Here is a 57,671-nt window from a genome sequence, read left to right on the forward strand (position 1 = left end):
CGATGCGCAGCAGGCGCGCCGCATACTAGACAGACTCGTCGGATACAAAATCAGCCCGATTCTTTGGAAAAAAGTAAAAAAAGGCCTCAGTGCGGGCCGTGTGCAATCCGTTGCGCTCCGGCTGATCATCGACCGGGAAAAGGAAATCAACGACTTTAAACCTGAAGAGTACTGGACGATTACCGGCTCATTTTTAAAGGGAAAAGAGACGTTTGAAGCCGGATTTTTCGGAAAAAACGGCAAAAAGCTTCCTTTAAAAAACGAAGAAGACGTAAAAGCCATCCTTGCCCAGCTGAAAGGCAATAAGTATACAGTTGACAAGGTTACGAAAAAAGAGCGCAAACGAAATCCCGCTCTGCCGTTTACAACGTCCACTCTGCAGCAGGAGGCTGCAAGAAAGCTGAATTTCAGAGCGAAGAAAACGATGATGATCGCTCAGCAATTATATGAAGGAATTGATCTCGGCAAAGAAGGGACAGTCGGGCTCATCACGTATATGAGAACGGACTCAACGCGGATTTCCAACACAGCCGTTGAAGAAGCGTCAGCTTTTATTGATCAGGCGTACGGAAAAGAGTACTTAGCGGGAAAACGGAAACCGGCAAAGAAAAATGAAAACGCTCAAGATGCCCACGAAGCGATCCGCCCGACTTCGGTGCTCAGAAAACCTGCCGACTTAAAAGCGGTGCTTGGAAGAGACCAGCTCAGATTATACAAGCTGATTTGGGAGCGCTTTGTTGCAAGCCAGATGGCGCCTGCCGTCCTTGATACGATGAGCGTCGATCTCAGCAATAACGGATTGACATTCCGGGCAAACGGAAGTAAAGTCAAATTCGCCGGCTTCATGAAAGTCTATGTAGAGGGTAAAGACGATCAGCTGGAAGAAAAAGACCGCATGCTTCCGGACCTTAAAGAGGGAGACACGGTTTTATCGAAAGATATTGAGCCTGAGCAGCACTTTACTCAGCCGCCTCCGCGTTATACAGAGGCGCGCCTGGTTAAAACGCTTGAAGAACTGGGGATCGGCCGTCCTTCGACATATGCGCCGACTCTTGACACCATCCAGCGCCGCGGTTACGTGGGATTAGACAATAAACGGTTTGTGCCGACTGAGCTTGGGCAGATCGTGCTGGATCTTATCATGGAGTTTTTCCCGGAAATCATTAACGTTGAATTCACGGCTAAAATGGAAAGAGACCTTGACCATGTTGAAGATGGCCAGACAGAATGGGTTCAAATCATTGACAGCTTCTATACTGATTTCGAAAAACGCGTGAAAAAAGCGGAAGCCGAAATGAAAGAAGTGGAAATTGAACCTGAATACGCCGATGAAGATTGTGAGTTATGCGGCTCCCGGATGGTTTATAAAATGGGCCGGTACGGCAAATTTATGGCGTGCTCCAACTTCCCTGACTGCCGGAATACAAAACCGATTGTCAAACAAATCGGCGTAAAATGCCCTAAGTGCCATGAAGGAAACATTGTCGAACGAAAATCAAAAAAGAAACGCATCTTTTACGGCTGTGACCGTTATCCTGAATGCGACTTCGTATCTTGGGACAAACCGATTGAACGAAAATGCCCGAAATGTGAAAATATGCTCGTAGAGAAAAAGCTTAAAAAAGGCATACAAGTACAATGCGTCGAATGCGATTATAAGGAAGAACCACAGAAGTAGCGGTGAGCAGAGCCTTGCTCACCTTCTTTGTGTGGAAGGGACAAACAACAGGAGATGAAAAGAAATGAACCAGCAAACAGTTAATGTAATCGGAGCAGGCCTTGCCGGAAGTGAAGCGGCATGGCAGCTTGCAAAACGAGGAATTCAAGTGAAACTATATGAAATGCGGCCCGTCAGGCAGACGGCAGCCCATCATACTGATAAATTCGCCGAACTGGTATGCAGCAACTCCCTCCGTTCAAATACACTCGCCAATGCGGTAGGCGTATTAAAGGAAGAAATGCGGGCGCTTGACTCGGCAATCATTCAATCTGCTGATAAATGTTCGGTTCCGGCCGGGGGAGCGCTTGCCGTTGACCGTCATGAATTTGCGCAAAGCGTGACGGATCTCGTGAAAAACCATCCGAACGTAACGGTTCTTACTGAGGAAGTAACAGAGATTCCGGAAGGCCCGACTGTTATCGCGACCGGACCGCTTACGTCAGAATCGCTTTCACAGCAGCTGAAAGAGCTCACGGGAGAAGAGTATCTGTATTTTTATGACGCGGCGGCGCCGATTGTCGAAAAAGACAGCCTTGATATGGAGAAAGTGTACTTAAAATCCCGTTATGACAAGGGAGAAGCGGCGTACTTAAACTGCCCGATGACAGAGGAAGAGTTCGACCGTTTCTATGAAGCATTGACGACGGCTGAGACGGTACCTTTAAAAGAATTCGAAAAAGAAATCTTCTTTGAAGGCTGCATGCCGATTGAAGTCATGGCGAAAAGAGGCAAGAAAACGATGCTGTTCGGACCGATGAAACCGGTCGGACTGGAAGATCCGAAAACAGGCAAGCGCCCTTATGCAGTCGTTCAGCTCAGACAGGATGATGCGGCGGGAACGCTTTATAATATTGTAGGTTTTCAGACACATTTAAAATGGGGAGACCAAAAAGAAGTGCTTAAACTGATCCCCGGTCTTGAAAATGTTGATATCGTCAGATACGGCGTCATGCACAGAAACACATTTATCAACTCGCCGAGCCTTTTGAACCCGACATATCAATTTAAACAGCGGAACGATCTGTTTTTCGCGGGCCAAATGACCGGCGTAGAGGGTTATGTTGAATCTGCCGCTTCAGGTCTTGTAGCGGGAATCAATGCCGCCAAACTTGTGCTCGGTCAGGATCTTGTGACATTCCCGCAGGAGACGGCGATCGGAAGCATGGCTCACTACATTACGACGACGAATCAGAAGAACTTCCAGCCGATGAATGCAAACTTCGGCCTCTTAAAAGAATTGCCTGTAAAAATTAAAAACAAAAAAGAACGAAATGAAGAATACGCTAAACGCGCAATTGAAACTATTCAAACTATTTCGAAAACGATATAGCTTTTCATTGCAACTTCGATGCATTATATGATACCATTTAAAAGCCCTTCGGAGAGGGAGGTCTTCATAATGACTGAGAATGTTAACTTTTTTTTAAAGTTATTCGTTGAATATTTACAAATTGAAAAAAATTATTCACAATATACTATTGTGAATTATGTTAATTCGATTGAAGAATTTGGGATGTTTCTGCATGCTCAAAATATAAATGGAATGAAAGAAGCTGCATATCATGATGTGAGAATATTTTTGACAGAGGCTTATGAAAAAGGCCTGTCAAGAAAAACAATCAGCAAGAAAATTTCAGCTTTGAGAAGCTTCTATAAATTTTTAATGAGGGAAAAGCTTGTTGAAGAGAATCCGTTTCAGCTTGTTCATCTGCCGAAACAAGAGAAACGGATTCCGAAGTTTCTTTATGAAAAAGAACTTGAGGAACTATTCGCTGTTTCAGACAGAAGTCAGCCGTCAGGGATGCGCGATCAGGCCCTGCTTGAGCTTCTTTATGCGACCGGAATGAGGGTCAGTGAGTGCTGTACGCTCACTGTCGGCGATCTTGACCTGTTCATGGATACGGTGCTCGTTCACGGGAAAGGCAAGAAGCAGCGCTATATCCCGTTCGGCTCATATGCCCGTGATGCGCTGGAGCTGTATATCAACAGCGGAAGGCAGTGCCTGCTTGAAAAAGCAAAAGAGCCTCATGATGTGCTGTTTGTCAATCAAAGAGGCGGCCCGCTGACCGCCAGAGGAATCCGGTATATTTTAAGCGGGCTTGTAAAAAAAGCATCCGGCACTTTACATATACACCCGCATATGCTTCGGCACACGTTTGCGACTCATCTGCTGAATGAAGGGGCTGATTTAAGAAGCGTCCAGGAGCTTTTGGGCCATTCCAATCTGTCTTCTACGCAGATATACACGCATGTATCGAAGGAAATGCTGAGAAACACATATATGTCCCACCACCCGAGAGCTTTTAAAGAAAATTAAAAGGAGGCCCTTCTCATGTCATCTTTTCATGCGACAACGATTTTTGCCGTCCAGCATAACGGGAAAAGCGCTATGTCAGGAGACGGCCAGGTCACATTCGGTCAGGCTGTAGTCATGAAACATACCGCGAGAAAAGTGAGAAAGCTGTTTAACGGAAAGGTTCTGGCCGGATTTGCAGGATCTGTTGCAGACGCTTTCACACTTTTTGAAATGTTTGAGGCGAAGCTTGAAGAATACAACGGCAATTTAAAACGTGCGTCGGTTGAGCTTGCGAAAGAATGGCGCAGCGATAAAGTGCTGCGCAAGCTGGAAGCCATGCTGATTGTCATGAACCAGGATACCTTGCTTCTCGTATCGGGAACAGGTGAAGTGATTGAGCCGGATGACGGCATTTTGGCAATCGGCTCCGGCGGAAACTACGCCCTGTCAGCAGGAAGAGCGCTGAAAACCTATGCCGGAGAGAATCTGTCCGCCAAAGATATTGCAAAAGCCGCTTTGAAAATCGCGGGCGAGATTTGTGTGTACACAAACGATCAGATCATTTTGGAAGAACTTGAATAGAAAGGACTTGAGGCGCATGGAAAACAAACCGTTAACACCGAGACAAATCGTAGATCGGTTGGATCAATACATTGTAGGACAGCAGGATGCGAAAAAAGCTGTCGCCGTGGCATTAAGAAACCGCTATCGCAGAAGTCTTCTTGATGAAAAACTGAGAGACGAGATCGTTCCCAAAAACATCCTGATGATGGGCCCGACCGGGGTGGGGAAAACAGAGATCGCCAGACGGATCGCCAAGCTTACCGGTGCGCCATTTATAAAAATTGAAGCGACAAAATTTACAGAAGTCGGCTATGTAGGCAGAGATGTCGAATCAATGGTCAGAGACCTCGTTGAGACATCCGTGCGGCTCATTAAAGAAGAAAAAATCAGCGAAGTGAAAGAACAGGCTGAAGAAAATGCAAACAAACGTATAGTGCGGCTTCTCGTTCCGGGAAAGAAAAAACAAGCGGGTGTGAAAAATCCGTTTGAAATGCTTTTCGGAGGAAGCCAGGCGGCAAATGATGATGAAGCCGACCAGCAGGAAGAAGCAAGCCTTGAAGAGAAAAGAAAGCGCATGGCGCATCAGCTCGCATTGGGAGAGCTCGAAGACCATTACGTCTCCGTAGAGGTGGAAGAGCAGCAGCCGTCGATGTTTGACATGCTGCAAGGCTCCGGGATGGAGCAGATGGGCATGAATATGCAGGATGCGCTGAGCAATCTGGTGCCAAAAAAGAAAAAACGCCGCAAAATGACGGTCAGAGAAGCAAGGAAGGTTCTGACCAATGAAGAGGCAGGCAAATTAATCGATATGGATGAAGTCGGCCAAGAGGCCGTGTTAAGAGCTGAAGAGGGCGGCATTATCTTTATTGACGAAATAGATAAAATCGCAAAAAACGGAGGGGCTTCTTCCTCAGCAGATGTATCGAGAGAAGGCGTTCAAAGAGATATCCTTCCGATTGTCGAAGGATCTACCGTCGTCACGAAATACGGCTCCGTCAAAACAGATCACGTGCTGTTTATCGCAGCCGGGGCATTCCATATGGCCAAACCGTCTGATCTGATTCCGGAGCTGCAGGGCCGCTTTCCGATTCGTGTAGAATTGAGCAAGCTGACAGTAGATGATTTTGTGAAGATTCTCGTCGAACCTGATAACGCCCTGTTAAAACAATATCAGGCTTTATTGCAGACAGAAGGTATATCTCTTGAATTTTCTGACGAAGCTATTCGTAAGATCGCCGAAGTAGCTTATCATGTGAATCAGGATACGGACAACATCGGAGCGAGAAGGCTTCACACGATATTGGAACGTCTCTTGGAAGACCTGTCGTTTGAAGCGCCGGACGTGACGATGGAAAAAGTCGCTATCACGCCGCAATACGTTGAAGAAAAGCTCGGAACGATTGCAAACAACAAAGATCTAAGTCAATTTATATTGTGAAAATTTAATAAGAGGAATTCTAGGAGGATTATTTATCATGGCTTTACTACAAAAAACACGAATTATTAACAGCATGCTGCAGGCTGCGGCAGGCAAACCCGTAAACTTTAAAGAAATGGCTGAAACGCTTCGTGACGTCATTGATTCTAATATTTTCGTCGTCAGCCGCAGAGGAAAGCTTTTGGGCTACTCTATTAATCAGCAGATTGAAAATGACCGCATGAAAAAAATGCTTGAAGACCGCCAGTTCCCGGAAGAGTACACGAGAAATCTGTTCAATGTTCCGGAGACGTCTTCAAACCTTGATATCAACAGCGAATACACGGCGTTTCCTGTAGAAAACAGAGACCTGTTCCAAGCGGGCTTAACAACGATCGTGCCGATCATCGGCGGAGGAGAGAGACTGGGCACGCTCATTCTGTCCCGTCTGCAGGATCAATTTGAAGATGATGATCTCATTCTTGCTGAATACGGAGCAACCGTTGTAGGAATGGAGATTTTAAGAGAAAAAGCGGAAGAAATCGAAGAAGAGGCGCGAAGCAAAGCGGTTGTTCAAATGGCGATCAGTTCTCTGTCTTACAGTGAACTTGAAGCGATTGAGCATATCTTTGAAGAGCTTGACGGAAACGAAGGCTTGCTTGTGGCAAGTAAGATTGCGGACCGTGTCGGCATTACGCGTTCAGTAATCGTTAACGCGCTGAGAAAGCTGGAAAGCGCAGGCGTCATTGAATCCAGATCACTGGGAATGAAGGGGACGTACATTAAAGTTCTGAACAACAAATTCCTTATTGAATTGGAAAACCTTAAATCTCATTAAGACAAAAGCAGGATCCCTAAAAATGGGCGTCCTGCTTTTTTTATGGACAATAGGTGAAAAGTTGCAGTTTAAAGTTGCTTATTGGAATCTGATCTGAGATAATCCATCTTGCTGTGTGAAAAAAGGAGGAAGATACAGAAATTCTGCTATTTTCAGTCTAATATTAAACAAATCCTTGTAGTACAAATATTCTAGGACTTAATACCTACATACAAAATAGATATAATTGAGCACTTTTTTTTAGCCTAACTTCATAGACTTTAAGCCTGTTATTTCTTACAATAAGCATATGGTTTTACAATTCTCGACAAGGATTTTTAGGAGAAAAATATCTGAAATGGAGGTAAGTGGATTTGGACTTATTTTCTGGAACTATACAAAATCTTGAGAATGCCTTGGGGAGAGCGGACATTAAGCAAAAAGTCTTAACTAATAATATCGCCAATATAGATACACCGAACTACAAGGCAAAAAAAGTCTCTTTCCGAAATTTGTTAGATCAGGAAACATCCAATCTTGAGGCTGTAAAAACCGACTATCGGCACGTTGACTTTACGGGTTCGGGGGACGATTATTCTATCGTGTCCAGCAGTGATACATCGTACCAGCAAAACGGAAACAATGTCGATATCGACAAAGAAATGACAGATTTAGCCGAAAACCAAATTAATTATCAGGCTTTGGTTGAAAGAATGAGCGGCAAATTCAATTCTCTGAAAACCGTCTTGACAGGAGGAAAATAATGAGTGGCTTTCAAAGCTTAAATATTTCGGGTTCCGCTTTAACTGCACAGCGTGTCCGGATGGATGTCGTATCGTCCAACCTGGCCAATATGGATACAACGAGAGCGAAGCAGGTAAATGGCGAATGGGTGCCTTACAGAAGAAAGCTGGTATCTCTCCAATCCGGAGGCGAATCATTTTCGTCCCTTTTACATTCCAAGATGAACGGAACAGGGAGCGCGGGAAGTGGCGTAAAGGTATCTGGTGTTACGGAAGACCCGTCCGCTTTTAATCTCGTTTATGATCCGGAGAATCCTGATGCGAATAAAGACGGATATGTACAAAAACCAAATGTAGATCCATTAAAGGAAATGGTGGATCTTGTCAGCAGCTCGAGATCATATGAAGCAAACGTAACTGCATTAAACGCCTCCAAAGGCATGCTTTTGAAGGCTTTAGAAATCGGAAAGTAAGGTGATGTAAGTGGTTAACGCTATTACTCCTTTTCAGCTTCAACAAACCCAAAACACTCAAAACGTAACGAATCAATTAAACCAAACTCAAAAAACTGATTCTTCAAACCAAACAAGCTTTTCGGAGCTTTTAAAAAACTCTATTGATTCGTTAAATGAGTCACAAGTAAAATCTGACCAAATAACGAACGAACTGGCTGCAGGAAAGGATGTAAACCTTGACGAGGTCATGATCGCTGCCCAAAAAGCAAATATTTCTCTGACGGCCGCTACCGAATTCCGCAATAAAGCCGTGGAAGCCTATCAGGAAATCATGAGAATGCAGATGTAGTGGTCAGATTGAAGAGAATGACTGGAATGACCGGGGGTTAACATGAATCGTACTCTAATGCAAATGAAAACCAAAACGGCAGCGTTTTGGAACAACAGATCAAAAACACAGAAGATACTCATGGTAAGCGGCTTGGCCGCATTCATTATTTTACTCATCGTCGTTATTATTTTTACTTCGTCTGAAAAGATGGTGCCTCTTTATAAAGATTTGTCCGCGGAAGAAGCGGGGAAGATTAAAGAAGAGCTCGATACGAAAAAGGTGTCTTCTGAACTTGCTGACGGCGGCACGGTCATTAAGGTTCCTGAGAGCCAAGTGGATTCGCTTAAAGTCCAGCTTGCCGCAGAAGGCCTGCCGAAAACGGGATCAATTGATTATTCGTTCTTCGGACAAAATGCGGGCTTCGGCCTGACAGATAATGAGTTTGACGTTTTAAAGGTTGAGGCGACTCAGACCGAATTGTCAAACCTGATAAATGAAATGGACGGTATCAAAAGCTCGAAGGTCATGATCAATATGCCGAAAGAAGCCGTGTTCGTCGGTGAAGATCAGCCGGCAGCATCCGCTTCAATCGTTTTGCAGATTAAACCGGGCTACTCGCTTGATCAAAACCAGATCAACGGGCTGTACCATCTCGTTTCTAAAAGTGTTCCGAACTTAAAAGAAGATAATATCGTCATAATGGATCAAAATTCTACATATTATGACAAAAGTGACGGCGGTGCAGGGTCCGTTTCTGACAGTTATGCTTCTCAGCAAGGTATTAAGTCGCAGGTCGAAAAGGACGTTCAAAAACATGTTCAGTCACTGCTCGGCACAATGATGGGGCAGGATAAGGTCGTGGTTTCCGTAACGGCGGATATTGACTTCACGAAGGAAAAACGCACTGAAGACACTGTCGAACCTGTCGATAAAGATAACATGGAAGGCATAGCGGTAAGCGCCGAAAAAGTTGCGGAAACGTACAAAGGCGACGGCGCGGCCAACGGCGGCACGGCCGGAACGGGAAGCAATGACACCGCGAACTATGCCGAGACAAACGGCGGTTCAAACAGCGGGGACTACGAAAAAAGCAGCAATAAAATCAACTATGAAGTCAACCGCATCCATAAAGAAATCGCTGAAAGCCCGTATAAAGTGCGTGATTTAGGCATTCAGGTCATGGTGGAGCCGCCTAATCCGAAAAATGCCGCTTCCTTATCAGCACAGAGACAGGCTGATATACAGAAGATTTTAGGAACGGTCGTCAGAACGTCTCTTGATAAAAACGAAACGCAAAATCAAAACCTGACAGACAATGATATCAACAATAAAATCGTTGTATCCGTTCAGCCGTTTGACGGAAAAACAAGCCTGAACACAGATTCGGCACAATCTTCAGGTCTTCCGATCTGGGTATACATTACAGGCGGCGTACTGCTTGCGGCCATTATTCTGCTTATTATTCTCCTCATCAGAAAGAAACGCTCACAAGAGGATGAATACGAAGAATATGAATATGAAACACCGCCGGAGCCGGTTCGATTGCCTGATATCAACGAAGAGAAAATTGAAACGGAAGAAACAGTCAGACGAAAACAGCTTGAAAAAATGGCTAAAGAAAAACCGGAAGACTTTGCTAAATTGCTTCGAAGCTGGCTGGACGAGGATTAGGGGGAATGGAAAATGGCGAAACGTGATCAGAACAAGCTTACAGGAAAACAAAAAGCAGCCATCCTCATGATTTCCTTAGGCCTTGATGTATCAGCTTCTGTATACAAGCATTTGTCTGAAGAAGAAATTGAAAGATTGACACTCGAGATTTCGGGAGTCAGAAGCGTCGATCATCAAAGAAAAGATGAAATCATTGAAGAATTTCATAATATCGCAATCGCTCAGGACTATATTTCACAAGGCGGTTTAAATTACGCCCGTCAAGTGCTTGAAAAAGCGCTCGGAGAAGACAAAGCGGTAAGCATTTTAAACAGGCTCACCTCTTCTTTGCAGGTAAAGCCGTTTGACTTCGCAAGAAAAGCGGAACCCGAACAGATTTTAAATTTCATTCAGCAGGAACATCCGCAAACGATGGCGCTGATTTTATCCTACCTTGACCCGGTGCAGGCCGGACAGATTTTGTCTGAGCTGAACCCGGACGTTCAGGCTGAGGTGGCAAGAAGGATTGCGGTTATGGACAGAACGTCTCCTGAAATCATAAATGAAGTGGAGCGGGTCCTTGAACAAAAGCTGTCCTCCTCCTTTACGCAGGATTATACGCAGACCGGCGGCATAGAAGCCGTTGTTGAAGTGTTAAACGGCGTAGACAGAGGAACGGAAAAAACGATCCTTGATTCATTAGAAATCCAAGATCCTGAGTTGGCGGATGAAATCAAAAAACGGATGTTTGTCTTTGAAGATATTGTCACCCTTGATAACCGTGCGATTCAGCGCGTGATCAGAGACGTTGAAAACGACGACCTCCTGCTTTCATTGAAGGTTGCGAGCGAGGAAGTCAAAGAAATCGTCTTCAGCAATATGTCACAGCGTATGGTTGAAACGTTTAAAGAGGAAATGGAAATTATGGGGCCTGTGCGTTTGCGTGATGTGGAAGAGGCGCAATCAAGAATCGTGGGCGTCGTCCGCAAGCTGGAAGAAGCCGGTGAAATTGTAATCGCGCGAGGCGGAGGAGACGATATTATTGTCTAATATCATTAAACAGCAATCATCATTTTCTCCTGAACAAAAACGGCGCAAGCTTTCCTTGCAGGAAGTCAGGAAAACACATTCCCAGCCAGATCGGGAGGAACCCGAAAATCCAGAGGCTCTCATGGCTTTTGCCAAAGCAGAAGCCGACAGGGTGTCTGAAGAAGCGAAAAATCAATTTGAGCACACTCTTCGGCAGATTGAAGAAGAGAAAAACCGCTGGGTGGAAGAAAAACAAAGATTGATAGAAGAAGCAAAGGCAGAAGGATATGAAGAGGGCATGGCATTGGGAAAAGCCGAGGCTCAAGCTGAATACGCTAATCTCATCAGCCGGGCCAATGCCGTTATGGAAATGGCGAGACAGTCAGTCGAGGAAAAACTGGAAAGCGCTGAGGAAGAAATTATTGAGCTTTCAGTTGCGCTCGCTAAAAAAGTATGGCGGCAAAAAAGTGATGATAAAGAGGCTTTCCTTCTGCTGGTCAAGCAGGTAGTAGCCGAAGTAAAAGATTATGATGACATCTCCATCTATGTGGACCCTGAATATTATGAGACGGTTCATCAGCATATGGACGAAATTCAGCAGCTGTTATACAAAGAATGCAGATTAAGCTTATATGCCGATGAAAAAGCCGCGAAGGGAACGTGCTCGATAGAAACTCCGTTCGGACGTGTCGATGCAGGCATAGACACCCAGCTGATGCAATTAAAGCAAAAACTTTTAACGGCGCTTGAGGCGGGAGCGGAGCAATGAAGACACAGTATTTAATAGACTCAATTGAAACAGCGGATCCGTACAAGCGCTACGGCAAGGTTAAACGGGTCATCGGGCTGATGATTGAATCAAAAGGGCCCGAAAGCTCGATCGGAGATGTTTGTCTCATTTATCCGAAAGGCCATGCGAAAAAAGCGATTAAAGCTGAGGTTGTAGGCTTCCAGGATGAAAACATTCTGCTAATGCCTTATCTGGAAGCGGCCAGCATCGCGCCGGGCAGCATTGTTGAGGCCACTGGCGAGTCGCTCCGCATCAAAGTAGGCGCGGGTTTAATCGGACAGGTTGTCGACGCGTTCGGCGAACCTCTTGACGGCCGGGCGCTTCCGAAAGGATTGTCCCCCGTTTCGACGGAGCAGCCGCCGCCAAACCCGATGAAACGCCCGCCGATACGGGAAAAGATGGGTGTCGGCGTCAGATCGATTGACAGTCTGCTGACGGTAGGAAAAGGGCAGAGAATCGGGATTTTTGCCGGAAGCGGAGTCGGAAAAAGCACCCTGATGGGAATGATCGCGAAGCAGACTGAAGCTGATTTAAACATTATCGCACTCGTCGGTGAACGGGGGCGCGAGGTGCGTGAATTCATCGAGAAGGATTTAGGCGAAGAAGGCCTGAAACGCTCGATAGTCGTAGTCGCGACCTCTGATCAGCCTGCCTTAATGCGTTTGAAAGCGGCGTATACGGCCACCGCCATTGCAGAGTACTTCCGCGATAAAGGCCGGAATGTGATGTTCATGATGGACTCTGTCACTAGGGTCGCGATGGCTCAGCGGGAAATCGGCCTGGCAGCGGGAGAACCGCCGACAACAAAAGGATATACACCTTCTGTGTTCGCTATTTTGCCCCGTTTGCTGGAAAGAACGGGCGCGAATGAACAAGGAACGATAACCGCTTTTTATACGGTTCTCGTTGACGGAGATGACATGAACGAACCGATTGCCGATACGGTGCGCGGAATATTAGACGGCCATATCGTTCTCGATCGGGCGCTTGCCAACAAAGGGCAGTTCCCGGCCGTGAACATCCTGAAAAGCATCAGCAGGGTCATGTCTAATATTTCAGACACATCGCATATAGAGGCGGCCAACAAATTCCGCGATCTTCTGTCAACTTATCAAAACTCTGAAGATCTCATTAATATCGGAGCTTACAAAAGAGGATCATCAAGAGAAATTGATGAAGCGATTCAGTTTTATCCGCAGCTTATTCAATTTTTAAAACAAGGAACGGAAGAACCTGCTCAATTGGAAGACAGCATTGCGGCATTGACGAGTCTGACAGGAAAAGAGGAATAAACATCGTGGCATACCAATTCAGATTTCAAAAGCTGCTGGAATTAAAAGAAAATGAAAAAGACCAAACATTGACTGAATACAGACAATCGGTTTCTGAATTTGAGACAGTGGCTGAAAAACTATATGAAAATATGAGCAAAAAAGAATTGCTCGAAAAAGACAAAGAATCAAAGCTGAAATGCGGGATGAGCGTTCAGGAAATGAGACATTATCAGCACTTCGTTTCCAATCTTGAGAACACCATCTATCATTATCAAAAGCTTGTCATCATGAAACGAAATGAAATGAATGAGAAGCAGGAACAGCTCACCGAAAAAAACATTGAAGTAAAGAAATTTGAAAAAATGCGGGAAAAACAATTTAATATGTTCGCACTTGAAGACAAAGCTGCAGAGATGAGGGAAATGGACGACATTTCAATCAAGCAGTTTATGATTCAGGGGCATTAGGAGCGAATGAAATGGCCGATAAAGAAAAGAGATCTGGAAAGTTCGGTTCAATCCTGCTTTTTATCATGATCCCGCTGATTTTTCTGATCATCGTCGCAAGCATCATCCTTTGGGCTGCCGGCGTTGATGTGATGAAGCCGATTCAGGAAACAGCCGCTAAAACGCCTGTTTTAAAAGAATTGGTTCCCGAAACGAAAGAAATGAAAAGCGCGGCGGAAAAGCAGAAAGAAGACAGAACGGCTTCTCTTGAAAAGACCATAAAGGAACAAAAAAGTGAAATTAACATTTTGAATAAAGATTTAGACACAAGCAAGTCCGAAATCGATAATCTGAATCAGAAAATCCGTTCACTGAAACAGGAAGCTGAACAGCAGCAGAAAACGAAGACGGATGAAACGAAAAAAGACGCTTCGGATTCAGCCGGAAAAGATAAAATGATCAACATCTATAAAAGTATGGACAGCGGTAAAGCGGCAAGCATTATCGTAAAGCTGAAAGAAAAAGAAGCCCTCGATATTTTAAACGGATTAAGTAAAAAGCAGCTTGCTGAAATCTTGACGAAAATGACTCCTGAACAAGCGGCTAAATATACAGAAAAACTATCCGCTGACGGAAATAAGGAGTGATGTAAGTTGAAGCTGCTTGAATTAACGGGTAATCGTACGCAGACTGCGCAAAACAGCAATGTGAAGATGAATGTGAACAGCTTAGGTCTATTTCAGAACTGGCTCCTGTCGGAAATCACTTCTCCCCGGCAGCCCGGAGATGAAACAAAAACAAGTGACGCAGAGCTGAATGATGCCCTATCGAAAATCGGTGATTGGCTGAAAGCCGGCCCGGAAGAAAAAGAATTGCAGCTAAAACAGCTGCTTGAGGCGGTAAAAGCTCTTGAAGGAAAGCAGACGGCTGAAACGGCTCTTCCTTTATTGAAACAGCTTGCCGAATCTGTTGAAGACATGTTAGCGGGAAAACAGCATGGGGCGAAGCCTGAAACGGATGAGCCGGATTCTTCCGCAAAAGACGGGGATTCCGTCAAGGATGCGCTTGAGAAGGGGCTGCTTTTCATTCAAGAAGCCGTATCTCAGCTCTTCACATCTCAGCAGGAACTGCCTGACAGCGCGAAGGCAAAGGCGGTTTACCAGGAAGGCGCCCGTTTATTAGAGGCATTGAAAAAACAAGGCGTTCCGGACCGCGTGATTCAAGACCTGCGGCAGACATTTTTTCCGAAAAACGAATCTGCATCTAAACTTTACTCCATGACAGCCGCTGAGCTGAAGAGCTTTCAAAGCGTCGCGGAGCAGCTTGCGGGCCTTTCTCAAAAGGGAACAAAGGAATGGGATATGGCTGAAACTGAGCTGAAAGCTTTTGTGTTATCTCAATCATCTGAATCATCCCAAGAGTCAGCCGGGAAAACAGAACAGCAAAACGGCGGCACGGTTTCTCACGCAAAGGCGCCTGACAGCAAATTGTCTGCACATATACTGTTTTCGGGAGCGAGAAGCCTTGCCGGCATTCAGCAAACGTCCGCAGGAGCTGAACAGCAGCCGGCAGAAAATAAACCGTTAACGGATCAGGTCATCAGCGGCTGGAAACAGATGAAATACACGCCTTTCGGGAAAACAACCGGAAGCTTTACGATTCGTCTTAATCCCGAGAACCTCGGATTTGTCACAATTAAGGTGACAAACGAAAACGGGATGTTTCAAAGCAAAATAATCGCATCCAGCCAGTCCGCGAAAGAGCTGCTGGAACAGCATCTTCCTCAGCTGAAACAGTCGCTTCCGAATATGTCGGTCCAAGTCGACCGTTTTACAGTCCCGCTTCAAAGCGGGGATCAGCAGCCTGTTTACGGGCAGACGGCCGATCACAATAAACAGCAGCATCAGGGACAGAGAGAGCAGAAGAACCAGCAGCAGTCAGGCGATTTCGGAGATATGCTGGAGGAGCTTTCTCTCAATGAAATGGAGGAAGAATAGTTGACATCAGTAAACTCGGATTATGCCGCGGCGGGCGCTTCAACCACTTCAAGCGCGAAGAGCACCTCCGCAGTAAACAGCAGCACGAATTTAGGGAAAGACGAATTTCTGAAGATCTTAATGACACAGGTTCAAAACCAGGACCCGCTCAATCCGGTTGATGACAAAGAATTCATAAGCCAGATGGCGACATTTTCTTCATTGGAGCAAATGATGAATATGAATACGACGATGACTAAATTTGTAGAAAATCAAGATCCGTTTACGATGTATGTGAACTGGATCGGTAAAAATGTCACATTCAGCGACAGCGACGGGAAGGACCAGACAAGCCCGGTCAATTCAGTCAAGCATTCAAACGGCAATTACGTGCTCGTGCTTGAAAATGGCAAAGAGGTCAGTCCGTGGAATGTGACGGCCGTCAGCGAAACATCTAAATAAAAAGAAACCCAGGGGGAATTTAACATGTTACGTTCATTATATTCCGGTATCAGCGGCATGAAAAACTTTCAGACAAAACTAGATGTAATCGGCAATAACATCGCCAACGTCAACACAGTGGGATTTAAGAAAAGCCGCGTTACATTTAAAGATATGATCAGCCAGACAGTCGCCGGCGGTTCAAACGTGACCAATTCAAAACAAATCGGCTTAGGTGCCGCGACTTCTTCCATTGATGTTGTTCATTCAACCGGCGCCCCGCAGGCTACACAGAATAAAACCGACCTAGCCATTGACGGAGACGGCTACTTTCAGATTAATACAGGCGCGGGAATTGTTTACACACGTGCGGGGAATTTCGGAAAGGACAATCAAGGGAACCTTGTTACGACTGACGGGTACTATCTTGAAAAAATCGGCGGCGGCAAAATCAATATTCCGACTGATGCGAAAGATTACAGCATCGGTGCAGACGGAACCGTTACATACACTGATGCAGGGGATGAGGTTCATGATGCCGGACAAATCGGTCTGGTCACGTTCCCTAACAGCGCCGGTCTGGAAAAAATCGGAGGCAACCTTTACAGAGAATCATTAAGTTCAGGAGCTGCGAGCGCAGTCACCACTCCGGGCGAAAACGGAACGGGTAAGCTTTTGGCAGGCTATCTTGAAATGTCAAACGTAGATCTGACAGATGAATTTACCGAAATGATCGTTGCTCAGCGCGGTTTCCAATCAAACTCAAAAATCATTACGACTTCAGATGAAATCCTTCAGGAGCTGGTTAATCTGAAACGGTAAGGAGGGAGGAGAGGCGGTTAGGCCGCTTCTCCGGATTGCATGATTCAAGTCACCCGTTTAAACGGCCAGCCTTTTACGCTGAACGCGCTGTTTATCGAACAGATTGAGTGCTTCCCCGACACGACGATTACACTGTCCAACGGCAAAAAATTCGTAGTGAAAGAACCGGAAGAAGCAGTTCTCAAAAAAGTCATATCGTTTTACCATAGCATACAAATATTTTCACTGGATCAGGGAATAGAGGAAGAAGAATGAAGAAAAAATTAGTCATCATTTTGCTGATTATTTTAATTGTCATCGCCGGCCTCGGAACGGCAGCATATTTTGTCGTCAGCGGAAATTCCGGCAAAGGCAAAAAGCCGACAATTGACGAAGTCGTTGCAGCCACTGTGTCTGTCGACGATATTACGACAAACTTAAAGTCTGACAGCATCATCCGTATCGGCATCAAGCTTGAAACCGACTCGGCTAAAGCGAAGGAAGAACTTGAAAAACGCGATTTTCAGGTGAAAGACAACATCATTTCCATTTTAGCCGACACAAGCGCCGGAGAGATTGAGGGAGATAAAGGAAGAGAAGCGTTTAAACAATCATTAAAAGAGAAAGTAAACAGCTATCTCCAAGAAGGAAAAGTTCAGAAAGTGTACATTACCTCCTTTAATCTGCAATAAAAACAAATTTGACAGAATACGGAGGTGAAGAAAATGTCAGGAGAAGTTCTCTCCCAAAATGAAATAGACGCACTGCTTTCCGCCATTTCCACGGGTGAGGCGGATGCGGAAGAGCTGAAAAAAGAAGTTAAAGAGAAAAAAGTAAAGGTATATGATTTTAAACGGGCTCTCAGATTCTCGAAAGATCAAATACGCAGTTTAACCCGGATACATGATAACTTTGCGAGGCTTCTCACAACACACTTTTCCGCCAAGCTCAGAACGTATATTCATATATCCGTCAGCTCAGTTGACCAGGTGCCGTATGAAGAATTTATCCGTTCCATACCGAACATGACGATTTTAAATTTATTCGATGTTCATCCGATGGAAGGCAGAATCATGATGGAGGTTAATCCCACCATCGCATACGCAATGCTTGACCGCGTCATGGGAGGCATCGGCATCACTCATAACAAAGCTGACAGCCTTACGGAAATTGAAACGAATATTATTTCTAACTTATTTGAAAATGCACTGGGCAACTACAAAGAAGCTTGGCAATCGATTGCTGATATTGACCCTGAAATGACTGAATTTGAAGTGAATCCTCAGTTTGTACAGATGGTTTCCCCAAATGAAACAGTCGTTGTTATTTCTCTCAATACGCAGATAGGTGAAATCAGCGGTGTCATTAATCTTTGTATTCCCCATGTCGTACTTGAGCCGATTATCCCTAAGCTTTCCGTACATTATTGGATGCAATCAGACCGGAATGAAGCGAAGCCCGAAGAAACGAAGTTGCTTGAAAAGCGCATCATGACGGCTCAAATTCCCGTTGTGGCTCTCTTGGGCGCTTCTGAACTGACAATAGAAGAATTTTTAAGTTTGGAAGTCGGGGACTGTATAACTCTGGACAAATCAGTGACTGATCCTCTTACTGTATTGGTCGGAAACAAACCGAAGTTTTTAGGGCAGGCCGGCCGGGTGAATCGAAGACAGGCAGTGCAAATTTTAGATCACGACATAAGAGGTGAACAAGATGAACAATAGATTATCTCAAGATGAAATCGATGCTCTTCTTAACGGCACAAACAGTCAATCAGAGGATACAGAACAGCCTCAAGGGGCGAACTTGTCTGAACTTGAGCGCGATGCGATCGGAGAAATCGGGAATATTTCGTTCGGCAGCTCGGCTACGGCGCTGTCCACTCTTTTAAATCAAAAAGTGGACATTACGACCCCGAGTGTGACCGTCATTTCAAAAAGCAAAATCAGTGATGAATTTCCTCATCCGTATGTTGCCATTGAAGTGAACTACACAGAAGGCTTTGACGGCAGCAATTTGCTCGTCGTCGAACAAAGCGACGCGGCCATCATCGCGGATTTGATGATCGGCGGTGACGGCCGGGGCGCCGATCCGTCACTCGGTGAAATCCACCTGAGCGCCGTGCAGGAAGCAATGAATCAAATGATGGGCTCGGCTGCTACGTCAATGTCGACCGTGTTCAGTAAAAAGATTGACATTTCTCCGCCAAGGGTTGAACTTCTGGATGTGACGGAAGAAAAAGGGACCGACAGAATACCTGAGGATGACCTGCTCGTAAAAGTGTCATTCCGTCTGAAAGTCGGCGAATTAATCGATTCGAGCATCATGCAGCTTTATCCGATTACGTTTGCGAAAGATCTGATCGCAGACCTGATGACTGCAGACCAGCATGAGTCAGAGGCCGCAGAAACCGTATCAGAACCTCAGCAAACATACGAAACGCCGCAGCCGGAGCCTGCCATGCAGCCGGAGCCTGCCATGCAGCCGGAGCCGCAGGCAAAACCCGAGCTTCCGAAGAGACAGGGAACCGCAAAAAAAGCTGCTCCTGTTCAAGTCGCTCCGGTAGAATTCCAGGCGTTTGATCATAACGAAGCGGCGCAAGGATCAAGGAATAACCTTGATATGCTGATGGATATTCCGCTTTCCGTTACGGTTGAGCTCGGCAGAACGAAGAGAAGTGTCAAAGAAATCCTTGAACTTTCTGCGGGAAGCATTATTGAGCTTGACAAGCTGGCTGGTGAACCTGTTGACATCCTGGTCAACCAGCGGATCGTGGCAAAGGGCGAGGTCGTTGTCATAGAAGAAAACTTCGGCGTGAGAGTCACTGATATTTTAAGTCAGGCAGACCGCCTTAACAATTTAAAATAAGCGAACATAGAGGAGAGAAACAGATTATGGCACACAGAATTTTAATTGTAGACGATGCAGCATTTATGAGAATGATGATCAAAGATATTTTAGTGAAGAACGGTTTTGACGTTGTAGCTGAAGCTTCAGACGGAGCGCAGGCAGTCGAAAAATTCAAAGAGCATTCCCCCGACCTAGTGACAATGGATATTACAATGCCTGAAATGGATGGGATTACAGCTTTAAAGGAAATTAAACAAATCGATCCGCAGGCGAAAATCATCATGTGTTCGGCTATGGGTCAGCAGTCAATGGTTATTGACGCGATTCAAGCCGGCGCAAAAGACTTTATCGTGAAACCGTTCCAAGCGGACCGCGTGCTTGAAGCTATTAATAAAACATTAAGCTAAAGGGTGTACGACTGTTGAAAAAGAGTCATGGTTTACTAGCTTTGATTTGTTGTTTCGTTTTACTCAATGTACATCCGTTCCCTGCTTTTGCGGCGGAGTCTGACAATTCCACCGTCAACGAATGGTTTGACAAACAATCAACAAACAAAACAGAGAAAAAAAGCGATACATCGAAACAAACGGCTGATCAAGAGATAGGGGATGCTTCTGCATCTTCTGTCTCCGCTTTTGATTTTGTAAAGATGATTGGGGCGTTATTATTCGTTATTCTGCTGATCTATGGATTTGTCAAACTGATGAATAGAAGAAACCGTCTGCTGAAGCCGTTTCAATATGTAGAAAATATCGGCGGAACGTCAGTCGGCCAAAACCGTTCCGTGCAGCTGATTAAAGTGGGAAACAGCGTTCTCGTAGTCGGTGTGGGCGAAACGATACAGCTTTTAAAAGAAATTGAAGATGAAAAAGAGCGCGAGGCGATTCTGAGCCAATACGAAGAGTCGATGTCTTCAAAAGTGGAATGGACCAAGCTCGTAAATCCGCGTAAGGATGGAGAAAAAAAGCCGCAAACGATGCTTCCGTCGTTTTCGAAAGCGCTGAAAGAACAGCTGAACGAGCTGAAACAAAGCCGTTCTGAAGGAAAGAAGAAAGGCCCTTATCATCATGAATGAATTTATTAATCTTTTTAATTCAAACAGTCCGACCGAAGTCAGCTCCACTGTTAAATTACTGCTGCTATTGACTGTCTTTTCAGTGGCGCCGGGGATTCTGATTTTGATGACCTGCTTTACGAGAATCGTCATCGTTCTGTCTTTTGTAAGAACCTCACTGGCGACGCAGAACATGCCTCCCAACCAGGTTTTAATCGGCCTTGCGCTGTTCTTGACGTTTTTTATTATGGCGCCGACTTTTTCAGAGATTAATAAGGAAGCCTTAACGCCGCTGATGGACAACAAAATCAGTCTCGATGAAGCATATACAAAAGCCGAGAAGCCGATTAAAGAGTATATGAGCAAGCATACAAGGCAGAAGGATCTGGCGCTGTTTATGAACTATGCCAAAATGAAAAAACCTGAATCGATTCAGGATATTCCTTTGACGACGATGGTGCCCGCTTATGCGATATCAGAACTCAAAACCGCTTTTCAAATGGGCTTTATGATTTTTATTCCGTTTTTAATTATCGATATGGTCGTGGCGAGCGTCTTAATGTCAATGGGAATGATGATGCTACCGCCGGTTATGATCTCTCTGCCCTTTAAAATATTGCTTTTCGTTTTGGTCGATGGATGGTATTTAATCGTGAAATCTTTGCTTGACAGCTTTTAGGGTAGGTGCTAATTGTGAGTTCAGAATTTGTAATTTCCATGGCGGAAAAAGCCGTATATGTAACACTAATGATCAGCGGGCCGCTGCTTGCGATCGCGCTGATCGTCGGTTTGCTCGTCAGTATCTTTCAAGCGACAACTCAAATCCAGGAACAGACGCTTGCGTTCATTCCGAAAATCGTGGCGGTGATGCTTGGACTGATCTTTTTCGGTCCTTGGATGCTGTCGACGATTCTTTCGTTCACAACTGATCTGTTCTCTCATCTGAACCGATTTGCAGGGTAGAATCAAATGAATTCCATCATTGATTTATTTCCCGCTTTTTTATTGGTCTTTATCAGAATCTCTGCTTTTTTTGTAACGGTGCCGGTGTTCGGACATCGGAATCTGCCGGCGGTTCACAGAATCGGCTTTGCTTTTTTTCTTTCGGTGATCTGCTTCAGCACGCTGAAACATGCGCCGGAAATAGAAGTAGGGGAACAGTATATGCTGCTTGTCATAAAAGAGGCCGTTGTGGGCTTGAGCCTCGGGCTGATTGCTTTCATGATGATGACAGCCATTCAGATAGCGGGTTCCTTTATTGATTTTCAGATGGGCTTTTCCATCGCCAATGTCATTGATCCGCAATCAGGAACGCAAAGCCCGCTGATCGGACAATTCGTTTATACGCTGGCGCTGTTATTTATGCTCAGCGTAAACGCCCATTATCTTTTATTGGACGGGATTTATTACAGCTTTCAGTATATCCCGCTTGATCAGGCATTTCCGTCGTTTGGAAATGATCACTTTGGACTTTTTATCGCAAAAAGCTTCAATGCCATGTTTATTATCGCTTTTCAAATGTCTGCGCCGGTTGTGGCCAGTCTGTTTTTAGTTGATTTGGCGCTCGGCATTGTGGCGAGAACGGTGCCGCAGCTGAATGTTTTCGTTGTCGGGCTTCCTCTGAAAATAGCCGTGAGCTTTATTATGCTGATCGTTTGTATGTCGGTGATGTTTGTCGTCGTCCGCAACATCTTCAGCCTTACCGTTGAAACCATGCGGAATCTATTGGCATTGGTCGGTGTGACATGATGAGACTCAGACTGAATCTGCAATTCTTTGCCGGTGAAAAAACGGAGAAAGCCACTCCGAAAAAACGGAAGGATACAAGAAAGAAAGGACAGGTCGCGAAAAGTACGGATGTGAATACAGCCGTTTCTTTACTGATTATCTTTCTTTCGCTGATCGCGCTCGGTCCTTATATGCGGGACAGGCTGCTGTCCTTTATTAAAACGTTTTATACGAAATCGATATCATTACATCTGTCAGCATCTGCCGTGCATGAACTGTTCGTGGATACGGTGAAAGATATCAGCCTCATCCTCGCGCCGATTATGCTGGTCGCGCTTGTGGCAGGTGTCGTGAGCAATTACATGCAGGTGGGTTTTCTGTTTTCTGCGGAAGTGCTCAAGCCTGACTTGAATAAGCTCAGCCCGCTGAAAGGATTTAAGCGGATTTACAGCATGAGGGCGATTGTTGAACTGGTCAAATCCATTTTGAAGATTACCGTGGTCGGTTTTGCCGCCTTTATGGTGCTCTGGCTTCATTATGGCGATATTCTCCGCCTTCCGCTTTTAACGCCTGCGGAAGTGCTCACTTTCGTTTCCAAGCTCACGCTTTGGATGGGGCTTGCGGGATCAGGGGCTTTAATGCTGCTGGCCGGGCTTGATTATTTATATCAGCGTTTTGACTATGAGAAAAATATCAGAATGTCAAAGCAGGATATAAAAGATGAATACAAAAAATCGGAGGGTGATCCGATTATCAAGTCCAAAATTAAGCAGAAGCAGCGGGAAATGGCGATGAGGCGGATGATGCAGGAAGTGCCGAAAGCGGATGTCATCATTACCAACCCGACCCATTATGCGATAGCTTTAAAATATGATGAAAAGAAAATGGACGCCCCTTACATTGTTGCCAAAGGGGTCGACCATCTCGCATTAAAAATCAGGCAGATCGCCAAAGAACACGATGTCATGACGATTGAAAACAGACCGCTCGCGCGTGCGTTATATGATCAGGTTGACATTGACCAGGCTGTGCCGGAAGAGTTTTTTAAAGTCATTGCGGAAATTTTGGCTTATGTATATAAAACGAAACAAAAAGTATAGTGAATTTCAGATTCAAAAGGAGAGAAAAACAGCATGTCAACAAGAGATTTATCGGTTTTAATAAGTGTTGTCCTCATTGTGGCAATGCTGGTGATTCCATTCCCTCCATGGTTGTTAAGTATTTTGATCATCATTAATATCTCTCTTGCGTTGATCGTGCTTCTCACCACAATGAATATGCAAGAACCGCTGCAATTCTCGATATTCCCGTCATTGCTGCTGTTATTGACGCTGTTTCGGCTTTCGCTCAATGTGTCGACGACACGTTCGATTCTTTCTCACGGAGAAGGGGGAAAGGTTGTTGAGACATTCGGGAATTTCGTTGTCGGCGGAAATGTGCTGGTAGGGCTTGTTGTCTTCATTATCTTGATTATTATTCAGTTTATCGTCATTACAAAAGGCGCCGAGCGGGTATCGGAAGTGGCGGCGAGATTTACGCTCGATGCGATGCCCGGAAAGCAAATGAGTATTGACGCGGATTTAAATGCCGGCATGATTACGGAGCAGGATGCAAAGCACAGACGTGAAAAAGTCGGCCGGGAAGCGGATTTTTACGGCGCCATGGACGGTGCGAGCAAATTCGTCAAAGGGGATGCCATCGCGGGTATCATCATCGTGATGATCAATATTATTTTCGGAATCGTAATCGGCATGCTGCAGCAGGGGATGAGCATACAAGAAGCCGCTTCTCACTTTACAATGCTGACGGTCGGTGACGGTATCGTTTCTCAAATGCCGGCCTTGCTCATTTCAACGGCTACAGGGATTGTCGTGACGAGAGCGGCATCTGAAGGAAACCTCGGTCATGATATTACAGGCCAGCTGTTTGCTTATCCGAAGCTCTTATATGTAGCCGCGGGAACTGTACTTTTGCTCGGTCTTCTTACACCGATCGGCATTCTGCTGACGGGGCCGATCGCCGGTCTGCTTGCATTCGGCGCTTATACGCTGTCCAAAACGGATAAGCCGAGCGAAGAAGAGGAAGAAATTCTTGAAGAAGAGGCTCAGGCGGATGAACTGAAAAGCCCGGAAAGCGTTGTGCAGCTTTTACATATTGATCCGATTGAATTTGAGTTCGGATACGGACTCGTGCCGCTTGCAGACGCGGGGCAGGGCGGTGATCTTCTTGACCGCATCGTCATGATCAGACGTCAGCTTGCGCTTGAATTGGGACTTGTTATTCCGGTTGTGCGCATCAGGGATAACATCGCGCTCCAGCCGAATGAATACAGATTGAAAATTAAAGGCAATGAAGTCGCTAAAGGAGAGCTCCTGCTGGATCATTACTTAGCGATGTCACCGACGCCTGAAGATGACGTCATTGAAGGAATTGAAACGATTGAACCGTCGTTCGGACTTCCCGCAAAATGGATCAGCGAAGCTGCAAAAGATGAAGCGGACATGCTGGGGTATACAGTTGTTGATCCGGCGTCAGTCGTATCTACGCATATTACAGAAAAAATTAAGCAGCATGCCCATGAACTGGTCGGCAGACAGGAAACAAAGCAGCTGATCGATCATCTGAAGGAAAATTATCCTGTGCTTGTTGAGGAAGTCACGCCAAACCCTCTTTCTGTCGGCGATATTCAAAAGGTGCTTGCCAAATTGCTGAGAGAAAAAGTTTCAATCAGAAACTTGGTGACCATTTTTGAAACTCTTGCCGATTACGGGAGATTAACGACAGATTCAGATCTTTTGACAGAATACGCGAGACAGTCGCTTGCCAAACAAATCACGGCACAATATGCGAGAGAGCATGAAACGCTGAAGGTCATCACATGCTCAGGCCGGGTGGAAAAAGCGATTGCAGACGGGGTTCAGCAGACTGAACAGGGCAATTACCTGTCACTCGACCCTGAGGTTTCAGACAGCATCATCCGTTCTGTCGCTAAAGAAGCCGAGCAGCTTTCCATCCGTCAGGAGTCGGCGATTCTTCTTTGCTCGCCTGCTGTCAGAATGTATGTAAAACAGCTGTTAGAACGGTATTTCCCTGATCTTCCGGTTCTTTCTTATAATGAGCTGGAAGCAAATGTTGAAGTACAGAGCATTGGAGTGGTGGATATTTAATGAAAATAAAGAAATTTACAGCCGCTTCAATGCAGGATGCCGCGAAGCAAATCAAAAAGGAACTCGGCAATGATGCCGTTATTTTACATTCCAAACAAGTAAAGAAACGAAAATGGCTGGGGCTGCGGTCGCAGCAGGCCGTCGAAGTGATAGCGGTTTTAGATCGTGACGTCAGGGAAGCGAGAAAAACGCCGCCGGCTGCCGCTGAAGAAATGAAAAAGACGGAAACAGCGGAGAAAGCTGAGCCTGTTCAGCCGCCGCGTCTTCCGGATCAAAGCATTTCCGGCGAACTGGCGCATTTTAAAGAAGTGCTCCCTGAACCATTAAAAAAAGCCGAGAGACTATTGAAGCAAGCCGGGCTTCCTGATCATACGCAAAACGCCGTACTCAGTGAATTGCTCCGTTCTTCAATTGTTTCCGGAGATTTAACTGAAGATAATGTCAGCTCAAAACTGCAGGATTTGTTAGTGAAAAAACTCCCTTCGGCAGACAGGTGGCAGGAAGGGATTCAATCAAAATACGTCGTGCTTTTCGGTTCAACCGGGGCCGGCAAAACGACTACACTTGCGAAACTCGCGGCCTCATCAATGCTGACAGAGCATAAAAAAATTGCCTTTATGACGACGGATACTTACCGGATTGCCGCGGTCGAGCAGCTGAAGACATATGCGGAGCTGCTTCAGGCTCCTCTTGAAGTATGCTATTCAAAGGAAGAATGTCTGAAGGCACTGGAAAAATTCGCTGAATATGACCATGTTTTCATTGATACAGCCGGTAGAAACTTTAAAGAAGAGCAGTATATTACGGAATTACAAGAGATGATTCCGTTTGAATCAGGCTTACAATCCTTTCTCGTATTATCGGCATCTGCAAAATATGAAGATATGAAACAGGTGCTGAAACAGTTTTCAGGTGTGCCGGTCAATCAATTCATTTTCACGAAAACGGATGAAACCGCCTCACTCGGCTCCGTGTTTCAAGTGCTGTCGGAATCAAGAATCGGCGCCGCCTATTTGACAAATGGACAGGATGTGCCTGAAGACATCCTATCGGCTTCACCAAAAGAGTTTGTAAGGATGCTTTTGACATGAAACCCGATCAGGCAGAGTCATTAAGAAAGAAAATGAGAGAGCGGCAAATGATCAAGCCGGAGCTTTATGTGAAAAAAGCGAAGACATTAGCCGTCATCAGCGGTAAAGGCGGCGTCGGAAAATCTAATTTAACATTAAACATGGCAGTTGCCCTGCAGGAAAAAGGAAAAAAAGCACTCATCATTGATCTTGACATCGGAATGGGCAACATTGATGTGCTGATCGGCGCTGCTTCTTCCCGCACCATTATTGATGTGATGGAGAATCGGCACGCGTTGGCTCAATCACTTTCCTCCGGTCCGAAAGGCCTTCGCTACATATCCGGCGGAACGGGGCTTGAGGCGATCTATCAAGCAGACGGAGAGAAGTGGACGGCTTTTATGAATGGTCTTTCCGCTGTATTAAGCGATTTTGATTACGTTCTGTTTGATATGGGAGCGGGACTTTCAAAAGAACAGCTGCCGTTTATTTTATCGGCGGAAGACATTCTCGCCGTGACAACGCCTGAGCCGACGGCCATTATGGATGCCTACAGCGCGATCAAACATCTTTTGCTCGCGGATGAACGGCTGACCGTAAACATTGCCGTCAATCGCGCCCGCGCCCAAAAACAGGCGCTGGACACGTACAACCGCCTTTCTCATGCGATTCACACGTTTTTAGGCGCAGGGGTGCGTTTCGCCGGCTCCATACCCGATGACCCGCTAGTAAGTCAAGCCGTCATTGACCAGGTGCCTTTTTTAATAAAAAGTCCTCAAGCAAAAGCCAGCAGGTCCGTCCGTCTTCTGACGGATGTCTTGTTTCAAACGGAAGAAAACAAACCAAGAGAAGAGAAACCGGCATTTATTGAGAGATTATCTTCTTTTTTATTGAGGAGGACTTTACAGTGATTCGTGTGCTTGTCGTTGATGACTCAGCTTTTATGAGAAAAATGATTACCGATTTTCTGGCTGCGGAAGTGCAGATAGAAGTCATCGGGACAGCCAGAAACGGGGAAGAGGCGCTGAAGAAAATAGAGCTTCTTAAACCGGATGTTGTCACGCTTGATATTGAAATGCCGGTCATGAACGGAACGGATACATTGCGGAAGATCATCAGCATATATAAACTTCCCGTAATCATGGTATCGAGCCAGACACAGCAAGGGAAGGACCGAACGATCAACTGTCTGGAAATGGGCGCTTTTGATTTTATCACCAAGCCTTCCGGAGCGATTTCACTTGATCTTTATAAAATTAAAGAGCAACTGATTGAGAGGGTGATTGCAGCCGGGCTGTCCCGCGCACAAAAACCTGAGGCGGCAGTGAAAGAGTCTTCTATCCCGGAACGTCCGGCTTTGGCGGGATTTGAAAGACCGAAAGCAAAATCCGCCAAGCAGGCCGTATTCATCGCGACCTCTACAGGCGGACCGCGGGCTCTGCAAAAGGTGATTCCGAAACTGCCGAAGGATTTAAAGGCGCCTGTATTTGTCGTTCAGCACATGCCTGAAGGCTTCACCGCTTCACTTGCAGACAGACTCAACCATTTGTCAGATATTCAGGTCAAAGAAGCGGAAAACGGTGAAGAAGCGAAAGACGGATGGGTGTACATCGCGCCCGGCGGAAAAAATATGACGGTTGCAGAGGAAGGCGGAAGGCTCCGTATCATTCTTGACGTTCATGATACGGAAAGCCGGCATAAACCGTCAGCCGATTATTTGTTTCGGTCGGCAAGCCGCTTATCCGATTACGAAAAGGTAGCCGTCATTATGACAGGCATGGGCAGCGACGGAACCGAGGGCTTAAAAGAAATGCTCAGAACAGGCGGCGTTAAAACGATTGCGGAATCGGACGAATCCTGTGTTGTGTTCGGAATGCCGAAGTCAGCGATAAAGGCGGGCCTCATTCATGAGATTAAACATGTGGAAGATATCGCGGCATCCATCACCGGATGTGTGAAAAAAGAGAGGGTGTGAATCAATTGGATATGAATCAATATTTAGATGTCTTTATTGATGAAAGTAAAGAGCACTTACAGACATGTAACGAAAAGCTGCTGCTGTTGGAAAAAGATCCGGCAGACCTTCAGCTTGTGCATGACATCTTCAGAGCTGCCCATACGCTGAAAGGCATGAGCGCAACGATGGGATATACAGATCTGGCGCATTTAACCCACCTGATGGAAAATGTGCTGGACGCTATCCGCAATGGAGAAATGCCAGTTACATCGGATTGGCTGGACGTGCTGTTTGAAGCGCTTGATCATCTTGAAGAGATGGTGCAGTCCATTATTGACGGTGGAGACGGCAAACGTGATATTTCTGAAGTGAGTGCGAAGCTCGACGTAAATGCGGTGCATGAGACTGCGGCTTCAGCCGAAACAGCAGAACCGCCGGCTTCAAAACAACAGGCTTCAACTGAATGGAATTATGATGAGTTCGAACGGACTGTTATTGAAGAGGCGGAAGAGCAAGGATTCAGCCGCTATGAAATAACGGTTTCCCTGAATGAAAGCTGCATGCTCAAAGCCGTGCGCGTGTACATGATATTTGAAAAGCTGAATGAAGCCGGGGAAGTCGCAAAAACGATACCCGCCGCGGAAGTGCTTGAGACGGAAGATTTCGGAACGGATTTTCAGGTGTGTTTCTTGACAAAGCAGCCTGCTGAAGAAATTAAAGAACTCATCAGCGGCATTTCAGAAGTGGAGAATGTCGAAATTTCTGCCGGGGCGCCGTTAAAAACGGCCGAAAAACCGCAAGCGGCTGAACCGTTGAAGGAAGCTCCGGTTAAAAAGGCTGAGAAACAGCCTAAGCCGCAAGCGAAAACGGAAGAACAGCCGAAGCATCACAGCGGCTCGAAAACGATTCGCGTCAACATTGAAAGACTGGATTCTTCAATGAACCTTTTTGAAGAACTTGTCATCGACCGCGGACGTCTTGAGCAGATCGCCAAGGAGCTTGACCACAATGAGCTGACTGAAACCGTTGAACGCCTGACCAGAATCTCGGGCGACCTTCAGTCTATTATTCTTAATATGAGGATGGTGCCGGTAGAAACTGTCTTTAACCGTTTCCCGAGAATGATCCGCCAGCTTCAAAAGGAATTAAACAAGAAGATCGAATTGTCCATCATCGGAGCTGAAACGGAGCTGGACCGTACGGTGATTGATGAAATCGGCGATCCGCTTGTCCATTTAATCAGAAACAGCATCGATCACGGCATTGAATCGCCTGAAGTGCGGGTGAATAAAGGAAAACCGGAATCTGGCCATGTCGTGCTTAAGGCATATCACAGCGGCAACCACGTCTTTATCGAGGTTGAAGATGACGGGGCCGGCCTGAACAGAAAGAAAATTCTTGAAAAAGCGCTCGAGCGGAGTGTAATCACCGAACGCGATGCTGAAACGCTTGAAGATAATGAGATTTACGAGCTTATTTTTGCTCCGGGCTTCTCGACTGCCGATCAAATTTCTGACATTTCAGGGCGGGGCGTCGGCCTGGATGTCGTAAAAAATAAACTCGAATCACTCGGCGGCTCTGTCAGTGTCAAATCCGCGGAAGGCCAAGGTTCTCTTTTCAGTATCCAGCTTCCGCTGACACTTTCAATTATATCCGTTCTTCTCATTAAACTGGAAGAAGAGACGTTTGCGATACCGATTTCTTCTATTATAGAGACGGCTGTTATTGATAAGAAAGATATCCTGCAGACGCATGACAGAGAAGTGATTGATTTCAGAGGCCAAATCGTTCCGATCGTCTATCTGAAAAAAGAATTCGGCATTACGGATTCAAAACAGGATGCCGATCAGTTCCATGTAATCGTTGTGAAAAAGGGCGATAAATCCACTGCTTTTGTCGTGGACTCTTTTATCGGACAGCAGGAAGTCGTACTGAAATCACTCGGCGACTATTTAACGAACGTTTTTGCGATTTCCGGCGCTACGATTCTCGGAAACGGAGAAGTGGCGCTGATTATTGATTGCAATGCGCTGATCTACTAAAACGACACGAGGAGGTGCCCGCATGACTGCTGAAATCAAAACAGGTGAAAAAATGATTGTGTTTATGATAAACGGGAAAGAATACGCTATCTCAGTTTCCCAGGTGAAATCAATTGAAAAGTGGCAAAAACCGACGAGGATCCCGGGTGTGGAATCTTATATCCGCGGCGTTATCAATCTGCGCGGAGTGATTACCCCGGTTCTTGATTTAAGAAAACGTCTGAATCAGCCTGAACAGGACATCACAGAAGAGACTCGGATTATCATCATTTCTTACCGTGACGCTGATGTCGGATGGGTCGTGGATGAGGCCAATGACGTCATCACCGTGCATGAAAATGAAATCGAATCAGCGCCTGAAAGCCAGACAAAGGAAACGGATGTGTGGATTAAACAGATCGTCAAGCAAGATAACAGGCTCCTCAATATTATCGATGCGCATGCGGTGCTGGATAAAGGTGCTTCGGCATCTGCGTCCGGAGAGCCTAATGCTTAAAGGGGAAAAGACAACATGAGTAAGTTTGAAGCGATCAAAGAAGAGCAGATGGATATTTTGCGGGAAGTCGGAAATATCGGGGCGGGTCACTCGGCTTCTGCAATGGCTCAGCTGCTGAACAGAAAGATAGACATGGAAGTGCCGTTTGCGACTTTATTGACATTTGATGAGCTCGCTGATTTTTTCGGCGGGGCTGAAACGCCGGTCGCCAGTATCTTTTTAAGAATGGAAGGCGACATGACCGGCTCTATCTTTCTCATCATGCCTTTCCATCAGGCGGAACAGTTTATCAGAGAGCTGATCGGGAATCCGGATTTTGATATTGACCAGTTGGGCGAAGATCATTTGAGTTCTTCTGCTTTACATGAGTTCGGCAATATTTTAGCAGGTTCCTATTTAACGGCATTGGCTGATTTGACGAAGCTTGAGATTTACCCGAGCGTGCCGGAAATCTCACTTGATATGTTCGGCGCGGTTATCAGTGAAGGGCTGATGGAGCTCAGCCAAGTCGGAGAGCATGCCATTGTCGTGGATACTTCTATTTTTGACCAGGGCAGCCGGCAGGAGCTCAAAGCTCACATGTTTATGCTCCCGGACTATGATTCTTTTGAAAAGCTCTTCGTCTCATTGGGTGCGGCTTTATGAGCCGTGCGGAAGCCGCAGTCGTTAAAGTGGGGATTGCGGATGTTCAAGTCGCGCGTTACCCGGATAAAATCCGGACCTCGGGACTCGGTTCATGCGTGGGGCTGGTTTTATACGATAAAGACAAACAAACGGCAGGACTCGTTCACGTCATGCTGCCGGACTCCGGTTTATCAAAAACAGCGGAGCTCAACCGTGCAAAATACGCGGACACCGCCGTTAAGATGACGATTGATATGCTTTTGAAAGCCGGCTGCCGCAAGTTTGCCCTGAAGGCAAAACTCGCCGGGGGAGCGGAGATGTTTAAGTTTAAAATGACGAACGACCTGATGAAAATCGGTCCGAGGAATGTAGCGGCCATCAAAGAGCAGCTTTCATTGTATAACATTCCGGTCATCAGTGAAGATACGGGCGGCTCAAGCGGCCGGACGATTGAATTTGAGCCAAAGTCCTGCATGCTGCACATTCGAACTGTTAAACAAGGTGAAACAACGATTTAATAAAGGTATGAGGTAGGGGGATAACAATGCAATCCTTGAATTATGAAGATCAGGTGCTTTGGTCGCGCTGGAAAGAGTGGAAAGATCCTAAAGCCGGTGATGATTTAATGCGCCGTTACATGCCGCTGGTCACATATCATGTCGGCAGAATTTCCGTCGGACTGCCGAAATCGGTGCATAAAGACGATCTAATGAGCCTTGGTATGCTTGGTTTATATGATGCCCTGGAAAAATTTGACCCCGGCCGGGATTTAAAATTTGATACCTATGCCTCGTTTAGAATTCGCGGTGCAATCATCGACGGGCTGCGTAAAGAAGATTGGCTGCCCAGAACTTCACGGGAGAAGACAAAAAAAGTCGAAGCTGCAATCGAAAAACTTGAACAGCGCTACCTTCGGAATGTGACGCCTTCAGAGATCGCAGAAGAGCTGGGGATGACGGAGCAGGACGTAGTATCAACGATGAATGAAGGGTTTTTTGCCAATCTCTTATCCATTGATGAAAAGCTTCACGACCAGGATGACGGTGAGAATATTCAAGTGATGATCAGAGATGACAAAAATGTGCCGCCGGAAGAAAAAATCATGAAGGACGAGCTGATCGCTCAGCTTGCGGGCAAAATTCACGAGCTCTCTGAAAAAGAGCAGCTTGTCGTCAGTTTATTCTATAAAGAAGAACTGACTTTGACCGAAATCGGACAAGTCCTGAACCTTTCGACGTCGCGGATTTCACAGATTCATTCAAAGGCGCTGTTTAAATTAAAGCACCTGCTTGAAAAAGTAATTCAATAATGAACTCATGGTTAGCGAGTGAAAAACATGTCAACACTATTATGGCTTTTAAGCTTTGTGCTTCACGGCGTACTGCTTTATGCCGTCATTATTCTGTACACGAGGTTTTCAGCCCTCAAGGAGACGGAGCGCCAGCAGAAGAAGATTCTTGAAGAGACGGAAAACACCCTTGCAGCGTTTCTGCTTGAGCTGAAAGAAGAAAATGAAAGACTCGAAGACGCAAAAAGCCGTCAAGCGCCGGACGCAGAAGACGCCGAACCCCGGCCGGAACCGAAAGAAGAGCCTGATATTCCGGACCACATGGAAAAGCTTATCAGTGCAACGGAACGGGCTGAAAGTGACGAAAACAGGGGCGCGCATTCGTTTGAAGAACGTGTTTCAGAATTATATGAACAAGGGCTCACCCCCGCGGAAATCGCCAAACGGATGCAGAGCGGAAAGACAGAAATCGAGCTGTTTTTAAAATTTCGCGGCAAAGCTGTAAAGGATTCTTGATTGTCGCATAAAGCTGTGTTATATTATGTCTTGGTGTTAAATACACACGCTTAACGATTTATGCAGAGGGTGCTGCAAACGGCAGTTCTGCACAAAAATGACCTAAGCGGAGGAAAAAAACCATTTTATTAGGAGGAAATCACATGTCAGTTATTTCTATGAAACAATTGCTTGAAGCTGGTGTTCACTTCGGCCACCAAACACGCCGCTGGAACCCAAAAATGAAGCGTTACATTTTCACGGAGCGTAACGGAATCTACATCATTGACCTTCAAAAAACAGTGAAAAAAGTAGAGGAAGCTTACAACTTCACGAAAAACCTTGCTGCTGAAGGCGGAAAAATCCTTTTCGTCGGCACAAAAAAACAAGCTCAGGATTCTGTTAAAGAAGAAGCTGTACGCTCTGGCATGTACTATGTCAACCAACGCTGGTTGGGCGGTACACTGACAAACTTCGAAACAATCCAAAAACGCATTAAGCGTCTGAAAGACATCGAGAAAATGCAAGAAAACGGTACATTTGAAGTACTTCCGAAAAAAGAAGTTGTTCAATTGAAAAAAGAATTAGAGCGTCTTGAAAAATTCCTCGGCGGAATTAAAGACATGAAGGATCTTCCTGATGCATTATTCATCATCGATCCTCGCAAAGAGCGCATCGCTGTTGCGGAAGCTCACAAATTGAACATTCCTATCATCGGAATCGTAGATACAAACTGTGATCCTGATGAAATTGATGTCGTAATCCCTGCAAACGATGACGCAATCCGCGCTGTCAAACTTCTTACTTCTAAAATGGCAGATGCTATTCTTGAAGCGAAGCAAGGCGAAGAAGAAGCGGAAGCTGCTGAAGAGACTGCACCTGAAACAGAAACGACAACTGCGTAACCTAATCAAAAGGTGATAAGAGGGACTGCCTTTTATCACCTTTTTTCAAGAAAAATGTATCTATACATATCTTGTTTACACATATAAGGAGGAATTCAAATGGCTATTACTGCACAGCAGGTAAAAGAACTGCGTCAAAAAACAGGCGCTGGTATGATGGACTGTAAAAAAGCATTGACTGAAACTGACGGAGATATGGACAAAGCAATCGACCTTCTGAGAGAAAAAGGAATTGCGAAAGCGGCTAAAAAAGCTGACCGTATCGCTGCTGAAGGTTCTACTCTTATTAAAACTGACGGCAACAAAGGCGTTATCTTAGAAGTAAACTCTGAAACTGATTTCGTTGCGAAAAACGAAGGCTTCAAAGAGCTTCTGAACACGCTTGCTGACCACCTTCTTGCAAACGCTCCTGCTGATCTTGAAGAAGCGATGGGTCAAAAGATGGAAAACGGTTCTACTGTTGAAGAATACATCACAAGCAACGTTGCTAAAATCGGAGAGAAAATCACTCTTCGCCGTTTTGCTGTTATTTCAAAAGAAGACAGCGAAGCGTTCGGTGCTTACCTTCACATGGGAGGCCGCATCGGCGTATTATCCGTTCTTAGCGGAACAACTGACGAAGATCTTGCAAAAGACATCGCGATGCATGTTGCAGCGGTAAACCCTCGTTACATTTCCCGCGACCAAGTGTCTGAAGAAGAAGCAAACCATGAGCGTCAGATTCTGACTCAGCAAGCTCTTCAAGAAGGCAAACCGGAAAACATCGTAGCTAAAATGGTTGAAGGCCGTCTGAATAAATTCTTCGAAGAAATTTGCTTATTAGACCAAGCTTTCGTTAAAAACCCAGACGAAAAAGTGAAACAAGTTGTGGCTGCGAAAAACGCATCTGTTAAAACTTACGTCCGCTACGAAGTTGGAGAAGGTATTGAAAAACGCCAAGAAAACTTTGCTGAAGAAGTTATGAACCAAGTGAAAAAATAATGGCGGAAAGCCTTGGCGAATCTTTCGCGGCTTTTCAGGCAGTATAGGGGACACTACTTGTGTTCCCTATTTTTAAAACTATATTTACAAACCTTTTTTTCTCTTGCATAATAGGAAACGGCAATGTTTACACTTGGAGGTTATTATGGAAAAACCAAAATACAATCGTATCGTTTTAAAGCTTAGCGGAGAAGCATTGGCAGGAGAGCAGGGAAACGGCATTAATCCGACTGTCATCCAATCCATCGCTAAACAAGTAAAAGAAATCGCTGAGCTTGACGTCGAAGTGGCCGTAGTCGTAGGCGGCGGCAACTTATGGCGCGGAAAAACGGGCAGTGACTTAGGAATGGACCGTGCGACGGCCGATTATATGGGCATGCTTGCTACTGTCATGAACTCACTTGCCCTGCAGGACAGCCTGGAAACGCTCGGAATTCAGTCCAGAGTGCAGACATCAATTGAAATGCGTCAGGTCGCTGAGCCTTACATCAGAAGAAAAGCCATCCGCCACCTGGAGAAAAAACGCGTTGTTATTTTTGCCGCGGGAACAGGAAACCCTTATTTCTCTACGGACACAACCGCAGCGCTGCGTGCCGCTGAAATCGAAGCGGACGTGATCTTAATGGCGAAAAATAATGTCGACGGTGTGTATAATGCTGATCCGAGAAAAGATGAGTCAGCCGTTAAATACGAAAAATTATCTTATCTCGATGTGTTAAAAGACGGGCTGGAAGTCATGGATTCTACGGCTTCTTCACTATGTATGGATAATGATATTCCGCTGATCGTCTTTTCTATTATGGAAGAAGGAAATATTAAGCGTGCCGTAATCGGCGAATCAATCGGAACGATCGTAAGGGGGAAATAACGTTGTCAAACGAAGTATTAACACAAACAAAAGAACGCATGGAAAAAGCGGTTGCCGCTTATTCACGCGAATTGGCGTCAGTCCGCGCAGGACGTGCCAACCCATCTCTATTGGATAAAGTGACAGTAGAATACTACGGTGCCCAAACACCTTTAAACCAGCTGTCTTCCATCAATGTGCCTGAAGCGCGTATGCTTGTTGTCACACCGTATGACAAAACGGCAATCGGCGATATTGAAAAAGCGATCCTGAAAGCTGATCTTGGCGTAACGCCGACAAGTGACGGCACAATTATCCGCATCGCGATCCCGGCTCTGACGGAAGAAAGACGTAAAGAACTTGTCAAAGTCGTGAAAAAATACGCGGAAGAAGCGAAAGTAGCAGTCCGTAATGTCCGCCGTGACAGCAACGATGACCTCAAAAAACTTGAGAAAAACGGAGACATTACAGAAGACGAGCTTCGTGCTTCCAGTGAAGACGTTCAAAAGCTGACAGATGAATATGTGTCAAAAATTGACAGTGTCACAAAGGACAAAGAAAAAGAAATCATGGAAGTTTAATGAAAAACTATGTACAATAGATAATGTGAAAAGACCCTCTCATGTTTACAGGGGGTTTTTTTGTTAATACTGTTGATTACATTGATCATCAGCAACGCAACCTTTTTGGGTGACGGAGGAATCTCATGCTCAACATACTCAAAAATTGGAAGAATCAGCAGAATGCGGCTTCCAACTTAGAACGGTATACAAAAGAAGACATACTGAAGGGTGAAATTCCCGCACACATTGCCATTATTATGGACGGAAACGGACGCTGGGCGAAGAAGCGCTCACTCCCTCGGATTGCAGGACATCATGAAGGAATGAAAGTGGTAAAAAGGGTGACAAAGCTCGCAAGTCAGCTCGGCGTTAAAGTTCTGACTCTTTATGCGTTTTCAACGGAGAACTGGAAGCGCCCGAAGATGGAAGTCGACTTTTTGATGAAGCTTCCGGAAGAGTTCCTGAATACGTATCTTCCTGAATTAATAGAGGAAAATGTACAGGTGAAAATTATCGGAGATGAATCCGCGCTCCCTTCTCATACGTACAGGGCGATTGAGAAGGCCGTAAAAGATACAGAACAAAATGACGGGCTGATTCTCAATTTCGCTTTGAACTACGGCGGACGCACGGAAATCGTCAATGCGGCAAAAGCCCTGGCTGAACAGGTGAAAAGCGGCACGCTGAATATCGAAGACATTGATGAAGCGCTCTTTTCCGGGCATTTAATGACAGAATCACTCCAGGACCCGGAGCTGCTCATCAGAACGAGCGGAGAAATCAGATTGAGCAACTTTATGCTTTGGCAGGTGGCTTACAGTGAATTTGTTTTTACAGATGTCCTGTGGCCCGATTTTAAAGAAGATCACTTTCTGCAGGCAGTGGGAGAATTTCAGCAGCGGGGCCGGAGGTTTGGCGGAATTTAGAGGATGGTGGAAATGAAACAAAGATTGTTAACAGGTGTTCTGGCAGCGGCACTATTTTTATTTTTGGTTATTTTCGGAGGATTGCCGTTCACCGTATTTGTTTACGTGATGGGAAGTATAGCGCTTTTTGAGCTTTTGCGGATGAAAAAGCTCAGATTTTTTTCTTTTCCGGGTCTGATCAGCCTCTTGTTGTTATGGCTGTATATGATGCCGGACAAGTATCATTTTTTCGATGCGAAAATGGAAGTAACGATTTTCGCCGTATTGATTCTGCTCAGCTATACGGTGCTCGTGAAAAACACCTTTACGTTTGACGAAGTCGGGTTTATCGTTCTCGCGACGGTATATATCGGACTGTGTTTTCATTATTTTATTGAAATCAGAAACATTGAAACAAACGGGCTTTTGTATATCTTTTATGCCTGCGTTGTCATATGGTCAACGGACTCAGGCGCATATTTCGTCGGAAAGTCGCTCGGGAAGCGGAAGCTGTGGCCCGAAATCAGTCCCAACAAAACAGTCGAAGGGTTTCTCGGCGGTATTGTCATCGCCCTTATTTTCACGGCTGTTTTTCAGCTGTTTGCGCACCTTCCGATTTCATACCCGGTTCTTTTGGTCATCACGCTTGTTCTGTCTGTGTTCGGACAGATCGGGGATTTGGTTGAATCAGCGCTTAAGCGGCACTATGATGTGAAGGATTCGGGAAAAATCCTTCCCGGGCACGGCGGCATTTTAGATCGATTTGACAGCTTTTTGTTTGTCATGCCGTTCTTATACTTTCTGCTTGCGCTTTTTTCATGAGAAAGGCTAATATGAAAATAAGACTGATCTGGACGCATAGAATGGGAGTGGCATTTTGAAGAATATTTGTCTTTTAGGAGCAACAGGATCAATAGGGGAGCAGACGTTAGACGTATTGCGCATGCATCAAGATCAGTTCCGTCTCGTCTCGATGACTTTCGGTAAAAACGCCGAGAAAGCGATCCCGTTGATCAGAACGTTTCAGCCGAAATATGTAGCAGTCGGCGACATGGATACATACCAAAAAGTGAAAGAAGTGTCTTTTTCTCATGACTGTCAAATCGGCATCGGAGAAGAAGGCCTGATTGAAGCGGCAGTCATGGACGAAGTGGATATCGTGGTCAATGCGCTGCTTGGAAGCGTCGGTTTAATCCCGACTTTGAAAGCGATTGAACAGAAAAAAACAATTGCGCTTGCAAATAAGGAAACTCTCGTCACTGCCGGGCATATAGTGAAAGGACACGCAAAACGATACGGTGTTCCTCTTCTTCCGGTCGACAGCGAACATTCCGCTATTTTTCAGGCGCTGCAAGGCGAACAGAGCAAAAATATCGAGCGCCTGATCATTACGGCATCCGGCGGCAGTTTCAGAGATAAAACGCGGCAGGAGCTTGAGTCTGTAACGATTGCCGACGCCCTTAACCACCCGAACTGGTCGATGGGCGCAAAAATTACAATTGATTCGGCTACAATGATGAATAAAGGACTTGAAGTCATTGAGGCGCATTGGCTGTTTGACATTCCGTATGAACAGATTGACGTTGTATTACATAAGGAGAGCATCATTCATTCGATGGTTGAATTTCACGACAGAAGCGTCATCGCCCAGCTCGGAAATCCGGACATGAGGGTGCCGATTCAATATGCGCTGACATATCCGGACCGGCTGCCTCTGCCTGAAACAAAAAGGCTTGAATTATGGGAGATCGGAAGCCTCCATTTTGCGAAAGCTGACTTTGAAAGGTTCCGCTGCTTACAATTTGCCTTTGAATCAGGTAAAATAGGGGGAACAATGCCGACGGTTTTAAATGCGGCCAACGAAGAAGCCGTTGCCGCTTTTCTTGCCGGACGGATTTCATTCTTATCGATTGAGGACCTGATTGAAAAAGCATTGGACCGCCACAGCGTAATTCAGGATCCGAGTCTTGCGGATATCCAAGAAGTGGACAAAGACACCCGGGGATACGTTAATTCAATACTCACATAAGGTGGTATGTTCGTGAATACAGTTATCGCGTTTATTATTATTTTCGGAACGCTCGTTTTTTTCCATGAGCTGGGGCATTTATTGCTCGCCCAAAGAGCGGGAATCCTTTGCCGTGAATTTGCGATCGGCTTCGGCCCTAAAATCTTTTCATTTAAAAAGAATGAAACCGTGTATACGATCAGACTCCTTCCGGTCGGCGGGTTCGTCCGCATGGCCGGTGAAGACCCGGAGATGATCGAGGTCAAACCCGGTTATACTGTCGGGCTTCTTTTTAATAAAGATGACGAAGTGGAAAAAGTCATCATTAATCAAAAGGAAAAATATCCCGACGCTTTAATTATCGAGGTGGAGACGGCTGATCTTGAGCACGAAATGAAGATTACCGGGTACGAGCAGGGGAAAGAAGATGAACTGGCGGGCTTTACTGTCAGTCAGACCTCCTTTTTTATCGTAGACGGAGAAGAAGTGCAGATTGCGCCTTACAATCGACAATTCGGGTCTAAACCCGTATGGAAGCGGATTAAAGCGATTGCTGCCGGTCCGATAATGAACTTCATCTTAGCGTATGTCATTCTCGTCATGCTTGGATTCATTCAAGGCGTGCCTTCGAATCAGCCTGAGCTCGGGAAGCTGACAGACAATGGACGCGCAGCGGCTGCCGGTTTAAAAGAAGGCGACTATATCCAGAGCATTAACGGTGAAAAAATGAGGTCATGGACAGACATCGTGACAGCGGTAAAAGAAAATCCCGGAAAAAAAATCGATGTCGCCGTCAAACGGGACGGCAAATCGTTTCATATCTCGGTTACACCTGAAGCTGTAAAAGATGAAAATAAAAAAACAATCGGCCGCTTCGGCTCTTATGCGCCGACTGAAAAAGGCGCGCTTGCAGCGATCGCCTACGGCGCGACATCTACCGTTGATGTCACAAAAGCGATTCTGACCAATCTGAGCAAACTTGTGACAGGCCAGTTTAAGCTTGATATGCTTTCGGGTCCTGTCGGCATTTATGATATGACGGATCAAGTTGCAAAAACCGGTATTATCAACCTATTCCAGTTTGCGGCGTTTTTAAGCATCAACCTGGGAATTGTCAACCTGCTGCCGATACCGGCGCTTGACGGCGGGCGGCTGCTGTTTTTATTCATTGAAGCAATCCGCGGCAAGCCGATAAACCGTGACAAGGAAGCATTTGTTGTATTTATCGGCGTAGCTTTCTTAATGCTTCTTATGCTGGTTGTCACATGGAACGATATCCAGCGTTTATTCTTATAATTGACTAGTAAAAAATCAGAGGTGCGAAGACATGAGACAAAGTTTGACGCTTATTCCGACCCTGAGAGAAGTGCCGGCTGATGCTGAAGCAAAAAGCCATAAGCTTCTGCTGAGAGCGGGATTTATCAGACAAAATACGAGCGGGGTTTACAGCTACATGCCCCTGGCTTACAGGGTCATTCAAAACATTCAGAAGATCGTGCGTGAAGAAATGGAAAAAATCAACGCGGTGGAAATGCTGATGCCGGCCCTTCAGCAGGCTGAAACATGGCAGGAATCAGGCAGGTGGTATACGTACGGGCCTGAATTAATGCGTCTGAAAGACCGCCACGGCCGTGAATTTGCTTTAGGCGCGACACATGAAGAAGTCATTACTTCTCTCGTGCGCGATGAGGTGAAATCTTATAAGCGTCTGCCGCTCACTCTTTACCAGATCCAGTCTAAATTCAGAGATGAAAAACGCCCGCGTTTCGGGTTATTACGCGGACGCGAATTCATCATGAAAGATGCGTATTCTTTCCATGCTTCTGAAGAAAGTCTGGAGGAAACATACCAAAACATGTACGGCGCATACAGCAGCATTTTCGCACGCTGTGAATTAAATGTCCGTCCCGTTATTGCCGACTCGGGCGCGATGGGCGGAAAAGACACGCATGAATTTATGGCTCTTTCTGAAATAGGGGAAGATACCATCGCTTATTCCGATGGATCCTCTTACGCAGCCAATACGGAAATGGCGGAAGTTGTCATGAACAGCGAGCCGTCAGATGAAACACCCGAGGCATTGGAGAAAATTGATACGCCGAATGTCAAAAGCATTGAAGAGCTCGCTTCGTTCTTGCAGATCGAGCCGAGCGCCTGCATCAAATCAATGCTGTTTAAAGCGGATGACCGATTTGTTCTCGTGTTAGTAAGAGGCGATCATGAGGTCAATGACGTGAAAGTGAAAAACCTTCTGAACGCGGAAGTGGTTGAGCTTGCGTCTCATGAAGAAGTAGCAGAGAAACTTGGCACGGAGCCGGGATTTGCGGGGCCGATCGGCGCTGCCGGCGACATTGAGATTTATGCCGACCAAGCCGTAAAAGTAATGGTAAACGCCGTTAGCGGCGCGAATGAAAAAGACCGTCATTACCGAAACGTAAACATCGAACGTGACGCGTCAGTAAAAGCATATGCCGATCTTCGAATCATTCAGGAAGGCGATCCGTCACCTGACGGAAAAGGCACGATCCGTTTCGCTGAAGGGATTGAGGTCGGACAAGTCTTTAAACTCGGCACGCGTTACTCTGAAGCGATGAATGCGACATACCTTGATGAGAACGGGCGTGCGCAGCCGATGCTGATGGGATGTTACGGAATCGGCGTGTCCAGAACGCTTTCAGCCATCGCTGAACAGCATCACGACGAAAAAGGCTTGATCTGGCCGAAAAGCGTTGCTCCGTATGATCTTCATATTTTGGCGCTGAATATGAAAAACGAAGCGCAAAAAGAGCTTGCTGAACAGCTTTACGGCAAATTCCAGGCGGAAGGTTATGAGGTATTATACGATGACCGCGCTGAACGCGCAGGCGTGAAGTTTGCTGATTCTGATCTGATCGGCCTTCCGATCCGCATCACTGTCGGAAAACGTGCCGATGAAGGCATCGTAGAAGTGAAAATCCGCAAAACCGGTGAATCTGCCGAAGTTTCAGTGGATGAGCTTTCTGAATTTATCAAGACGAAGTAATCACCATAACGAATCATACAAAATCATGTTAAAATAGAGAAAAAAGAAGGTACCTCATCACCTGCGGAGGTACCTTCACTTATGATGTTTTAAGGGAGGGATACTGTCTGAATGGAACAGTTATCAGTAAACAGAAGACAGTTTCAGATTCTTCTGCAGCAGCTTAATATGACAGATGATACCTTCATGACATACTTTGAAGACGGAGAGATTGATAAACTGACAATCCATAAAGCAGAAAAGGCCTGGCATTTCCAATTTCGCTTTAAGGCTCTTCTGCCGTATCAAATATATGATTCATTCATGATGAGGTTAACACAATCGTTTGCTCACATCGCCCGTGTCACATCGTCTGTTCAGGTCATCGACCCTACAGTGACAGAGGAGCTTGTACAGGATTATTGGACACGCTGTATTGAAGAGCTTGAAGGAACCTCGCCGCCGATGGTGGCTCTTTTGAATCAGCAGAAGCCGAAGCTCAAGGGAAACAAACTGATCGTGAAAACAAAAACAGATACAGAAGCATCTGCGCTCAAAAATAAATACAGCGCGCTGATTCAGCACAGCTACCGCCAATTCGGCTTTCCGGAACTGCAGCTGGATACCGAAATTTTCGTATCTGACCAAGAAGTCCAGAAATTCCGCGAGCAAAAGCTTGCTGAAGATCAGGAGCGGGCGATGCAGGCGCTTATCGAGATGGAGAAGAAGGAAAAAGAGGGCGATGAGGATCAGGCACCGTCCGGACCGCTTGTCATCGGCTATCAAATTAAAGAGAACGAAGAAATCCGGACGCTTGACAGCATCATGGATGAAGAAAGAAGAATTACGGTGCAGGGGTTTGTGTTTGATGCTGAAACACGCGAGCTGAAAAGCGGACGCACGCTCTGCATTTTCAAAATCACGGACTATACAAACAGCATTTTAGTAAAAATGTTCGCCAGAGAAAAAGAAGACGCCGCTTTGATGAAAACGCTGAAAAAAGGCATGTGGGTGAAGGCGCGGGGAAGCATTCAAAACGATACATTCGTCAGAGACCTCGTCATGATTGCAAATGACGTGAATGAAATAAAAGCCAAAACCCGTGAAGACACCGCTCCTGAAGGCGAAAAACGGGTTGAGCTTCATCTGCATTCTCCGATGAGCCAAATGGATGCTGTAACGGGCATCGGAAAGCTTGTCGAACAGGCGAAAAAATGGGGACATGAAGCGATTGCCTTAACTGATCATGCCGTTGTGCAGTCTTTCCCGGATGCCTATTCCGCCGCGAAAAAACACGGCATTAAAATGATTTACGGAATGGAAGCCAATATCGTAGATGACGGCGTTCCGATCGCATACAATCCAGCTCACCGTCTACTGGAAGAAGACACATACGTCGTCTTTGACGTTGAAACGACAGGTCTGTCCGCAGTGTATGACACCATCATTGAGCTTGCCGCAGTCAAAATAAGAGGCGGAGAAATCATCGATAAATTCGAAGCGTTCGCCAATCCGCACCATCCGCTGTCAGCAACGACGATAGAGCTTACCGGGATTACGGACGACATGGTCCGCGACGCTCCCGATGTCGTTGACGTCGTACGGGATTTTAAAGAATGGATCGGCGATGACGTGCTTGTGGCTCATAACGCCAGCTTTGATATGGGATTTTTAAATGTGGCGTACAAGCGTCTTTTGAAAACGGAAAAAGCGAAAAATCCGGTCATTGATACGCTGGAACTCGCGCGTTTCCTGTATCCTGAGTTTAAAAATCACCGCTTAAATACGTTATGTAAGAAGTTTGATATCGAATTAACCCAGCATCACCGAGCGGTCTTTGACGCTGAAGCAACGGGCTACCTGCTGTTGAAAATGCTCAAAGATGCCGCTGAAAAAGACATTTTTTATCATGATCAGCTGAATGAGAATATGGGACAATCCAATGCTTATCAGAGATCAAGACCTTATCACGCTACATTGCTTGCCGTGAATGAGACCGGCCTTAAAAATCTGTTTAAGCTCGTGTCCATTTCTCATATTCAATATTTCTACAGAGTGCCGCGCATTCCGAGGTCGCAGCTTAATAAATACAGAGAAGGTCTGTTAATCGGCTCTGCCTGTGACAGGGGTGAGGTCTTTGAAGGCATGATGCAAAAATCTCCTGAAGAGGTTGAAGATATCGCATCCTTCTATGATTATCTTGAAGTGCAGCCGCCGGAAGTATACAGACACCTTCTGCAGCTTGAGCTCGTCCGAGATGAAAAAGCGCTGAAAGAAATCATCGCCAACATTACGAAGCTCGGAGAAAAATTGAATAAGCCGGTCGTGGCTACGGGAAATGTCCACTATTTAAACGATGAGGATAAAATTTACCGGAAGATCTTAATATCTTCCCAAGGCGGCGCCAACCCGTTAAACAGACACGAACTGCCTAAAGTGCACTTCAGAACGACAGATGAAATGCTGGAGGCTTTCTCCTTCCTCGGTGCGGAAAAAGCGAAAGAAATCGTGGTTGACAATACGCAGAAAGTCGCTTCGATGATTGATGAGATCAAACCGATCAAAGACGATCTGTACACGCCGAAAATTGACGGGGCTGATGAAGAAATCCGTGAAATGAGCTATCAGCGCGCCAGAAGCATTTACGGTGAAGAGCTTCCCGAAATTGTGGAAGCGAGAATAGAAAAAGAATTAAAAAGTATCATCGGTCATGGATTCGCCGTTATTTATCTCATCTCTCATAAGCTTGTAAAACGGTCTCTGGATGACGGTTATCTCGTCGGCTCCCGGGGGTCCGTCGGTTCATCGCTTGTGGCGACCTTAACGGAAATCACTGAAGTGAACCCGCTCGCTCCGCACTACGTGTGCCCGAGCTGCCGATATTCCGAATTCTTTAATGACGGATCAGTCGGTTCCGGTTTTGACCTTCCGGATAAAAGCTGCCCGTCTTGCGGCACCCCTTTGAAAAAGGACGGACATGATATCCCGTTTGAAACGTTCTTAGGCTTTAAAGGTGACAAAGTACCCGATATCGACTTGAACTTCTCAGGTGAGTACCAGCCCCATGCCCATAACTACACGAAAGTATTGTTCGGTGAAGATAACGTGTATCGCGCGGGAACGATTGGCACCGTCGCGGAAAAGACGGCTTACGGATATGTGAAAGGCTATGCGGGCGATCACAACCTACACATGCGCGGCGCGGAGATCGACCGTCTGGTGCAAGGCTGCACCGGCGTTAAGAGAACGACCGGCCAGCACCCGGGGGGGATTATCGTTGTCCCGGATTACATGGATATTTACGATTTTTCCCCGATACAATTCCCGGCAGATGCGACGGGGTCTGAATGGAAAACGACTCATTTTGACTTCCACTCCATTCATGACAACCTGCTGAAGCTTGATATATTGGGGCACGATGATCCGACAGTCATCCGGATGCTTCAGGATTTAAGCGGGATTGATCCGAAGACGATTCCGACAGATGATCCGGAAGTTATGAAGATTTTCCAAGGCACAGAATCGCTCGGTGTTACTGAAGAGCAGATCGGCTGTAAAACGGGGACGCTCGGCATTCCTGAATTCGGGACGCGATTTGTGCGGCAGATGCTTGAGGATACGAAGCCGACGACGTTCTCCGAGCTTGTCCAGATTTCCGGGCTTTCTCACGGAACGGACGTATGGCTCGGCAATGCGCAGGAACTGATACACAACAATACGTGTGAACTGAGCGAAGTGATCGGCTGCCGTGATGACATTATGGTTTACTTGATCTATCAGGGCCTTGAGCCTTCACTGGCCTTCAAAATCATGGAATTCGTCCGTAAAGGCAAAGGCCTGACGCCGGAATGGGAAGAAGAAATGAAAAAGAACAATGTGCCGAACTGGTATATTGATTCATGCAAAAAAATCAAATACATGTTCCCGAAAGCCCACGCCGCCGCATACGTGCTGATGGCGGTGCGGATTGCCTATTTTAAAGTGCATCACGCGCTTTTATATTATGCTGCGTATTTTACCGTCCGCGCAGATGACTTTGACATTGATACAATGATTAAAGGCTCGACCGCCATTAGAGCGGTGATGGATGATATCAGCTCTAAAGGGCTTGATGCTTCGCCGAAGGAGAAAAACCTTCTTACCGTGTTAGAGCTTGCGCTTGAAATGTGTGAGCGCGGCTATTCCTTCCAGAAGGTCGATCTATACCGTTCGAGCGCTTCGGAATTTATCATTGACGGCAACAGTCTCATCCCGCCGTTCAACTCAATTCCGGGACTCGGAACCAACGCCGCTCTCAATATTGTGAAAGCGCGGAAAGAAGGGGAGTTCCTTTCAAAAGAGGATCTTCAAAAACGCGGAAAAGTGTCAAAAACCATTTTAGAGTATTTAGACCGTCACGGCTGTCTTGAGTCGCTTCCGGACCAAAATCAGCTGTCTCTGTTTTAAGCTTTGTGCACAGCCTCCGAGCGGAGTTTGATTTGCATTAAATATATGGTTATGGTATAGTTTTATTGGAAATGCTAACGATTACCGAGGCAAAGAGTGGGGAAACCCGCTCTTTTGTATTGAACAGGCAATTTTGCCTCGACATGTCCATCGTTTTCTCAATGCCCCTGCTCTTTAGAAGCAGGGTTTTTATGCAGAGGAACGGCTGATATGATATCGACAGCACAAGGAGGAAAAACATGAGCAAAAAAGTGACTGATACCGTTCAAGTAATGGCTCAGCCCATACTGGATGACCTTCAGCTTGAACTCGTAGACATTGAATTTGTCAAAGAGGGTCAAAACTGGTTCCTTCGCGTGTTTATTGATTCCGAGAACGGTGTTGATATTGAGGAGTGCGCCAAAGTCAGCGAAGCATTAAGCGAAAAGCTGGATGAGGCCGATCCGATCACCCAGAACTACTTTCTTGAAGTATCTTCTCCTGGAGCCGAGCGTCCATTAAAGAAAAAAGCCGACTTCGAAAAATCACTGGGCAAAAATGTGTACATGAAAACGTACGAACCGATTGACGGTTTAAAAGTGTTTGAAGGCAAATTGGCTGAATTCGATGGACAAACTGTTACAATAGAGATGACGGTCAAAACAAGAAAGAAACGGGTCAATATTCCGTATGAAAAAATAGCTAACGCAAGATTAGCTGTAACATTTTAATGAATGAAGTATTAGTGTTTAAGGGGGGAGACCGCTAACATGAGCAGTGAACTATTAGATGCTCTCACTATTCTTGAAAAAGAAAAAGGCATCAGTAAAGACATTATCATCGAAGCAATTGAAGCTGCCTTAATTTCCGCGTACAAGCGAAATTTTAACCAGGCGCAAAACGTACGGGTCGATCTGAACCGTGAGACGGGCACGATCCGCGTGTTCGCAAGAAAGGATGTCGTAGACGAGGTATACGATTCAAGACTTGAAATCTCGCTTGACGACGCCCAGCACATCCATCCGAACTACCTTGTCGGAGATGTCGTTGAAATAGAAGTAACGCCGAAAGACTTCGGCCGCATTGCTGCGCAGACGGCGAAACAAGTGGTGACGCAGCGTGTCCGTGAAGCTGAGCGCGGCGTGATTTACTCAGAATTTATCGATCGTGAAGAAGACATCATGACGGGAATTGTACAGCGCTTAGACAGCAAGTTTATTTACGTGTCTCTCGGCAAGATTGAAGCGCTGCTGCCCGTCAATGAACAAATGCCGAATGAGAGCTATAAACCGCACGATCGGATTAAAGTATTTATCACAAAAGTCGAAAAAACGACAAAAGGGCCGCAGATCTATGTATCAAGAACGCATCCTGGTCTGTTGAAGCGTCTTTTTGAAATCGAAGTGCCGGAAATTTATGACGGAACGGTCGAACTGAAATCCGTTGCCAGAGAAGCGGGCGACCGCTCTAAAATCTCCGTCCGCACTGATGACCCTGACGTTGATCCGGTCGGTTCATGCGTCGGTCCTAAAGGCCAGCGCGTGCAGGCGATCGTCAATGAACTGAAAGGCGAAAAAATTGATATCGTCAACTGGTCTGATGATCCGGTTGAATTTGTTGCCAATGCGCTCAGCCCGTCTAAAGTGCTGGATGTCATCGTCAGCGAAGAAGAAAAAGCCACGACTGTCATCGTTCCTGATTACCAGCTTTCTCTGGCAATCGGAAAAAGAGGGCAAAACGCCCGCTTAGCCGCGAAACTGACAGGCTGGAAAATCGATATCAAAAGTGAAACGGATGCAAGAGACCTTGGCATCTATCCGAGAGAGCATGAAGAAGATGACGATTTAGAGCCGCTCTTTATGGAGCCTGAAACAGCCGAATCGGATGAATAAGAGGTGATTTTAGGTGAATAAGCGAAAAAAAATTCCTCTGCGCAAATGCGTGGTAACGGGGGAAATGAAGCCTAAAAAGGAACTGATCCGAATTGTCCGTTCTAAAGAAGGAGAGATTTCAGTCGATCCGACCGGAAAGAAGAACGGGCGGGGTGCCTATATCACCCTTGAGAAAGAATGCATCTTAGCTGCGAAAAAGAAAAACACATTGCAAAATCAATTTCAATCACAAATCGATGACCAGATTTTCGAAGAATTGCTGGAACTGGCGGAAAAGGTGAAAAAATAACATGTCTGGAATGGAATGGTTTCCCTTGCTGGGTCTGGCCAATCGAGCTCGTAAGGTCGTGTCGGGCGAGGACTTGGTTATAAAAGAAATTAGAAATGCGCGTGCAAAACTTGTTCTGCTGACAGAAGATGCATCTGCGAATACTGCAAAAAAAGTATCCGATAAATGCAATTATTATAAAGTGCCTTATAAAAAAGTCGAAAGCCGCGCGGATCTCGGCCGCTCTATCGGCAAGGAATCACGTGTCGTTGTCGCCGTCACTGACCAAGGTTTTGCGAATAAGCTGATCAGCTTGCTCGATTAATATTTTTGGGGGTGAACGAATGGCTAAAATGAGAGTTTACGAATATGCAAAAGCCATCAATGTTTCAAGCAAGGAAATTTTGACTGCGCTGAAAAACATGGATATAGTAGTAAATAACCATATGGCAATGCTTGAAGAAAAGACCATTAAGCAGCTTGATGCGAAATTTAAAAAAGGCGGCGCCGGCGTTACATCTCAGAAGCCTGCGGAAACGAACAAAAACAAGCCGCAAGGGATTAATCAGCAGCCTGCTGGGAATCAACCAAACAAAATTCGAGACGGAAAGAAGAATGACGTGCAGAATAATCAATTTAACAAAAACAAGAAGAACAACAACAACAACAAAAACAAAAACAAACGCAATCATAACAACAAAAATCAGTATCAGCAAAAACCGCTGAAGCCGAAAAAAGAGCTTCCTGAGAAAATTACGTTTTCCGGCTCTTTAACAGTCGGAGCTTTAGCCGAGGAACTGGGCAAAGAGCCGTCTGAACTCATTAAAAAACTGATGCTTCTGGGCGTAATGGCTACGATTAACCAGGAGCTTGACAAAGACACAATCGAACTGATCGCATCTGAATACGGTGTGGAAACAGAAGAAGTGATTGTGCTTGAAGAAACTGAGCTTGAAAAATATGAAGAGGCTGACAAAGAAGAAGATCTTCAAATCCGTCCGCCTGTCGTGACGATCATGGGCCACGTTGACCACGGGAAAACGACCCTCCTTGACAGCATCAGAAAAACAAAAGTTGTTGAAGGTGAAGCCGGCGGAATCACCCAGCATATCGGGGCTTACCAGATCGAAGAAAACGGCAAAAAAATCACGTTCCTAGATACTCCAGGACACGCGGCGTTCACAACAATGCGTGCGCGCGGTGCGGAAGTAACTGATATTACCATTTTAGTCGTAGCGGCTGATGACGGCGTTATGCCGCAAACAGTCGAAGCCATCAACCATGCGAAAGCGGCTGAGGTTCCGATTATCGTTGCCGTGAATAAAGTGGATAAAGAAAGCGCGAACCCTGACCGTGTCATGCAGGAGCTGACTGAATACGGACTCGTTCCTGAAGCATGGGGAGGAGAAACGATTTTCGTTCCTCTGTCCGCTCTTACAGGCAAGGGAATTGACGAGCTTGTCGAAATGATTCTGCTTGTCAGTGAAGTGGAAGAGCTGAAAGCCAATCCGAACCGTCAGGCAAAAGGAACGGTTATTGAAGCTGAGCTCGATAAAGGAAGAGGATCTGTCGCGACACTTCTCGTTCAAACGGGAACATTGAATGTCGGAGATCCGATCGTTGTCGGAAATACATTCGGCCGCGTGCGGGCCATGGTCAATGATCTCGGCCGCCGCGTGAAAACAGCCGGACCGTCCACACCTGTAGAAATTACGGGCTTAAACGACGTACCGCAGGCTGGCGATCAATTCCTCGTCTTTAAAGACGAAAAAACAGCCCGTTCTGTCGGTGAAGCACGCGCTTCCAAGCAACTGGAAGAACAGCGCAGCGACAAAGCGAAGCTGAGCCTCGATGATCTGTTTGAACAAATTAAACAAGGCGATGTCAAAGACATCAATTTAATCGTAAAAGCTGACGTTCAAGGTTCAGCCGAAGCGTTAACAGCCGCTCTTCAAAAAATTGAAGTAGAAGGCGTAAAAGTGAAAATCATTCACACAGGCGTCGGTGCGATTACGGAATCAGACATCATTCTCGCATCTGCTTCAAATGCAATCGTTATCGGGTTTAATGTGCGCCCAGACGGAAATGCTAAGAGCACGGCTGAAGCTGAAAATGTAGATATCCGTCTTCACCGTATCATTTACAAAGTCATCGAAGAAATTGAAGCGGCGATGAAAGGAATGCTTGATCCTGAATACGAAGAAAAAGTCATCGGTCAGGTTGAAGTGCGCCAAACATTCAAAGTGTCGAAAATCGGCACGATTGCCGGCGGATATGTAACAGACGGCCACATTACACGTGACAGCGGACTCCGCCTGATCCGTGACGGCGTGGTCATCTTCGAAGGGGAAGTAGACGTTCTGAAACGCTTCAAAGATGATGTGAAAGAAGTTTCACAAGGATATGAATGTGGTATTACAATTAAGAAATACAATGACATTCGCGAAGGCGACATCATTGAAGCGTATGTCATGCAGGAAATCGAAAGAAAGTGATCGGATTTGCGGAATGTGAATGCATCATTTATGATGCGGGATCATTAAAGGAGAAACGAGCCGTTCTGAAGCGGATTATAACGAGGGTTCAGAATAAGTTCAACGTGTCGGCTGCAGAAATCGGCTATCAGGACACTTGGCAGCGGACCAGCTTCGGAATCGCCGTCGTCTCCTCCTCTCACGTTCAGGCGGAAAAGGAGATCCAGCGTGTACTCGCGTTTATTGACTCCTTTCCCGAAATAGAACGGACGATCACTAGAACAGAGTGGTTTTAACTTAGAGGTGATTGAATTGAGTATGAGAGCAAACCGTGTCGGCGAGCAGATGAAAAAAGAGCTCGGGGATATTATCAGCCGAAAGCTGAAAGACCCGAGAATCGGATTTCTCACTGTAACAGACGTACGTGTTTCAGGTGATTTACAAATAGCGAAGGTGTATATCTCCGTTCTCGGCGGAGAGAAAAAGAAAGAGGAGGCGCTGAAAGGGCTTGAGAAAGCGAAAGGATTTATCCGTTCCGAAATCGGCAGCCGAATCAGACTCCGTAAAACGCCTGAGCTTGAATTTGAATTTGATGAATCAATTGAGTACGGCAACCGTATTGAAACATTGATTCACGAACTGCATTCAGATAAACCGTCTGAATAACAAGGAAAGAGGATGGGCGAGTGTCGTCTGTCCTCTTTTCTGCGTTTTACGGGATACAATTGATAACAAAGGAGCGAAAGACAGATGGTTAACGGAGTTCTCCTTTTACATAAACCGGTCGGCATGACTTCTCACGACTGTGTAATGAAAATAAGAAAACTGTTAAAAACAAAGAAAGTCGGACATACGGGAACGCTTGATCCGGAAGTGTCAGGCGTACTGCCGATCTGTGTCGGACGGGCCACAAAGATTGTTGAGTACGTCACCGACAAGTCAAAAACGTACGATGCTGAGATCACTCTCGGCTTCTCCACATCGACCGAAGACCAGACTGGAGAAACGGTCAGCGTAAAACCTGTCAAGGAGCCGCTGAAAGAAGCGGATATCAAAGCCGTTTTAGACGAACTGAAGGGACCGCAGGAGCAAGTGCCGCCGATGTATTCCGCTGTAAAGGTCAACGGGAAAAAGCTCTATGAATACGCCAGGGCGGGTATTGAAGTGGAGCGGCCGAAGCGGAATATCACGATTGAAGATATCGCGCTCACTTCCCCTGTCACTTATAAAGAAGACACAGCATCATTCCGCTTTACAGTCACGTGCTCAAAGGGCACTTACGTCAGAACATTGGCGGTGACAATCGGTGAAAAACTCGGCTATCCCGCGCATATGTCGCATCTCATCCGCACCGCTTCCGGCGATTTCAGCCTTGATGAGTGTTTCACGTTTGAGGAACTTGAACAGCAGGTTTCAGACGGCATGGTTGCAGAGCATGCCGTGCCGATTGAAAGAGCGCTCAATCATTTGCCGAAATGGGTCATAAGTGATACATTAGCTAAGAAAGCTGAAAACGGGTCAGTGTTTGACATCCCGGCGGAATTTTCTGCAATGACAGCTGACGCCCGTATAGCGGTCTGTACTGAAGACGGAGAATGTGTGGCCATTTATATGCCGCATCCTTCAAAAAAAGGACTGCTGAAACCGGCTAAAGTGCTCATGCAAAAAAGCGAACAATAAGAAAAAAGGTGACCGTTCTGTGAAGACGATACATATTTCTCATCCGCATCATTTACAAAAAGAAGAGCAGCCGGCGTCTGTCATGGCGCTCGGCTACTTTGACGGCGTTCATTTGGGACACCGGAAAGTAATCGGAACAGCCAGACAAATTGCCGAAGAAAAAGGCCTGTCGCTGGCCGTTATGACGTTTCATCCCCACCCTTCCCATGTGTTGGGCAGGGACAAAGAGCCAAAGGATCTGATTACGCCGCTTGAAGATAAAATCAGCCAGATCGGACGTTTAGGCGCTGATGTGCTGTATGTCGTAAAGTTTGATGAAGCGTTTGCGTCTCTGTCTCCAAAACAGTTTGCCGAGGAGTATATTTTAGGGTTAAACGCGCGGCACGCTGTGGGAGGCTTCGATTTTACGTACGGAAAATACGGAAAAGGCACGATGGAGACGCTGCCGGACGATTTAAACGGCAAGGCCGGGTGCACGACTGTCGAGAAACAGACCGAGCAGGACAGAAAGATCAGCTCTACTTATATCCGGTCAGCGCTGCAGGATGGTGACGTTGAACTTGCGCACACTCTTCTCGGCCAGCCGTATTTTATCCGGGGCACTGTGATTCACGGAGACAAAAGAGGCCGAACCATCGGTTTTCCTACCGCGAATGTCGGTCTGCACAACAGTTATATCGTGCCGCCGACAGGCGTGTATGCAGTGAAAGCCGAAATAAAAGGCGAGGTGTATGAAGGCGTCTGCAACATCGGCTACAAACCGACCTTTTATGAAAAGCGTCCCGATCAGCCGTCAATTGAAGTCCATTTGTTTAATTTTCAACAGGATGTATACGGAGAAGACGTTAAAATCGAGTGGTACAAACGAATCCGAAGCGAACGGAAGTTTAACGGCATCGATGAACTGACGGCTCAGATCGGGAAAGACAAACAAGAAGCGATCCGTTTTTTCAGCAAATAACGGAAAAAACATCAAAAGTACACAAATTTTCTTCTAAAAGATTTGCATATGGGCGCGATTTTTAGTATCATATGTTTCGTAGTCTTAAAACCATTGCTTGGCAATCCGAAGTCACCGACGGTTGCTAGGTAACTGGGGCTAATTATGATATGGAGGTGAAACAGGATGGCAATTACTCAAGAGCGTAAAAATCAACTCATCAGTGAGTTCAAAACACACGAATCTGATACTGGATCTCCAGAAGTTCAGATCGCTATCCTAACAGACTCAATTAACAACTTGAACGAGCATTTGCGTACTCACAAGAAAGATCACCACTCACGTCGCGGTCTTCTTAAAATGGTAGGTAAACGTCGTAATCTTCTTACGTATCTGCGTAATAAAGACGTAACTCGTTACCGTGAGTTAATTAACAAACTAGGCTTACGTCGATAATCGTAAAAAGCGGGAGGATTCCCGCTTTTTTATCGTATTAAAGCGAAAAAAATAATGATAAAAAAACAATGAAATCCTTTTACATACTACTTTGACATTGATATGTTCAATTCATTTCGTTCATAATAGGAGTAATTGATTATTTCACACATTAAGAGAGGAGCTCGTAATCGAATGGGACAAGAGAAACATGTCTTTACCATAGATTGGGCCGGCAGACAGCTTACAGTAGAAGCCGGCCAGCTTGCCAAACAGGCAAACGGCGCTGTCATGGTTCGCTACGGCGATACTGCAGTGCTCAGCACAGCAACCGCATCAAAAGAACCGAAACCGCTAGATTTTTTCCCGCTTACCGTTAACTATGAAGAAAGATTATACGCAGTAGGTAAAATTCCGGGCGGTTTTATTAAAAGAGAAGGCCGTCCAAGTGAAAAGGCCGTTTTAGCCAGCCGTCTGATCGACCGTCCGATCCGCCCGCTTTTCGCAGACGGATTCCGTAACGAAGTACAGGTCATCAGCATTGTCATGAGTGTTGATCAGGACTGCTCATCTGAAATGGCTGCAATGTTTGGTTCATCACTCGCTCTTTGCGTTTCCGATATCCCGTTTGAAGGCCCGATCGCGGGTGTGACGGTAGGCCGCATTGACGGTAAATTCGTCATCAATCCGACGGTTGACCAGCTTGAAAAAAGTGATATCAACCTCATCGTTGCAGGCACAAAAGACGCCATCAACATGGTGGAAGCCGGAGCGGATGAAGTTCCTGAAGAAATCATGCTTGAGGCGATTATGTTCGGTCACGAAGAAATTAAGCGCCTGATCGCATTCCAAGAAGAAATCGTCGCAGCAGTCGGCAAAGAGAAAACAGAGATCGAACTGTATGAAATTGACGAAGAGCTCAGCGAAAAAGTAAAAAGCCTTGCGGAGCCGGATCTTCTCAGCGCCATTCAGGTTCACGAAAAACATGCTCGCGAAGCCGCGATCAATGAAGTGAAAAATGCAGTTGTCGCGAAATTCGAAGAAGAAGAGCATGATGAAGATACGATTAAAAAAGTGAAACAGACACTGTCTAAACTCGTGAAAAACGAAGTGCGCCGTTTGATCACAGAAGAAAAAGTCCGTCCGGACGGCCGCGGCGTTGATCAGATCCGCCCGCTTTCTTCAGAAGTCGGCCTTCTGCCGAGAACACACGGCTCCGGGCTGTTTACGAGAGGACAGACGCAGGCGCTCAGCGTATGTACATTAGGCGCCCTTGGGGACGTTCAGATTCTTGACGGTTTAGGCGTGGAAGAATCAAAACGCTTTATGCACCATTATAACTTCCCGCAGTTCAGCGTAGGGGAGACAGGCCCGATGCGCGGACCGGGACGCCGTGAGATCGGTCACGGTGCTCTTGGAGAGCGTGCGCTTGAGCCGGTCATTCCGAATGAAAAAGACTTCCCGTATACGGTCCGCCTCGTATCCGAAGTGCTTGAATCAAACGGTTCCACTTCACAGGCCAGCATTTGCGCGAGCACGCTTGCCATGATGGACGCAGGTGTTCCGATTAAAGCCCCTGTTGCGGGTATTGCGATGGGACTTGTGAAATCAGGCGAGTACTATACGGTATTAACGGATATTCAAGGGATGGAAGACGCCCTCGGTGACATGGACTTTAAAGTAGCCGGCACGGAAAAAGGCGTGACAGCGCTGCAAATGGACATTAAAATTGAAGGCCTTTCAAGAGAAATTCTTGAAGAAGCGCTTCAGCAGGCGAAAAAAGGAAGAATGGAAATCTTGAACAGCATGCTCAGCACGCTTGGTGAATCAAGAAAAGAACTTTCTCAATATGCGCCGAAAATTTTAACGATGAACATTAATCCGGATAAAATCCGTGACGTTATCGGACCGAGCGGTAAACAAATCAACAAAATCATTGAAGATACCGGTGTTAAAATTGACATTGAACAAGACGGCACCATCTTTATTTCTTCTACTGATGAAAGCAGCAACCATAAAGCGAAAAAAATCATCGAAGATCTTGTCAGAGAAGTCGAAGTCGGCCAGCTTTACCTCGGTAAAGTCAAACGGATTGAGAAATTCGGCGCTTTCGTTGAAATCTTCAGCGGAAAAGACGGTCTCGTTCACATCTCTGAACTAGCGCTCGAACGGGTCGGCAAGGTTGAGGATGTTGTGAAAATCGGTGACGAAATCCTTGTGAAGGTAACTGAAATTGACAAACAGGGACGAGTGAATCTGTCGCGTAAAGCAGTGCTGCGCGAAGAGAAAGAAAAAGAACAGGAACAACAACAATCTTAAATGAAAACCTAACAAGGAGCCTGGGAGACCCGGCTTCTTTATTTTGAGAAAGACAACAGACGGGTTCTACCTTGTCCTCCTCATACATAATGTGTGATGAGGGGGGAAGGACATGTTGAAAAAATTCGTGCCGTTTGCCGTTTTTTTATTTCTTTTTTTTGTTTCGTTTGAAATGTTAAAAAACCCGTATACAGTTGATTACATAGACGCAATGAAAAAAGACGCTGTAACTGTGTCAGCATCAAAAGATCCGCTCTATGAAGAATTACTGCAAAAAGCGCCAGAGTATGAAGTGAAGCCGCAAGACGCGCGGATTGATAAAATATGGAAGAGTATACCGGGATATAACGGTTTAAAAGTCAATGTGGAAAAATCCTATAAGCAAATGAAAAAGGACGGAGAATTTCACGAAGACGGCCTTGTCTATGAGCAGGTAAAACCGAAAGTCCATCTTGAATCTCTCGCGCCCGAACCCATTTATAAAGGAAATCCCGACAAACCGATGGT

The 57,671-nt window shown here is 46.0% G+C and carries 60 protein-coding genes (2 of these 60 only partly in view); all 60 read left to right on the plus strand.

Annotated features, from left to right (window positions below; genetic code table 11):
* Nucleotides 1-1,678: the 3' portion of a type I DNA topoisomerase gene (topA, locus tag G4O42_RS08095; protein ID WP_029325907.1), read on the plus strand. 398 nt of this gene lie to the left of the window's left edge; only the last 1,678 of its 2,076 coding nucleotides appear in the window; its start codon lies off the left edge, out of view; its stop codon occupies nt 1,676-1,678.
* Between the two features lie 64 nt (nt 1,679-1,742).
* Entirely contained in the window at nt 1,743-3,050 is a 1,308-nt protein-coding gene (gene trmFO, locus G4O42_RS08100; RefSeq protein WP_012117550.1) for an FADH(2)-oxidizing methylenetetrahydrofolate--tRNA-(uracil(54)-C(5))-methyltransferase TrmFO, read from the plus strand.
* Between the two features lie 69 nt (nt 3,051-3,119).
* Nucleotides 3,120-4,037: a tyrosine recombinase XerC gene (xerC, locus tag G4O42_RS08105; RefSeq protein WP_007409774.1), complete on the plus strand. Its 918-nt coding sequence runs from the start codon at nt 3,120-3,122 to the stop codon at nt 4,035-4,037.
* Between the two features lie 15 nt (nt 4,038-4,052).
* A complete protein-coding gene (gene hslV / locus G4O42_RS08110; protein ID WP_003154267.1) occupies nt 4,053-4,598 on the plus strand; it encodes an ATP-dependent protease subunit HslV in 546 nt (181 codons plus the stop codon).
* A gap of 16 nt (nt 4,599-4,614) precedes the next feature.
* On the plus strand, nt 4,615-6,018 hold the full coding sequence (gene hslU, locus G4O42_RS08115) for an ATP-dependent protease ATPase subunit HslU (RefSeq protein WP_007611413.1): 1,404 nt from the start codon (nt 4,615-4,617) through the stop codon (nt 6,016-6,018).
* Nucleotides 6,019-6,055: 37 nt separating this feature from the next.
* A complete protein-coding gene (gene codY, locus G4O42_RS08120; RefSeq protein WP_003154263.1) occupies nt 6,056-6,835 on the plus strand; it encodes a GTP-sensing pleiotropic transcriptional regulator CodY in 780 nt (259 codons plus the stop codon).
* A gap of 353 nt (nt 6,836-7,188) precedes the next feature.
* Complete coding sequence (gene flgB, locus G4O42_RS08125; RefSeq protein ID WP_003154260.1) at nt 7,189-7,578, plus strand: flagellar basal body rod protein FlgB; 390 nt, start codon at nt 7,189-7,191, stop codon at nt 7,576-7,578.
* Nucleotides 7,578-8,030 (plus strand): flagellar basal body rod protein FlgC, encoded by a 453-nt coding sequence (gene flgC / locus G4O42_RS08130; RefSeq protein ID WP_007409776.1) that lies wholly within the window; start codon nt 7,578-7,580, stop codon nt 8,028-8,030. The genes flgB and flgC overlap by 1 nt, the downstream gene beginning before the upstream one ends.
* A 10-nt stretch (nt 8,031-8,040) precedes the next feature.
* A complete protein-coding gene (gene fliE / locus G4O42_RS08135; RefSeq protein WP_007409777.1) occupies nt 8,041-8,361 on the plus strand; it encodes a flagellar hook-basal body complex protein FliE in 321 nt (106 codons plus the stop codon).
* A gap of 42 nt (nt 8,362-8,403) precedes the next feature.
* Nucleotides 8,404-10,014 carry a flagellar basal-body MS-ring/collar protein FliF gene (gene fliF / locus G4O42_RS08140; RefSeq protein ID WP_032874889.1) on the plus strand — a complete coding sequence of 537 codons (1,611 nt, stop codon included), beginning with the start codon at nt 8,404-8,406 and terminating at the stop codon, nt 10,012-10,014.
* 12 nt (nt 10,015-10,026) lie between these two features.
* Nucleotides 10,027-11,043 (plus strand): flagellar motor switch protein FliG, encoded by a 1,017-nt coding sequence (fliG, locus tag G4O42_RS08145; protein ID WP_003154256.1) that lies wholly within the window; start codon nt 10,027-10,029, stop codon nt 11,041-11,043.
* Nucleotides 11,036-11,791: a flagellar assembly protein FliH gene (gene fliH / locus G4O42_RS08150; protein ID WP_032874891.1), complete on the plus strand. Its 756-nt coding sequence runs from the start codon at nt 11,036-11,038 to the stop codon at nt 11,789-11,791. The genes fliG and fliH overlap by 8 nt, the downstream gene beginning before the upstream one ends.
* Entirely contained in the window at nt 11,788-13,104 is a 1,317-nt protein-coding gene (gene fliI / locus G4O42_RS08155) for a flagellar protein export ATPase FliI (protein ID WP_007611430.1), read from the plus strand. The genes fliH and fliI overlap by 4 nt, the downstream gene beginning before the upstream one ends.
* A gap of 5 nt (nt 13,105-13,109) precedes the next feature.
* On the plus strand, nt 13,110-13,553 hold the full coding sequence (fliJ, locus tag G4O42_RS08160) for a flagellar export protein FliJ (RefSeq protein ID WP_032874893.1): 444 nt from the start codon (nt 13,110-13,112) through the stop codon (nt 13,551-13,553).
* A gap of 11 nt (nt 13,554-13,564) precedes the next feature.
* Nucleotides 13,565-14,179 (plus strand): MotE family protein, encoded by a 615-nt coding sequence (locus G4O42_RS08165; RefSeq protein ID WP_015388236.1) that lies wholly within the window; start codon nt 13,565-13,567, stop codon nt 14,177-14,179.
* A 6-nt stretch (nt 14,180-14,185) separates the two neighbouring features.
* Nucleotides 14,186-15,529 carry a flagellar hook-length control protein FliK gene (locus G4O42_RS08170; RefSeq protein WP_032874895.1) on the plus strand — a complete coding sequence of 448 codons (1,344 nt, stop codon included), beginning with the start codon at nt 14,186-14,188 and terminating at the stop codon, nt 15,527-15,529.
* Nucleotides 15,530-15,970, plus strand: a complete 441-nt coding sequence (gene flgD / locus G4O42_RS08175) for a flagellar hook assembly protein FlgD (RefSeq protein WP_007409782.1) — start codon at nt 15,530-15,532, stop codon at nt 15,968-15,970.
* A 24-nt stretch (nt 15,971-15,994) separates the two neighbouring features.
* Complete coding sequence (gene flgG, locus G4O42_RS08180) at nt 15,995-16,771, plus strand: flagellar basal body rod protein FlgG (protein ID WP_007409783.1); 777 nt, start codon at nt 15,995-15,997, stop codon at nt 16,769-16,771.
* A 39-nt stretch (nt 16,772-16,810) separates the two neighbouring features.
* Nucleotides 16,811-17,026: a swarming motility protein SwrD gene (swrD, locus tag G4O42_RS08185; protein WP_003154243.1), complete on the plus strand. Its 216-nt coding sequence runs from the start codon at nt 16,811-16,813 to the stop codon at nt 17,024-17,026.
* Nucleotides 17,023-17,442, plus strand: a complete 420-nt coding sequence (fliL, locus tag G4O42_RS08190; RefSeq protein WP_032874897.1) for a flagellar basal body-associated protein FliL — start codon at nt 17,023-17,025, stop codon at nt 17,440-17,442. The genes swrD and fliL overlap by 4 nt, the downstream gene beginning before the upstream one ends.
* A gap of 33 nt (nt 17,443-17,475) precedes the next feature.
* Entirely contained in the window at nt 17,476-18,474 is a 999-nt protein-coding gene (gene fliM, locus G4O42_RS08195) for a flagellar motor switch protein FliM (RefSeq protein WP_003154240.1), read from the plus strand.
* Nucleotides 18,464-19,618, plus strand: a complete 1,155-nt coding sequence (gene fliY, locus G4O42_RS08200; protein ID WP_032874899.1) for a flagellar motor switch phosphatase FliY — start codon at nt 18,464-18,466, stop codon at nt 19,616-19,618. Before fliM ends, fliY begins: the two co-directional genes overlap by 11 nt.
* Before the next feature lie 26 nt (nt 19,619-19,644).
* On the plus strand, nt 19,645-20,007 hold the full coding sequence (gene cheY / locus G4O42_RS08205) for a chemotaxis protein CheY (RefSeq protein ID WP_003154238.1): 363 nt from the start codon (nt 19,645-19,647) through the stop codon (nt 20,005-20,007).
* A 14-nt stretch (nt 20,008-20,021) separates the two neighbouring features.
* Complete coding sequence (gene fliZ, locus G4O42_RS08210) at nt 20,022-20,675, plus strand: flagella biosynthesis regulatory protein FliZ (RefSeq protein WP_003154237.1); 654 nt, start codon at nt 20,022-20,024, stop codon at nt 20,673-20,675.
* The gene (gene fliP, locus G4O42_RS08215) at nt 20,668-21,333 is read left to right on the plus strand and encodes a flagellar type III secretion system pore protein FliP (protein ID WP_012117556.1); all 666 of its coding nucleotides are present in this window, start codon (nt 20,668-20,670) and stop codon (nt 21,331-21,333) included. The genes fliZ and fliP overlap by 8 nt, the downstream gene beginning before the upstream one ends.
* Before the next feature lie 14 nt (nt 21,334-21,347).
* Nucleotides 21,348-21,617, plus strand: a complete 270-nt coding sequence (gene fliQ, locus G4O42_RS08220; protein WP_003154234.1) for a flagellar biosynthesis protein FliQ — start codon at nt 21,348-21,350, stop codon at nt 21,615-21,617.
* Nucleotides 21,618-21,623: 6 nt separating this feature from the next.
* Nucleotides 21,624-22,403: a flagellar biosynthetic protein FliR gene (gene fliR, locus G4O42_RS08225; protein ID WP_032874901.1), complete on the plus strand. Its 780-nt coding sequence runs from the start codon at nt 21,624-21,626 to the stop codon at nt 22,401-22,403.
* Nucleotides 22,403-23,482 (plus strand): flagellar biosynthesis protein FlhB, encoded by a 1,080-nt coding sequence (gene flhB, locus G4O42_RS08230; protein ID WP_007409787.1) that lies wholly within the window; start codon nt 22,403-22,405, stop codon nt 23,480-23,482. Before fliR ends, flhB begins: the two co-directional genes overlap by 1 nt.
* Nucleotides 23,483-23,515: 33 nt before the next feature.
* Nucleotides 23,516-25,549, plus strand: coding sequence for a flagellar biosynthesis protein FlhA (gene flhA, locus G4O42_RS08235; protein WP_032874903.1), 2,034 nt, complete (start codon nt 23,516-23,518; stop codon nt 25,547-25,549).
* A complete protein-coding gene (gene flhF, locus G4O42_RS08240; protein WP_032874912.1) occupies nt 25,549-26,640 on the plus strand; it encodes a flagellar biosynthesis GTPase FlhF in 1,092 nt (363 codons plus the stop codon). The genes flhA and flhF overlap by 1 nt, the downstream gene beginning before the upstream one ends.
* Complete coding sequence (locus G4O42_RS08245; protein ID WP_032874914.1) at nt 26,637-27,530, plus strand: MinD/ParA family protein; 894 nt, start codon at nt 26,637-26,639, stop codon at nt 27,528-27,530. Before flhF ends, G4O42_RS08245 begins: the two co-directional genes overlap by 4 nt.
* The gene (locus G4O42_RS08250) at nt 27,527-28,594 is read left to right on the plus strand and encodes a protein-glutamate methylesterase/protein-glutamine glutaminase (RefSeq protein WP_032874916.1); all 1,068 of its coding nucleotides are present in this window, start codon (nt 27,527-27,529) and stop codon (nt 28,592-28,594) included. Before G4O42_RS08245 ends, G4O42_RS08250 begins: the two co-directional genes overlap by 4 nt.
* Before the next feature lie 5 nt (nt 28,595-28,599).
* Nucleotides 28,600-30,618, plus strand: coding sequence for a chemotaxis protein CheA (gene cheA / locus G4O42_RS08255; RefSeq protein WP_032874918.1), 2,019 nt, complete (start codon nt 28,600-28,602; stop codon nt 30,616-30,618).
* Between the two features lie 22 nt (nt 30,619-30,640).
* Nucleotides 30,641-31,114, plus strand: coding sequence for a chemotaxis protein CheW (cheW, locus tag G4O42_RS08260; RefSeq protein WP_032874920.1), 474 nt, complete (start codon nt 30,641-30,643; stop codon nt 31,112-31,114).
* 15 nt (nt 31,115-31,129) lie between these two features.
* On the plus strand, nt 31,130-31,759 hold the full coding sequence (cheC, locus tag G4O42_RS08265; RefSeq protein ID WP_003154222.1) for a CheY-P phosphatase CheC: 630 nt from the start codon (nt 31,130-31,132) through the stop codon (nt 31,757-31,759).
* Complete coding sequence (gene cheD, locus G4O42_RS08270; RefSeq protein WP_003154219.1) at nt 31,756-32,256, plus strand: chemoreceptor glutamine deamidase CheD; 501 nt, start codon at nt 31,756-31,758, stop codon at nt 32,254-32,256. The genes cheC and cheD overlap by 4 nt, the downstream gene beginning before the upstream one ends.
* 26 nt (nt 32,257-32,282) lie before the next feature.
* The gene (sigD, locus tag G4O42_RS08275) at nt 32,283-33,047 is read left to right on the plus strand and encodes an RNA polymerase sigma-28 factor SigD (RefSeq protein WP_003154217.1); all 765 of its coding nucleotides are present in this window, start codon (nt 32,283-32,285) and stop codon (nt 33,045-33,047) included.
* 27 nt (nt 33,048-33,074) lie between these two features.
* Entirely contained in the window at nt 33,075-33,542 is a 468-nt protein-coding gene (locus G4O42_RS08280) for a DUF6115 domain-containing protein (RefSeq protein ID WP_007611451.1), read from the plus strand.
* A 143-nt stretch (nt 33,543-33,685) separates the two neighbouring features.
* The gene (rpsB, locus tag G4O42_RS08285; RefSeq protein WP_007611453.1) at nt 33,686-34,426 is read left to right on the plus strand and encodes a 30S ribosomal protein S2; all 741 of its coding nucleotides are present in this window, start codon (nt 33,686-33,688) and stop codon (nt 34,424-34,426) included.
* Nucleotides 34,427-34,525: 99 nt separating this feature from the next.
* The gene (gene tsf / locus G4O42_RS08290) at nt 34,526-35,407 is read left to right on the plus strand and encodes a translation elongation factor Ts (RefSeq protein WP_007611455.1); all 882 of its coding nucleotides are present in this window, start codon (nt 34,526-34,528) and stop codon (nt 35,405-35,407) included.
* Nucleotides 35,408-35,552: 145 nt separating this feature from the next.
* Nucleotides 35,553-36,275 carry a UMP kinase gene (gene pyrH, locus G4O42_RS08295; RefSeq protein ID WP_003154213.1) on the plus strand — a complete coding sequence of 241 codons (723 nt, stop codon included), beginning with the start codon at nt 35,553-35,555 and terminating at the stop codon, nt 36,273-36,275.
* Nucleotides 36,276-36,277: 2 nt separating this feature from the next.
* The gene (frr, locus tag G4O42_RS08300) at nt 36,278-36,835 is read left to right on the plus strand and encodes a ribosome recycling factor (protein WP_003154212.1); all 558 of its coding nucleotides are present in this window, start codon (nt 36,278-36,280) and stop codon (nt 36,833-36,835) included.
* Nucleotides 36,836-36,960: 125 nt separating this feature from the next.
* Nucleotides 36,961-37,743 (plus strand): undecaprenyl pyrophosphate synthase, encoded by a 783-nt coding sequence (locus G4O42_RS08305; protein ID WP_007409795.1) that lies wholly within the window; start codon nt 36,961-36,963, stop codon nt 37,741-37,743.
* Nucleotides 37,744-37,746: 3 nt separating this feature from the next.
* On the plus strand, nt 37,747-38,544 hold the full coding sequence (locus G4O42_RS08310) for a phosphatidate cytidylyltransferase (RefSeq protein WP_007409796.1): 798 nt from the start codon (nt 37,747-37,749) through the stop codon (nt 38,542-38,544).
* Between the two features lie 55 nt (nt 38,545-38,599).
* On the plus strand, nt 38,600-39,751 hold the full coding sequence (gene dxr / locus G4O42_RS08315) for a 1-deoxy-D-xylulose-5-phosphate reductoisomerase (protein WP_032874922.1): 1,152 nt from the start codon (nt 38,600-38,602) through the stop codon (nt 39,749-39,751).
* A gap of 6 nt (nt 39,752-39,757) precedes the next feature.
* The gene (gene rseP, locus G4O42_RS08320; protein WP_007611459.1) at nt 39,758-41,026 is read left to right on the plus strand and encodes an RIP metalloprotease RseP; all 1,269 of its coding nucleotides are present in this window, start codon (nt 39,758-39,760) and stop codon (nt 41,024-41,026) included.
* A gap of 31 nt (nt 41,027-41,057) precedes the next feature.
* Complete coding sequence (proS, locus tag G4O42_RS08325; protein ID WP_007611460.1) at nt 41,058-42,752, plus strand: proline--tRNA ligase; 1,695 nt, start codon at nt 41,058-41,060, stop codon at nt 42,750-42,752.
* Nucleotides 42,753-42,863: 111 nt separating this feature from the next.
* The gene (locus tag G4O42_RS08330) at nt 42,864-47,177 is read left to right on the plus strand and encodes a PolC-type DNA polymerase III (RefSeq protein ID WP_012117566.1); all 4,314 of its coding nucleotides are present in this window, start codon (nt 42,864-42,866) and stop codon (nt 47,175-47,177) included.
* Nucleotides 47,178-47,416: 239 nt separating this feature from the next.
* A complete protein-coding gene (rimP, locus tag G4O42_RS08335; RefSeq protein ID WP_032874923.1) occupies nt 47,417-47,887 on the plus strand; it encodes a ribosome maturation factor RimP in 471 nt (156 codons plus the stop codon).
* 39 nt (nt 47,888-47,926) lie between these two features.
* Nucleotides 47,927-49,048, plus strand: a complete 1,122-nt coding sequence (gene nusA / locus G4O42_RS08340) for a transcription termination factor NusA (RefSeq protein ID WP_003154195.1) — start codon at nt 47,927-47,929, stop codon at nt 49,046-49,048.
* A gap of 13 nt (nt 49,049-49,061) precedes the next feature.
* Nucleotides 49,062-49,337, plus strand: a complete 276-nt coding sequence (gene rulR, locus G4O42_RS08345; RefSeq protein WP_003154193.1) for a glucose-induced regulator RulR — start codon at nt 49,062-49,064, stop codon at nt 49,335-49,337.
* A 1-nt stretch (nt 49,338) separates the two neighbouring features.
* The gene (locus tag G4O42_RS08350) at nt 49,339-49,641 is read left to right on the plus strand and encodes a YlxQ family RNA-binding protein (protein ID WP_003154192.1); all 303 of its coding nucleotides are present in this window, start codon (nt 49,339-49,341) and stop codon (nt 49,639-49,641) included.
* 19 nt (nt 49,642-49,660) lie between these two features.
* Complete coding sequence (gene infB, locus G4O42_RS08355; protein WP_007611462.1) at nt 49,661-51,811, plus strand: translation initiation factor IF-2; 2,151 nt, start codon at nt 49,661-49,663, stop codon at nt 51,809-51,811.
* Nucleotides 51,808-52,086: a DUF503 domain-containing protein gene (locus tag G4O42_RS08360; RefSeq protein ID WP_003154188.1), complete on the plus strand. Its 279-nt coding sequence runs from the start codon at nt 51,808-51,810 to the stop codon at nt 52,084-52,086. Before infB ends, G4O42_RS08360 begins: the two co-directional genes overlap by 4 nt.
* Before the next feature lie 16 nt (nt 52,087-52,102).
* The gene (gene rbfA / locus G4O42_RS08365) at nt 52,103-52,456 is read left to right on the plus strand and encodes a 30S ribosome-binding factor RbfA (protein ID WP_003154185.1); all 354 of its coding nucleotides are present in this window, start codon (nt 52,103-52,105) and stop codon (nt 52,454-52,456) included.
* Nucleotides 52,457-52,540: 84 nt separating this feature from the next.
* The gene (gene truB, locus G4O42_RS08370; RefSeq protein WP_032874924.1) at nt 52,541-53,470 is read left to right on the plus strand and encodes a tRNA pseudouridine(55) synthase TruB; all 930 of its coding nucleotides are present in this window, start codon (nt 52,541-52,543) and stop codon (nt 53,468-53,470) included.
* A gap of 19 nt (nt 53,471-53,489) precedes the next feature.
* Nucleotides 53,490-54,431 (plus strand): bifunctional riboflavin kinase/FAD synthetase, encoded by a 942-nt coding sequence (gene ribF / locus G4O42_RS08375; RefSeq protein WP_007611467.1) that lies wholly within the window; start codon nt 53,490-53,492, stop codon nt 54,429-54,431.
* 165 nt (nt 54,432-54,596) lie between these two features.
* Nucleotides 54,597-54,866 carry a 30S ribosomal protein S15 gene (gene rpsO, locus G4O42_RS08380; protein WP_003154182.1) on the plus strand — a complete coding sequence of 90 codons (270 nt, stop codon included), beginning with the start codon at nt 54,597-54,599 and terminating at the stop codon, nt 54,864-54,866.
* Between the two features lie 174 nt (nt 54,867-55,040).
* Nucleotides 55,041-57,164, plus strand: coding sequence for a polyribonucleotide nucleotidyltransferase (gene pnp, locus G4O42_RS08385; RefSeq protein WP_032874925.1), 2,124 nt, complete (start codon nt 55,041-55,043; stop codon nt 57,162-57,164).
* 112 nt (nt 57,165-57,276) lie between these two features.
* On the plus strand, nt 57,277-57,671 hold the beginning of the coding sequence (locus G4O42_RS08390) for a polysaccharide deacetylase family protein (RefSeq protein ID WP_032874926.1). 565 nt of this gene lie beyond the right edge of the window; the window shows 395 of its 960 coding nt (coding positions 1-395); its start codon is at nt 57,277-57,279; its stop codon lies off the right edge, out of view.

The organism is Bacillus sp. LUNF1, from assembly GCF_011008975.1.
Taxonomy (GTDB): Bacteria; Bacillota; Bacilli; order Bacillales; family Bacillaceae; genus Bacillus; species Bacillus velezensis.

Bases quoted from the DNA above. Each gene is read 5' to 3' on its own strand.
- trmFO (WP_012117550.1), top strand. From the start codon at position 1,743: ATGAACCAGCAAACAGTTAATGTAATCGGAGCAGGCCTTGCCGGAAGT.
- xerC (WP_007409774.1), top strand. From the start codon at position 3,120: ATGACTGAGAATGTTAACTTTTTTTTAAAGTTATTCGTTGAATATTTA.
- hslV (WP_003154267.1), top strand. From the start codon at position 4,053: ATGTCATCTTTTCATGCGACAACGATTTTTGCCGTCCAGCATAACGGG.
- hslU (WP_007611413.1), top strand. From the start codon at position 4,615: ATGGAAAACAAACCGTTAACACCGAGACAAATCGTAGATCGGTTGGAT.
- codY (WP_003154263.1), top strand. From the start codon at position 6,056: ATGGCTTTACTACAAAAAACACGAATTATTAACAGCATGCTGCAGGCT.
- flgC (WP_007409776.1), top strand. From the start codon at position 7,578: ATGAGTGGCTTTCAAAGCTTAAATATTTCGGGTTCCGCTTTAACTGCA.
- fliF (WP_032874889.1), top strand. From the start codon at position 8,404: ATGAATCGTACTCTAATGCAAATGAAAACCAAAACGGCAGCGTTTTGG.
- fliG (WP_003154256.1), top strand. From the start codon at position 10,027: ATGGCGAAACGTGATCAGAACAAGCTTACAGGAAAACAAAAAGCAGCC.
- fliI (WP_007611430.1), top strand. From the start codon at position 11,788: ATGAAGACACAGTATTTAATAGACTCAATTGAAACAGCGGATCCGTAC.
- G4O42_RS08165 (WP_015388236.1), top strand. From the start codon at position 13,565: ATGGCCGATAAAGAAAAGAGATCTGGAAAGTTCGGTTCAATCCTGCTT.
- flgG (WP_007409783.1), top strand. From the start codon at position 15,995: ATGTTACGTTCATTATATTCCGGTATCAGCGGCATGAAAAACTTTCAG.
- swrD (WP_003154243.1), top strand. From the start codon at position 16,811: ATGATTCAAGTCACCCGTTTAAACGGCCAGCCTTTTACGCTGAACGCG.
- fliL (WP_032874897.1), top strand. From the start codon at position 17,023: ATGAAGAAAAAATTAGTCATCATTTTGCTGATTATTTTAATTGTCATC.
- fliM (WP_003154240.1), top strand. From the start codon at position 17,476: ATGTCAGGAGAAGTTCTCTCCCAAAATGAAATAGACGCACTGCTTTCC.
- fliY (WP_032874899.1), top strand. From the start codon at position 18,464: ATGAACAATAGATTATCTCAAGATGAAATCGATGCTCTTCTTAACGGC.
- cheY (WP_003154238.1), top strand. From the start codon at position 19,645: ATGGCACACAGAATTTTAATTGTAGACGATGCAGCATTTATGAGAATG.
- fliP (WP_012117556.1), top strand. From the start codon at position 20,668: ATGAATGAATTTATTAATCTTTTTAATTCAAACAGTCCGACCGAAGTC.
- fliR (WP_032874901.1), top strand. From the start codon at position 21,624: ATGAATTCCATCATTGATTTATTTCCCGCTTTTTTATTGGTCTTTATC.
- flhB (WP_007409787.1), top strand. From the start codon at position 22,403: ATGAGACTCAGACTGAATCTGCAATTCTTTGCCGGTGAAAAAACGGAG.
- flhA (WP_032874903.1), top strand. From the start codon at position 23,516: ATGTCAACAAGAGATTTATCGGTTTTAATAAGTGTTGTCCTCATTGTG.
- flhF (WP_032874912.1), top strand. From the start codon at position 25,549: ATGAAAATAAAGAAATTTACAGCCGCTTCAATGCAGGATGCCGCGAAG.
- G4O42_RS08245 (WP_032874914.1), top strand. From the start codon at position 26,637: ATGAAACCCGATCAGGCAGAGTCATTAAGAAAGAAAATGAGAGAGCGG.
- cheW (WP_032874920.1), top strand. From the start codon at position 30,641: ATGACTGCTGAAATCAAAACAGGTGAAAAAATGATTGTGTTTATGATA.
- cheC (WP_003154222.1), top strand. From the start codon at position 31,130: ATGAGTAAGTTTGAAGCGATCAAAGAAGAGCAGATGGATATTTTGCGG.
- cheD (WP_003154219.1), top strand. From the start codon at position 31,756: ATGAGCCGTGCGGAAGCCGCAGTCGTTAAAGTGGGGATTGCGGATGTT.
- sigD (WP_003154217.1), top strand. From the start codon at position 32,283: ATGCAATCCTTGAATTATGAAGATCAGGTGCTTTGGTCGCGCTGGAAA.
- G4O42_RS08280 (WP_007611451.1), top strand. From the start codon at position 33,075: ATGTCAACACTATTATGGCTTTTAAGCTTTGTGCTTCACGGCGTACTG.
- rpsB (WP_007611453.1), top strand. From the start codon at position 33,686: ATGTCAGTTATTTCTATGAAACAATTGCTTGAAGCTGGTGTTCACTTC.
- tsf (WP_007611455.1), top strand. From the start codon at position 34,526: ATGGCTATTACTGCACAGCAGGTAAAAGAACTGCGTCAAAAAACAGGC.
- pyrH (WP_003154213.1), top strand. From the start codon at position 35,553: ATGGAAAAACCAAAATACAATCGTATCGTTTTAAAGCTTAGCGGAGAA.
- G4O42_RS08305 (WP_007409795.1), top strand. From the start codon at position 36,961: ATGCTCAACATACTCAAAAATTGGAAGAATCAGCAGAATGCGGCTTCC.
- G4O42_RS08310 (WP_007409796.1), top strand. From the start codon at position 37,747: ATGGTGGAAATGAAACAAAGATTGTTAACAGGTGTTCTGGCAGCGGCA.
- rseP (WP_007611459.1), top strand. From the start codon at position 39,758: ATGTTCGTGAATACAGTTATCGCGTTTATTATTATTTTCGGAACGCTC.
- proS (WP_007611460.1), top strand. From the start codon at position 41,058: ATGAGACAAAGTTTGACGCTTATTCCGACCCTGAGAGAAGTGCCGGCT.
- G4O42_RS08330 (WP_012117566.1), top strand. From the start codon at position 42,864: ATGGAACAGTTATCAGTAAACAGAAGACAGTTTCAGATTCTTCTGCAG.
- rimP (WP_032874923.1), top strand. From the start codon at position 47,417: ATGAGCAAAAAAGTGACTGATACCGTTCAAGTAATGGCTCAGCCCATA.
- nusA (WP_003154195.1), top strand. From the start codon at position 47,927: ATGAGCAGTGAACTATTAGATGCTCTCACTATTCTTGAAAAAGAAAAA.
- G4O42_RS08350 (WP_003154192.1), top strand. From the start codon at position 49,339: ATGTCTGGAATGGAATGGTTTCCCTTGCTGGGTCTGGCCAATCGAGCT.
- infB (WP_007611462.1), top strand. From the start codon at position 49,661: ATGGCTAAAATGAGAGTTTACGAATATGCAAAAGCCATCAATGTTTCA.
- truB (WP_032874924.1), top strand. From the start codon at position 52,541: ATGGTTAACGGAGTTCTCCTTTTACATAAACCGGTCGGCATGACTTCT.
- rpsO (WP_003154182.1), top strand. From the start codon at position 54,597: ATGGCAATTACTCAAGAGCGTAAAAATCAACTCATCAGTGAGTTCAAA.
- pnp (WP_032874925.1), top strand. From the start codon at position 55,041: ATGGGACAAGAGAAACATGTCTTTACCATAGATTGGGCCGGCAGACAG.